Raw genomic sequence first — 57247 nt, 5'->3', positions numbered from 1 at the left:
GCACGATCAGGGGGAAGGCCAGCCCCGAGTCGCCGAAGGCGGCCTTGCCGAGGATGAGCGCGGCGACCAGCGTGACGGCGTACGACTCGAAGAGGTCGGCGGCCATCCCCGCGCAGTCCCCGACGTTGTCGCCCACGTTGTCGGCGATGGTCGCGGCGTTGCGGGGGTCGTCCTCGGGGATGCCCTGTTCCACCTTGCCGACCAGGTCGGCACCTACGTCGGCGGCCTTGGTGAAGATGCCTCCGCCGACCCTCATGAACATCGCGATCAGCGCCGCACCGAGCCCGAAGCCCTCCAGCACCTTGGGCGCGTCGGCGGCGTAGACGAGCACCACGCAGGAGGCGCCGAGGAGACCTAGCCCCACGGTAATCATGCCGACCACGCCGCCCGTACGGAAAGCGATCTTCATTGCTTTGTGCGAAACCGCGGTGAGATCCTTTTCCGGTTCGCCTTCCGCGGGGGTCGCCTCACGCGCGGCGGCCGCCACCCGGACATTGCTCCGTACGGCCAGCCGCATGCCGATGTATCCGGTGGCTGCCGAGAAGATCGCACCCACCAGGAAGAACAGCGAACGGCCCGCACGCTGCGACCAGTTGTCAGCCGGAAGCAGCAGAAGCAGGAAGAAGACCACGACGGCGAATACGCCGACGGTACGCAACTGTCGGGCCAGATAGGCATTCGCGCCCTCCTGGACCGCCGCCGCGATCTCCTTCATGCGCTCGGTGCCCTCGCCCGCCGCCAGCACCTGGCGTACCAGCAGCTGGGCGACGACCAGTGCGGCGACGGCGACGACCGCGATGACGATCACGATGACGCGGTTGTCATCGGTGAGTACCGCGGCCGCGAGAGTGGTGGGTGGGTCGGAAAGTGCGGAAAACTGCGTCAGTTCTGCCAGTGGTGTGGTGCCGAACCCCGCCATACGTCCTCCTTGACGCTCAGCGCTCAAGACGTGGACGGATTGTAGGGAGAGGAACACGATCAAAACAGTGCGCGGTAAATGTAATTGACCTTCATACACCGAACGGCAATTGATCGAGTTCTCCGCCTGGACCGAATGCAGTAATGGGGCAGACGCATTTCCTGGAGATCACTGACCGGGCAGAACCGAAAAAGGCCCTGCTCAGCAGGGCCTCGGAATCCGGATCGGGCGTGGCCGACTACGCCGTCGGGGTGATCGAACGCCCCCGGGACCGCGCCGCCTCAGGAAGGAACGGGCGACCGACGTCTTCAGCCGGATCAGAACACCGTGGCCGGATTCTCGGCCGCCTCCATGTCGGTGGCCGACCGCTGCCGCCGACCAGAAGCACGGCGCCAGGCGTCTTCGGCCGACTCACAACACCGCGGACGGTGTCTGCCGCCGACTCACAACACGGCAGTCGGCGTCTTCGGCCGACTCACAACACCGCGGACGGTGTCTGCCGCCGACTCACAACACGGCAGTCGGCGTCTTCGGCCGACTCACAACACGACGGACGGTGTCTTCGGCCAACTCATGCGGATCACTCCGCCGTCCGCACCGGACCTGACCTCGACGTCGTCGACCAGACCGCTGATGACCGCGAGGCCCATCTCGTCCTCGCCGTCGGCGTCCGGTTCCGGTTCGTCCGGTCCCACGCCGGGCGCGGCGTCGCGGCGTCCGGAAACGCCGCCGGGCACGGACCCGTCGGCACCCGGGCCGGGCACCTCGTCGCCGACCTCGATGGAGAAGGACTTCTCCTCCTCGATCAGGACGACCGTGACAGGCGCCGTGATGCCATGGCTGCGGTGCAGCCCGACCGCGCGGCTGCAGGCCTCGCCCACGGCGAGTCTGACCTCGTCGAGCACGGCCTCATCGACCCCGGCCCGGCGCGCCACGGCAGCCGCCACGAGGCGGGCCGTTCTGACGTGTTCGGGCTGGGCGCTGAAGCGGAGTTCAACGGTGGCCATGCGATCCCCCTCGAACGTACGTATGTGCATCCAGGGGCCGGACGCGCGGCCCGGAACTCCTGAATCTGCCTGCGAAAACCGTCGGCCGATCGGACGATCCGCCGACCGATGACGCCCCGGCCATCCGGCCGACAAACGACGTGCAACCGCCGTCTGGCAACCGCCGCCCGGCAACCGTTCGTCCAGCAACCGTTCGACAACTGTTCGACAACCGCCGAACCGCTGCCCCGAGATCGCACGACGACCGGCCTCCGACCGACAGAGAATGTCAGCCGCAGACCGCCGAACGAGTGACGGAAGCATGCCGAACACCAACCGCCGAAGTCGCCGGCCGCCGATGAACGGCCGCCGTCGCCTCGGCTGTCCTGGTGCGGACCACCGTCGCACCGACCACCGCCGGACCGGCCCCAGGGCCGGCCCGACCGCGGGCGGAACGTCAGTCGGTTGCCGCCACGGCCTCATCGACCGTGGTGTGGATCGGGAACACCTTGGTCAGACCGGTGATCCGGAAAATTTTGAGAATGCGCTCCTGGTTGCACACCAGTCGCAACGAGCCCTCATGGGCCCGAACACGCTTCAAACCGCCCACGAGCACGCCGAGGCCGGTGGAGTCGAGGAAGTCGACACCTTCCATGTCGACAACCAAGTGGTAGCTGCCGTCATTCACCAACTCGACCAACTGCTCGCGCAGCTTGGGCGCGGTATACACATCAATCTCGCCACCGACCTCGACGACCGTACGGTCGCCACCAGGGCCGGACACATTGCGAGTCGACAAGGACAGGTCCACGGATCCTCCAGCACCTTGCTATCGAGCGGTCGCCCCTCGGTCTCCCCGGCGGAGCCAGGGGACGGATCGCCAGCCGCGATGGCATTCAATCACTTACGGGCAGCCATGCACGACGCCTTGGGACCATTGTCCGTCTCGCCAGTGACACACTCGGTGCCGATGGCCAAGAATCACCGCCCCAGTCGACCGCCCGAGAGCGGGGGTTCCCGCCCCTCTCCCGACGTGGTCCTCGACCGGCTCGCCGCAGGGGCGGGCCGGTCCGCGCGCATCACTCATACGGAGCACTTGCCCCCGCGTACGGGAACCCATGCCATCTGGCCCGATCGCATCCGTCCGGAAGTGATCGCCGCCATCCAGAAGGCCGGTATCGATCACCCCTGGACCCATCAGGCCGCCGCGGCTGAGCACGCGCTGGACGGCGAGTCGGTCGTGATCGCCACCGGCACGGCGTCCGGCAAGTCACTGGCCTACCTCGCCCCGGTCCTCAGCGCCCTCCTGGACGGCTCCGAAGCCCCTAACGGCCGTGGGGCGACTGCCCTCTACCTCGCCCCCACCAAGGCCCTGGCCGCCGACCAACGGCGCTCGGTGAAGGAACTCGCGGCCCCGCTGGGCAAGGGGATCCGGCCCGCTGTCTACGACGGCGACACCCCGGTCGAAGAACGCGAATGGGTACGCCAGTACGCCAACTACGTCCTCACCAATCCCGACATGCTGCACCGCGGGATACTCCCGTCCCACCCCCGCTGGTCCTCCTTCCTGCGCGCCCTGCGCTATGTCGTCATCGACGAGTGCCACACCTACCGAGGCGTTTTCGGCTCGCATGTCGCCCAGGTGGTGCGTCGGCTACGCCGCCTGTGCACCCGCTACGGCGCCGATCCGGTCTTCCTCCTCGCCTCCGCAACTTCTGCGGAGCCCTCCGTCGCGGCCGGCCGCCTCACCGGCCTTCCGGTCACGGAGGTCGCCGACGACGCCTCCCCGCGCGGCGAGCTGGTCTTCGCCCTGTGGGAGCCGCCACTGACCGAGCTGTCCGGCGAGAAGGGCGCCCCGGTGCGCCGTACCGCCACGGCCGAGACCGCCGACCTGCTCACCGATCTGACCGTGCAGGGTGTGCGTTCCGTCGCGTTCGTACGCTCACGGCGCGGCGCCGAGCTCATTTCCGTCATCGCCAAGGAACGCCTCGCCGAGATCGACCGCTCCCTGCCCTCCCGGGTCGCCGCCTACCGCGGGGGCTACCTCCCCGAGGAACGCCGCGCCCTGGAACGCGCGCTGCACTCCGGCAGCCTGCTCGGTCTGGCCGCCACGACCGCCCTCGAACTCGGCATCGACGTGTCCGGCCTCGACGCCGTCGTCATCGCGGGATACCCCGGCACCAGGGCTTCGCTGTGGCAACAGGCGGGCCGCGCGGGGCGGGCCGGCCAGGGCGCCCTCGCCATCCTGGTGGCTCGCGACGACCCGCTGGACACCTTCCTCGTCCACCATCCCGAAGCGCTGTTCCAGCAGCCTGTGGAGTCGACCGTCCTCGACCCGGACAACCCTTACGTCCTGGCTCCCCACCTGTGCGCCGCCGCCGCGGAGCTGCCGCTCACCACATCCGACCTGGAACTCTTCGGCCCCGCCGTGGCCGAGCTGCTGCCTCAATTGGAAGCCGCGAAGCTGCTCCGCAAACGGACCTCGGGCTGGCACTGGACCCGGCGGGAGCGGGCCGCCGACCTCACCGACATCCGGGGCGAAGGCGGCCGCCCCGTCCAGATCGTCGAGGAGGGCACCGGCAGGCTGCTGGGCACCGTCGACGAGTCCGCCGCGCACACCGCCGTCCACGAGGGCGCCGTCCACCTCCACCAGGGCCGCACCTATCTGGTCCGGAAGCTGGACCTGGAGGACTCGGTCGCGCTGGTCGAGGAGGCCGGCCCGCCGTACTCGACGACCGCACGCGACACCACGGCCATCACCGTCCTGGAGACCGATACCGAGATCCCCTGGGGGGACGGACGGCTCTGCTACGGCTCCGTCGAGGTGACCAACCAGGTTGTTTCCTTCCTCCGTCGCAAACTGATCACCGGCGAGGTACTCGGCGAGACGAAGCTGGACCTTCCGCCCCGCACCCTGCGCACCCGCGCCGTGTGGTGGACGGTCACCCAGGACCAGCTCGACTCGGCACGGATCAACCCGGAGATCCTGGGCGGCGCGTTGCACGCCGCCGAGCACGCCTCCATCGGGATGCTGCCCCTCTTCGCCACCTGCGACCGCTGGGACATCGGCGGAGTGTCCGTGCCACTGCATCCGGACACTCTGCTGCCGACCGTCTTCGTGTACGACGGCCACCCGGGCGGCGCCGGTTTCGCCGAACGCGCCTTCCACACCGCCCACGACTGGCTGACCGCCACACGCCTTGCGATCGCGTCCTGCGAGTGCGAGGCGGGCTGCCCGTCCTGCATCCAGTCCCCCAAGTGCGGCAACGGCAACGAGCCTCTGCACAAACGAGGCGCCGTCCGCCTGCTCACGGAACTCCTCCGCTCCGCCCCGCCCGGCCCGGACGAGACCGACGGGGCCCACGGGACCCACGGGACCGACGAGACCCACAAGGCCAACAGGGCCGACGAGACGGGCAGGGCCCACGGGACCAGCAGGGCCGACTACGCGGAGGAGGCAGGTCCTGCGGGGCAATCCGGCACTACGGAGCAGTCCGGCCCTACGGAGCAGTCCGGCTCCGAAGTGAAGTCAGAGCCTCTGAAGGAACCCGGTTCCCCGGAGGCCTGAGCGTCCGGGCGGGCGCCGCAGTCGGCGGGCCCGCCCGTGACCTGACCTCGGACGTGTACGGCCCCCCACGGACCCGGGCTGTCACATCGGCGATCTCCCCTTGGACGGTGCACCGCACCACCTCAGCCCCCTGCGCCGCCGCCACCGCCCTGGCCGACCGGCAAGCGGCAGCGGCTCCCTCCAGAGCCCGGTCGGCCGCAGCCAGCGCGGCCAGGTCGGCCGCGCCCCCGGCCCTGTGCCGGACCACGACCACCTGTCCGAGAGCCAGGATCACCGCGAAGACCACGCAGAGCGTCGCCGTGGTCACCGCAGCCCACACGGTCGCCAGCCCTTGATCCCGGCGCTGCCCGGACGCACGCAGCCGCCCCGGCCACCGGACCGGCCACCGGACCGGCCACAGGACCGGCCATCGAGGGCCGGGCCGCGTCATGGCGCGGCCCCCACCGTGTCCTCGGCCGCCGCAGCGGCCTCCGAGCTCAGCGTCATGGCCAGCGGCCCGGGACCGGGCGCCGGAGCTGCCACGCTGACCCGCCACAGCTCCCCGGCCCGCTCCACCTCGACCCGGGCCCGGTCGGGGGCCGCCGAAAGGGCGGCCTCCCTCACCTGCGCCTCCGGTTCGGATCGGGCTGCCGCCCGCGCGCCGGAACGAGCCGCGTCCACACACCGGATCTGGGCCGAGGCGGCCATCAGCGCCCACAACAGGGCCAGCGCGAAAATCACCAGCACCGGGATCGCCATAGCCGCCTCCGCCGTCACCGCCCCGCGGTCACCGCACCGCCCCGCCGGCCCGGCCGCCTCCCGGGCGCGTCGCTCCCACTCGGCTCCTTCTCCGGAGCACTCCGGCACTCCGGCTCCCTGATCAGAATTTCGCATCGAGTGCGTCCTTCAGCAGCGATTGCAACTGCGCCATGACCGGCGGGCTGGTGACCACCTTGTAGAGCACCGCGGCAAACGCACAGGCCGCGATCGTTCCGACCGCGTATTCGGACGTGGTCATTCCGGTATCTGCCCGCGCCTTGCGTGCCGCGGCTCGCATCCAACGCGTGATTTTCCGCATCACTTCAAACCCCCGTTAATTTACGCTTCTGTGATGAATCGTCTTTATTTGCGCTTTCCTGGCCATCAAGGCTGTAGCAGTCCTCCTGCCAGCCCGATCACCACGGGCGCCACGCCCACGGTGAGGAAGGCAGGAAGGAAGCAGAGCCCGACAGGTGCGGTGATCAACACGGCGGCCCGCTGGGCCCGCGCCACCGCCGCGCTCGCGCGCTCGGCTCTCATCGCCTCGGCCAGCCTGGTTACCGCCTCCGCCGCAGGAGCGCCGGTCGACCCGGCCCGATCCAGACAGCGCGCCAGAGCGGCAGCACCCGGTATCTCTCCGAACCTCCCCCAGGCCACCGCGGGATCGCCGCCCAGCCGGATCTCCGCCGCCGTACGCGCCAGTTGCTCACCGACCGGTCCGCCCAGCGACTCACCGACCGCCTCGGCCGCCTCGCGCGGACCGGCCCCTGCAGAGATGCACGCCGCCAGCAGATCGGCCGCCAGTGGAAGCCCGCGCAGGGACTCCGCCGCGCTCGCCGCCTTCTCGGCAGCGGCTCGGGGTGCCTGTCCGAGCCGCGCACGCTGCCACCTCCACATGCCGCAGGCCGCCGCCAGTCCGATCACCCACCCCGCGGGGCCACCCACCAGAAACCAACCCGCCAGAACGGCACTCAGCGCCGCCGACCACTGCTTGGCGCCGGCAACGAAGCCCGGCCACCGCACGAGGCCAGGGCGCATGCCGACCCGCCGACCAACGGACACCGGAGCGACGGAAGCCACCGCGAGGAGTGTCAGACCTCGCCGCCGCACCCGCTGCGCTGTCCGGCGTCGCGCCAGGACCAGAGCCGGCTGGAAGCACACACCCAGCACCAACCCCAACACCCCCATCCTGTGGACAACTTCAGCGGCCAGGGCGCTCATGCGACTTCTCCCTTACGGACGATCCGGGTGGCCCAGACCAGCCCCACCGCTTCCAGCGATGCGCCCATCACCAGACAGACCAGCCCAGCGGGACTGTGCAGCAACACCCCCAGCGGGTCAGCCCCGAGCGCCGCTCCCAGCCCCAGGCCCAGCACCGGCAACAGCGCCAGCACCGTGACCGTCGACCAGGCACCGGCCAGTTGAGCCCGCAGCTCCTCCCGCCGACGCCGCTCGGCTCGTAACGCGCCCTCCAGCCGATCCAGACCGGCCGCGAGACCTGCACCGCCATCTGCTGCCACCCGCCAGCAGGCGGCCACTCCTGCGAGCCCCTCCAGGCCCGGCTCGCACGCCGCCTGCCCCAGCGCCCGTGGAACATCGCCCCCGAACCGCGCCGCAGCCGACACCCCAGGCCCTGCCGCACCCAGCACACCCGTGCCGTGGACCGCGACAAGCAGTGCCTGCCCCGGCTCACGCCCGGCCCTCAGCTCACCCACCACGGCGCCGCACAGGTCCACCACGGCCTCGGCCCGGCGCTCCCATTCCTTGCGCGATTCCCTTCTCCGCAGCCACCGCCGCACCACGGGAACAGCAGCCACTCCCCCGATCACCGGCAGCACGGAGTCGCCAAGGACTGCCAGGACCAGTGCCACCGGCAGACACAGCCACTCCCGCCGCCCCCTCAGATACCGGCAAAGCCGGCTCCAGCCGGTCTCCCACCTCTCCCGAAGGGGCTCCGGCCTCACTCCCTCGCCGAACAGCACCCGCACTCTCCGACGCACTCGACTTCGCTCAGCCGCCCCCAGCCCGGCAGCCGCCCCCGCGCACAGCGCGGCCGCGTGCACCGCTTCCGGAACCCACGACGGCGCGACGCTCACCGCTCACCCCCGATGAGCGCCCGCAGCCGCTCCCAGCCCCGCTCACGCTCGAATCCGGACGCTCCCCAGCGCAGCGCAGGCACGGTCACCACCAGCCCCGCTCCATCGCGTTCCAGCACATGGACCTCGGAGATCCGTCGCTGCCCGGCCCGGTCCCGTACGAGATGGACCACAACCGACAACGCCGCCGCCAGCTGGCTGTGAAGAGCCGTCCGGTCCAGACCCGCGGCGGTCCCAAGCGCCTCCAGCCGGGCCGGAACGTGCTCGGCGGCGTTGGCGTGGACTGTTCCGCAGCCGCCCTCGTGACCCGTGTTCAAGGCCGCCAGCAATTCGGTGACCTCGGCGCCTCGGACCTCTCCGACCACCAGCCTGTCGGGGCGCATGCGAAGGGCCTGCCGCACCAGATCCCGGAGGGTCACCCGCCCGGCACCCTCCTGATTCGCAGGGCGCGATTCGAGGCGCACCACGTGCGGATGGTCCGGCCGGAGCTCGGCCGAATCCTCGGCGAGCACGATCCGCTCCCGCTCCCCCACCACACCGAGCATGCTGGACAGGAGTGTCGTCTTTCCCGCTCCCGTTCCGCCGCTGATGAGGTAGGAGACCCGGGCCTCCACCAATGCCCGCAGGAGCCGGTCGCCGCCCGGCGGCACCGTCCCAGCAGCGACCAACTCCCGCAGCGAGAAGGCCTTCGGCCGGACCACCCGGAGCGACAGGCATGTCGATCCGACCGAGACCGGCGGCAACACGGCATGCATCCGGGTCCCGTCCGGAAGGCGGGCGTCCACCCAGGGCCTGGCATCGTCCAGACGCCGCCCCGCAACGGCCGCCAGCCGCTGCGCCAGCCTGCGGACCGCCGCCGCGTCGGCGAAGGCCACCGAGGTGAGTTCGAGCCCGCGGCCCCGGTCCACCCATACCCGATCGGGCGCGGACACCAGTACATCGGTGACGGCCGGATCGGCGAGCAGCGGCTCCAGCACGCCAGTTCCGATCAGCTCGCCACGCAACTCGTCGGCCGCACCCAGCACTTCGACGTCGCCGAGCAAGCGCCCCTGGGCCCTCAGTGCTGCCGCCACCCCCGCCGGGGTGGGCGCCGCACCGCTCTGCGCCAGTCGCTGCCGCACCGCATCGAGCAACGCCTCGGTCATCACGCACCGCCCCTGGCGGCCGGGCCCCCGGCCGCCTCGCCCGCAAGGGCCCGGTCCCAGAAGGCCGAACAGAACCTGGCCAACGGCCCGCGGGGACTTCCGCCGGGCGGCTCTCCCATGTCCTGCTCGGCCAGCAGCCCTGGCTCCAAGGGGAGTTCACCGGCGAGCGGGAGGCCCATGGCGTGCGCCACCCATTGCTCGTCGAGCCCGGATGCGTACGGTCCGCGCGCCACCACGCGGAGGTCCTCCAACACCATCCCGGCCATCGATGCCACCCGTTTCGCCGCGGCGACGGCCCGCAGCTCTCCGGGCACCACCAAGAGCCCGAGATCCAGCTGCGCCAGAGCTTCGGCCACCGCCTCGTCGATCCGGCGCGGCAGATCGACCACCACCACCCCGCCGAGCCTGCGCGCAGCGCCGAGAACCGCCTGCATGGCCTGAGGCGGGATGACCACCCAGTCGTCACGGCCCCAGCTGAGGACCCGCAGCCCGTGCAGAGCGGGCAGCGACTCCTCCAGCGCTCCGCCTCCGACCCGCCCCTTGGAATGGGCGAAATCAGGCCACCTCATCCCCTCGGCCCGCTCTCCACCGAGCAGCACGTCAATCCCGCCGCCCAACGGATCGCCGTCGATCAGCATGGTCCGCTGTCCGGACCTCGCCGCCGTCACCGCCAGCGCACAGGCCAGGGTGGACGCGCCGGAACCGCCCCGGCCGCCGATCACCCCGACGGTCAGCGCAGGCCTGCCGACCCCCTCGGCAGCGTTGGCGATCTGGCCGACCAGCCAGTTCTCCGAGTCGGGCAGCCGCAGCACATACTCGGCCCCGATCTCCACCGCCCGGCGCCACACGTCGGGGGCATCCTGGTCACGCCCCACGAGCATCACGCCGCGCCTGCGCGCCGCCCCGCGGCACCGCGCCGCCGCGTCGTCCCCCACCAGGACCATGGGCGCCTGCTCCCATCCCCCTCTGCGGTCGGGCAGCGTGTGATGGACCTCGGGCTCCGCTCCGGCGGCTGCGCACAGCCTCAGCAGATCGTCGAGCAGTTCCACATCCTCGGTCACGATCAGCGGTCCGCCCCGCCGCGCCTCGGCAGCCGGCAGACGATCCCGTGCACTGGATTCAGCCACGATCTCCACCCCCTTCTTCACTCACCTTCACCGCGGTTCGCGGCGTTCTCGACGCGTTCCGAGAACGGTGATTCCGGAACCCGTGGACTTCACGGGTGGAATCACGGTGCAGCGCTTCGGGAAATCGTGTGGATCTTGCTCAAGAACTGTGGACAACTCCACCGTTGTGAATAAGTCCGTCGCTCGCACCGGTGACTTCCGAGAGCAGCCCTTCAGTCACGCACCGTAACGGTGCATGCTGGTGTGAGCCCGAGCGCAGATGCAGGCCACCACGGCCGAAAAGGAGGAGAGATGCTTGATTCCGAGCGGCAGAACCGCATCCGGACATGCGACGACCCCCGCCGGGGGGGAGAGCGGGGGTCGTCCCCACGGCCGACTCGGGGGGGGGGAGGAGTCGGACCGGGTTAGCACGGTCGCGAACGATCCGTGACTTCCATGGTGTACCCGAGGGCCTTCTCAGGCAAACCCACGCGCCGGAGTTTACGCCGAATGGTGGGCCCCTATGCTCTGCCTTGTGGAAAACCGCTTCTTGCCGCGCACAGCCGCCTTCTTTGACCTGGACAAGACGGTCATTGCGAAGTCATCGACGCTGACCTTCAGCAAGTCCTTCTACCAAGGCGGACTGATCAACCGCCGCGCCGTACTGCGCACTGCGTACGCGCAGTTCGTGTTCCTTGCCGGGGGCGCAGATCACGACCAGATGGAGCGGATGCGTGAATATCTCTCATCGCTCTGCAAGGGCTGGAACGTGCAGCAGGTGAAGGAAATTGTCGCCGAGACCCTGCACGATCTGATCGACCCGATCATCTACGACGAGGCCGCGACACTCATCGAGGAGCATCACACCGCCGGCCGCGATGTGGTGATCGTGTCGACCTCGGGCGCCGAAGTCGTGGAACCGATCGGTGAGCTGCTGGGCGCCGACCGCGTCGTCGCCACTCGAATGGTCGTCGGCGATGACGGATGCTTCACCGGAGAGGTGGAGTACTACGCGTACGGACCGACGAAGGCCGAGGCCATCAGGGCCCTCGCCGTGTCCGAGGGCTACGACCTCACCCGCTGCTACGCATACAGCGACTCAGCCACCGATGTACCGATGCTCGAATCCGTCGGCCATCCGCACGCGGTCAATCCGGACCGCGCACTGCGACGTGAGGCGACTCTGCGGGAATGGCCGATTCTCGTCTTCGACCGTCCGGTCCGGCTCAAACAACGCCTGCCCGCGCTCTCGATGCCGCCACGGCCGGCACTCATGGCCGCTGCGGCGGTGGGCGCCGCGGCCCTCACAGCCGGACTCGTCTGGTACACCGCCCGCCGTCGCGCCACCACGGCGTCGGCGTGACTCGGCTCTGCGCAAGAAGCCGTCGCATTCGCCGCCCTGCGCAGAGCCACCCCGGCCCGCGTCGGACGCCCACTCACCGGCGCCGAGCACGCCCCGAACGCCCCACATCCCGCCCGTTCCCGTTTGAACCGACTCGTCCGTAATTGAACCTAAAAGTAAAGAAGTCCGGCCAGCACTTCCGCTGACCCGGCCTCTGGAGTACAAAGGACTCAACGGCCCGCGAGACCAAGGACATCCGAGAGGATGACCTGTAACGCAGAGAAGGCCCCACGGACCGCGCATGAATGCCGGGCACCCACGCGACGTCGACCCGTCGATTACGGGCCAGCCGCACCAGGAACGGGCAAAGTACCCGACCTGATGGGCATATATCGAGGACGCTTGGTAACTGGGCGGACATGCCAGCGGCGGTACCGAGGACGGTACCGCCGCAACCCTTTGCCGTCCGACCCCAAGCGACGGACCAATCGGCCAAGCGGCCGAAGCCGACGGGCACCATCAGCAGACCGGCTCGCGGCGAGCCGCCCGCTACGCGGCTCCGCGCTGAAGCGCCTCACACACCGCCGTCGACTCCCTGACGCCCAGCTCCGCCGCCCGCCCGCAGTGCGCGATCCAGGCGGCCACACCCTCCGGCGTCCCCGACAGATATCCGTCGAAGGCTGCCACGTAGGCGGCCCGCCCCTGTTCGGCATGGCCGACCTCGGCCGGGCAGATCGACTTGGGGTCGAGCCCGCTCCCGATCAGCACGATCCGTTCAGCGGTCCGCGCCACCAGGCCGTTGTACGAGCCGAAGGGGCGCAGAGCCAGCAGCTCGCCGTGCACGATGGCAGCCGTCACCAGAGCGGGAGCCGCACTCCCCGAAAGAATGAGCCCACTGAGCCCCTCGAGTCGCCCCGCGACCTCTTCGGCGTCCGGCAGGGGCGCCTCGATCAGCGGCTCGTCCACCGGCTCACCCGCCAGCCGGGGCCGTCCGACCGCATCCTCGGGCGCCGCGCCTCCGGCCGCCACCAGGTGAAGCCGCGCGAGAACTCGCAGGGGCGACTGCCGCCAGATGGAGAGAAGTTGGCCCGCTTCGGCCGTCAACCGCAGTGCGGCTCCGATCACGTGCGCCTCACCGTCACCGCTGAAGTCGGTACGGCGGCGCACTTCCTCAAGATTCCAGTCGGCACCGGAGAGGGCAGCCGACCCGCGGGCGCCCCGCAGGGCCGCCTCGGCGGTCACCTCGTTACTGCGGCGCCGCATGACGCGGTGGCCGTAGACCCGGTCGACGGCCTTGCGTACGGAGTCCACCGCATCGGGCACACCTGGCAGGGCGCCGAGGGCGGCGAGAGGGTCCGAGGAAGTCGTACTCATAAGTAGCGAGGCTACGCGCCCCTTGCACGCCCACCGGTCCGGAGTGGCATTCTTCACGAACTTCGACAGCAGAACGCAATCATGCGACTACCCTAGGTGAACATGAAGATCGCTTTCGTAGGGAAGGGCGGCAGCGGCAAGACCACGCTGTCCTCGCTCTTCATCCGCCACCTTGCCGCCAATGAAGCTCACGTCGTCGCGGTGGACGCCGACATCAACCAGCATCTCGGGGCCGCACTCGGCCTCGACGAGAAGGACGCTGCGGCCCTGCCCGCCATGGGGGCGCAGCTGCCACTGATCAAGGAGTATCTGCGGGGCAGTAACCCCCGCATCGCCTCGGCCGAGACGATGATCAAGACGACGCCGCCGGGAGAGGGCTCTCGACTGCTCCGGGTGTGCGAGGACAACCCCGTCTACGACGCCTGCGCCCGCACGGTCGGGCTCGACGACGGGGACATCCGGCTGATGGTCACGGGGCCTTTCACCGAATCGGACCTGGGGGTGGCCTGCTACCACTCGAAGGTCGGCGCGGTCGAGCTCTGCCTCAACCACCTGGTCGACGGCCCCGAGGAGTACGTCGTCGTCGACATGACCGCCGGTTCGGACTCGTTCGCCTCGGGGATGTTCACCCGTTTCGACATGACGTTCCTCGTCGCCGAGCCCACCCGCAAGGGCGTCTCGGTCTATCGGCAGTACAAGGAGTACGCACAGGACTTCGGCGTTGCGCTGAAGGTTGTCGGCAACAAGGTGCAGGGAGAGGACGACCTCGAGTTCCTGCGCGCCGAGGTCGGCGACGATCTACTGGTCGCCATCGGGCACTCCGACTGGGTGCGAGCCATGGAGAAGGGACGCCCCGCCCGCTTCGAGCTGTTGGAGGCGGACAACCGGATGGCGCTGCAAGCCCTTCAGAACGCCGCCGAGGACTCGTACGGACAGCGGGACCGGGAGCGCTACACCCGACAGATGGTGCACTTCCATCTGAAGAACGCGGAGAGCTGGGGGAACGAGAAGACGGGGGCCGACCTGGCCGCCCAGGTCGACCCCGCCTTCGTACTCGACGAGCGATACGCGCGGGCCGAGGCCGCCCAACCCGCCTGAGCCACCACCAGGGCCTGTCCTGCCCCGATCCGCCGGACGGGGCAGGCCCTGAGCGTCGCCCGCTCCGGAATGAACCGAGAGGACGCCGTCCCGGGCCGGCCCGACAGTCGCCGTCCCGGGCCGGCCCGACGGCCTAGCGCTCGGCCTAGCGGTCGGCGTTGTGCCCTGCGGATCCGGCGGGCGCCTTCGCCTCGGCCTGCCCCTGATGCTGCCCCTCGTCCTCGCCCTTGCCGCGGCTCGCGGCCCCGCCGAGGAATGACGCCCAACTGGTCTTCGGCGCCTTGCCGACCTTCAGCGTGCCGAGCTTCGCGAGCGTGGCCGGGTCCTGTGCGTCCAGCCAGTCCGCAAGCTGCTTGAACGACACACAGCGCACGCCCTCCTTGGTGCATACCGTCTCGATCGTCTCCTCGATGGCGCGCATGTACGTGCCACCGTTCCAGGACTCGAAGTGGTTGCCGATGATCAGAGGGGCCCGGTTCCCGTCGTACGCACGGTCGAAGGCCTGGATGAGGCCGTCCCGCATCTGATTGCCCCAGTATTCGTGCTGGTCGGGATCGCCCTGCGTCGTACCGGACTGGTTGAACATGAAGTTGTAGTCCATCGACAGGGTTTCGAACTCTCGCCCCGGCACCGGGACGAGCTGCATCGAAAGGTCCCAGATGCCGTCCTTCTTCTTCGGCCAGACCTGGTCGTTGACTCCGCTGGAGTCGTAGCGGAAGCCCATCGACCGCGCCGCCGCGACCATGTTCTTCTGCCCCTCCAGGCAGGGCGTCCGGCCTCCGATCAGCTCCTTGTCGTAATCGAAGGGCAGCGACTTCTCGTCCTTGAGGTCCGGATCGTTCGTCTTCCAGCCCTTCACGAAGGACTTGGCCTGGCTGATCTCGCTCTTCCACTCTCCGACGGACCAGGTGCCGACTCCACCGTCCTCGCCGCAGAAATGGCCGTTGAAGTGGGTGCCGATCTCGTTCCCGTCCAGCCAGGCGCCACGGACCTGGGCAAGGGTGTCGCGGATGCCCTCGGTGTCGTTGAAGCCGATGTCGGAACTGCCCGCGTTGTGCTTGGGCGGGTCGTAGAGCTCGCGCTTCGCCTCCGGCAGCAGGTACACGCCACTGAGGAAGTACGTCATGCTCGCGTGGTACTTCTTGCCCACCTCTCGGAAGTGCGAGAAGAGCCGCTGACTGTCCTCCCCCGCGCCGTCCCAGGAGAACACCACGAACTGCGGGGGTTTCTGGCCTGCCGCCAGGCGCTGCGCGGCCGGCTGGCCCGGCTGGGAGCCCGTGAAGGCGGTCGACCCGTCACCGATGAGCCGGACCGCACTCTTGGGGGCCGCTTCGGCAGCCTTCTTCTTCGCTCCCGCGGCGCCGTTCGCGGCGCCGGGGCCGGAGTCACCCGGACCGGAACCCACACCGGCACAGCCGGCCACTCCCGCGACCAGGGCAACGGCCGTGGCGCCCAAGGCAAACCTCTTCGTGGCGGCCATCATCCGCCCACCCTCTTCCTTGCAGAACTTGCGCTGAAGTACCGACGCGGCGCGGCCAAAATGGCACGCATTGCACACAAATTCGGACGACAGGCCGCATGAAAAGCTGCTTATTCACTGGAACGGGTGCTTGAATGGCCCATTTGCCCTTAATCCTGGACACGCATCTTTACTCTCCATTACGATCTGTTTACCGAGAGTTGAGATATCCCGCCGCTGCACGCCGTGACCCACGGCCGCGTCCCCACGTTCCGCGACCGCGCTGCCCCGGAGGAGACGGGAAACATGTCTGCCTGCGTCCCCACTCGTCATGACCACTCATCCCGCAGTTCGCGCCCTCCCCGGTCCTCGGGAGTCAAGCGACCTCACAGCCCGCCACCGCCGCGCCGCGGCGGACGATTCCGCATCGCGGGCGCCGACCTGTCCGCATCGATCACTGTCTTCCTGCTCGCCGTCCCCATGTCGCTCGGCCTGGCCGTCGCCATGGACGCCCCGCTGGAGGCCGGCCTCATCTCCGCCGCAGTCGGCGGCATCGTCGCCGGACTGCTCGGCGGCACCCCTCTACAGGTCTCCGGCCCATCCGCCGGACTGACCGTGGTGACAGCCGAGTTGATCCAGATCTACGGCTGGCGCACCACCTGCGCGATCACCATCGGCGCAGGTCTGCTGCAAATCGTGCTGGGCTCACTCCGGGCCGCGCGCAGCGCGCTGGCCGTCAGTCCCGCCGTCGTCCATGGCACCCTCGCCGGCATCGGAGTGGCGATCGCCCTCGCTCAACTGCACATCGTGCTCGGCGGTTCGCCGCAGAGCTCGGCCGTCTCCAACGCATTGCATCTGCCCGCCCAGTTGGAGCGCGTGGGGCCGGCGGCACCGTTGATCGGCGGGCTCACCGTGGCGATCCTGGTGCTGTGGCCGCGGATCCCTGGACGGGCCGGACGGATCATGCGGCGCGTCCCGGCAGCCCTGGCCGCAGTGGCCATGGCAACCGCGGTGGCCGCTCTCGCGGCGCCTTCCATCGCCAGGGTCGACCTGCCGTCCTGGCGCTCACACGCACTGCCTGAAATGCCCCAGGGGCCCGCGCTCGGCCTGGCCACGGCCGTATTCACGATGATGCTGGTGGCCAGTCTGGAATCCCTGCTCGCCGCCGTCGCGGTGGACAAGCTGACTGCCGACCGGAACCGCGAACGGTCGACCGGTCCCGCCGTCGAGGGTGACAGCGATCAGCCCGGCGGACGCGCCACCGACGCCTCCGAGGCGGGCTCCGCCGCAGCCGCACCCCGGGCCAAACGCTCCGATCTCGACCGGGAGCTCCGCGCACAGGGCATCGCCAACACTGTGTCCGGCCTGCTCGGTGGGCTGGCGGTCTCAGGCGGCGCGGTGCGCAGCTCGGCGAACGTACGGGCCGGAGCGACCGGGCGCGCCTCCACCGTGCTGCACGGCGTATGGGTCCTGCTCGCCACCGGCCTGCTGGTCACCGCGCTGGAGTGGATCCCGCTGGCCGCCCTCGGCGCGCTGGTCATGGTGGTCGGCATCCAGATGGTGAACTTCGCCCACATCCGTAACGTTCACAAGCACCGGGAATTCCTGGTGTACGGCGCGACGATCACCGGTGTGCTGCTCTTCGGCGTGCTCAAAGGTGTGGCGATCGGAATCGCTGTGGCGGTGGCCGTCGCCCTCCACCGACTGACCCGCACCCGGATCACTGTTTCCGACCACGGTGGAAGGCATCTGCTGGTTGTGCGGGGGCAGTTGACGTTCCTTGCCGTACCCCGTCTCAGCAGGGCACTGGGTCAGCTGCCTCAGGACGCCGACGCGGTCGTCGAGTTGGACGGCTTCTTCATGGACCACGCGGCATACGAGCTGATCCATGACTGGAGCAATGCCCATGCCGCCCACGGCGGCCGGGTCACCTTCACCGGCAGGTCCGGAGGCAGAATCGCCGAACCCGCCTCTGCCGCGCATTCCTGCTGCCGCCCCTGGACCCCCTGGCGCAATCACCACTGCCATGACCGGCCGGAGCATGTGCCCGTCACCGGAACGGGAACGAGTGCACACGCGGAAAGCGGCACAGGCACGAGCACGGGACCGGGTACGAGCACGGGGACGGGTGCGGGTACGAGTGCGGCGGCGCCTGTAACTGCTGCTGCGGCCGTGGCCGATGCCACGCCCGTCCACCCCGCTGCCGACGCACCGGAACCGACACCCTCCGTTGCGCCGGCGAAACGGCGCGCACAGGACTCGGACGAGGCGCAGTCCAGTTCCTTCCTCACCCCCGAAGCACCCGAAGCGCCCGGCGCACCCGGCGCACCCGAAGCACTTGGAGCGCCCGGTCACACCGAGGCACATGCGCTGGGACATACGCCGGGCCACGCCCCGGTACGCACGCCGAGTCCGGCACCGGATCGCGCAGGCGATTTCGCGCCCGATCATGCGGCTGCCCGGCCGCGCCCGACCGGCAGCCAACGGCTGGTCAGCGGCCTCAGCTCGTTCCAGCGCAATACTGCTCCGCTGGTCCGTGAGGAGCTGGCGAGACTCGCCCGGGAAGGGCAGCGCCCCTCGCAGCTGTTCATCACCTGCGCGGATTCCCGGCTGGTCACGAGCATGATCACGGCGAGCGGCCCCGGTGACCTGTTCACGGTCCGCAACATCGGCAATCTCGTGCCGCCTCCCGGCTCCGAGGCAGGCGATCACTCGGTCGGCGCGGCCATCGAGTACGCCGTCGATGTGCTGGGGGTCGAGTCCATCACCATTTGCGGGCACTCCGGCTGCGGTGCGATGAACGCGTTGCTGGGCGCCAGGCCGGGCGGCCCGGAGACCTCTCTCTGGCGCTGGCTCCGGCACGGGCTCTCCAGCCTGGAGCGGATGGCCTCACGCGACCGGGCCTGGGCCCGGATCTCCGGCCGGCTGCCTGCCGATGCGGTGGAGCAGCTCTGCCTCACCAACGTCGTCCAGCAGCTCGACCATCTGCGGGCCCATCCGTCGGTGTCACGACGCGTCGCCGACGGCACTCTTCAGCTGCATGGCATGTATTTTCACGTGGCCGAGGCTCAGTCCTATCTGCTGACCGAGGGCGCGGACGCCGACAGCGGGCTCGACGAGGTGTTCGACCCGATCAGCCCTTCCCATCCGTCTGCTCCGGCAGAACCGGTCGATCCATCCCATCCGGCCGAGCTGGCGCGTACCGGCGTCTGAACCACATCTCTCCCGGGCACGTGTGACCTTGTGGCCCCGCTTCCGCACCACCTGCACCACCTGCACCACCTGCACCACCTGCACCACCTGCACCACCTGCACCACCTGCACCACCACACCACCGCACCACCGCACCACCGCATCACCCCGCCGCGGAAGCGGGATCGTGGCTCCATACACGAAGACACAGGTCTAAACCAATTCCCGGCAGACACTTGTCACCCGGCCCCCGGACTGATGAGCTATGCCCCGGGACACAACGGACACCCTGGGACTGGGAGATGTCGTGAGCAACGAAAGCTTGGCCAATCTGCTTCGTGAGGAGCGGCGGTTCGCACCGCCTGCCGATCTGGCCGCGAACGCCAACGTCACAGCGGAGGCGTACGAACAGGCCAAGGCGGACCGGCTGGGCTTCTGGGCCGAGCAGGCCCGCCGCCTGACCTGGGCCACCGAGCCGACCGAGACGCTCGACTGGAGCAATCCGCCCTTCGCGAAGTGGTTCGCGGACGGCGAGCTCAACGTCGCGTACAACTGCGTGGACCGCCACGTCGAGGCGGGCAACGGTGACCGGGTCGCCATCCACTTCGAGGGCGAGCCCGGCGACAGCCGCGCCATCACCTACGCCGAACTGAAGGACGAGGTCTCGCGCGCAGCGAACGCGCTGACCGAGCTCGGTGTCGGCAAGGGCGACCGGGTCGCCGTCTATCTGCCGATGATCCCCGAGGCCGCCGTCGCGATGCTGGCCTGCGCCCGCATCGGCGCCGCGCACTCGGTCGTCTTCGGCGGCTTCTCCGCCGACGCCATCGCCGCCCGCATCCAGGACGCCGACGCGAAGGTCGTCATCACCTCCGACGGCGGCTACCGCCGCGGCAAGCCCTCCGCGCTCAAGCCCGCGGTCGACGACGCCGTCTCCCGTATCGCGAGCGTCGAGCACGTCCTCGTCGTCCGCCGCACCGGGCAGGACACCGCGTGGACCGAGGGGCGCGACGTCTGGTGGCACGAGATCACCGCACGGCAGTCCGCTGAGCACACCCCCGAGGCGTTCGAGGCGGAGCAGCCGCTCTTCATCCTCTACACGTCGGGCACGACCGGGAAGCCCAAGGGCATCCTGCACACCTCCGGCGGCTACCTCACGCAGGCGGCGTACACGCATCACGCGGTCTTCGACCTGAAGCCCGAGACCGACGTCTACTGGTGCACCGCCGACATCGGCTGGGTCACCGGCCACTCCTACATCGTCTACGGGCCGCTGGCCAACGGTGCGACGCAGGTCATGTACGAGGGCACACCCGACACCCCGCACCAGGGGCGCTTCTGGGAGATCGTTCAGAAGTACGGCGTCACGATCCTCTACACCGCGCCGACTGCGATCCGTACGTTCATGAAGTGGGGTGACGACATCCCCGCCAAGTTCGACCTGTCGTCGCTGCGGGTCCTGGGTTCGGTCGGTGAGCCGATCAACCCCGAGGCGTGGATGTGGTACCGCAAGCACATCGGCGCCGACAAGTGCCCGATCGTGGACACCTGGTGGCAGACCGAGACGGGCGCGATGATGATCTCGCCGCTGCCCGGCGTCACGGAGACCAAGCCGGGCAGCGCCCAGCGCGGCCTGCCGGGCATCAGTGCCACCGTCGTCGACGACGAGGCACGCGAGGTACCGGACGGCGGAGGCGGCTACCTCGTCCTCACCGAGCCGTGGCCCTCCATGCTGCGCACCATCTGGCGCGACGACCAGCGTTTCCTCGACACGTACTGGTCGCGCTTCGAAGGCAAGTACTTCGCGGGCGACGGCGCCAAGAAGGACGAGGACGGCGACATCTGGCTGCTGGGCCGCGTCGACGACGTGATGCTCGTGTCCGGGCACAACATCTCGACCACCGAAGTCGAGTCCGCGCTCGTGTCGCACCCGGCAGTCGCCGAGGCAGCCGTGGTCGGCGCCGCGGACGAGACGACCGGTCAGGCCATCGTCGCGTTCGTGATCCTGCGCAGCACCGCCACCGCCTCCGACGACCTCGTCGCCGAACTCCGCAACCACGTCGGCACCACACTCGGCCCCATCGCCAAGCCGAAGCGGATCATGCCGGTCGCCGAGTTGCCCAAGACCCGCTCCGGCAAGATCATGCGCCGCCTCCTCCGCGACGTCGCCGAGAACCGCGCCCTGGGCGACGTCACCACACTCACCGACTCCTCCGTCATGGACCTCATCCAGACCCAGCTGCCCCAGTCCTCCTCCGAGGACTGAGGCTCCGGGACAAGGCCCGGGACCCGAGGGACCCGAGGGACCAAAGCCTCAGGGCCCCGGGAACAGCACACGCACCGAAGGGCATCCGGCAACGCGCCGGATGCCCTTCGGGCATTTAGGGTGACGATCACCGGTCACAGCCCCGCGCACCCCGGGTACAGTGGCAGCTGATCAATAAAACGATAAGAAATCTCCACAGGGTGTGCCGGGAAGTCTGGTCGGCGAGTGCATCAGCCATGCCATCGCTGCCGTACCGACCCGGAGGTCTCCCCCCGTGGCCACGCCCACACCCGCGCCCCCCTCCCCCCGCCGCACCTTCCTGGGACGCCTGTCGCTCCCCGAGCGCAACTACCTCACCGACGCCCTGCGTACGGAGACCGTCGGCGGAGTCATCCTCCTGGTCGCCGCCGTGACCGCCCTCATCTGGGCGAACACCTTCGGATCGAGCTACTTCACCGTCAGCGACTTCCACTTCGGGCCTGAGGCGCTCGGCCTCCATCTGTCCGTGGCGCACTGGGCGGCCGACGGACTGCTCGCGGTCTTCTTCTTCGTCGCGGGAGTGGAGCTCAAGCGCGAACTCGTCGCAGGTGAACTGCGCGACCCGAAGGCGGCCGCGCTCCCCGTCGTCGCCGCACTGTGCGGCATGGCTGTGCCTGCGGTCGTCTACACGCTGGTGAATGTGGTCGGCGACGGTTCCACCGACGGCTGGGCCGTCCCCACGGCCACCGACATCGCCTTCGCGCTCGCCGTCCTCGCCGTCATCGGCACCTCGCTGCCGGCCGCGCTCCGCGCGTTCCTGCTGACGCTCGCCGTCGTCGACGACCTCTTCGCGATCCTCATCATCGCGGTCTTCTTCACCGAGAACATCGACTTCGTCGCACTCATCTGCGCCTTCGCCGGCCTGGTCGTCTTCTACCTGCTGCTGCGGTTCGACGTCCGCGGCTGGTACGTCTACGTACCGCTCGCCCTGGTCATCTGGGGGCTCATGTACAACAGCGGCATCCACGCCACCATCGCCGGTGTCGCCATGGGCCTGATGCTGCGCTGCACCCGCCGCGAGGGCGAGGACCACTCCCCCGGCGAACGCATCGAGCACCTGGTCCGTCCGCTGTCGGCCGGTTTCGCCGTGCCGTTGTTCGCGCTCTTCGCCGCCGGCGTCTCCCTCTCCGGCGGCGCGCTGGCCGGAGTGTTCACCCGGCCCGAAACGCTCGGTGTCGTCCTGGGGCTCGTCGCCGGCAAGACGATCGGCATCTTCGGCGGTACGTGGCTGGCCACCCGGTTCACCAAGGCGGAGCTGAACAAGGACCTGGCCTGGGCCGATGTCTTCGCGGTCGCCTCGCTCGCCGGCATCGGTTTCACCGTCTCGCTGCTGATCGGGGAACTCGCCTTCACCGGCGACGCCGACATGATCAACGAGATCAAGGCGTCGGTTCTCATCGGTTCCCTGATTGCCGCCGTACTCTCCGGTGTACTGCTCAAACTGCGGGTACGCAGATACCGGGCGCTGTTCGACGCCGAGGAACTCGACGAGGACGCGTCCGGGGTTCCGGACGTCTACGAGCAGGACGATCCGGAGTACCACCTGCGGATGGCCGCGCTCTACGAGAAGAAGGCGGCCGAGCACCGCCGCCTTGCCCAACTGGCGGGGGCAGCGAGCAGCAAGCCGGACAGTCCGGCATGATCTGACATCGGATGTGTTGAACAGGAGAGGGAGTCAGGGATGAGCGACCCCGGCAATTACGCGGGCAGCGCCGACCGCAGTCTCGGGCAGCTGGTCGCCTCGGCGACGGCCGAACTGTCGGCGCTGGTGCACGACGAGATTGCCCTGGCCAAGGCCGAGGTGCGACAGGACGTCAAGCGCGGCGTCATCGGCAGCGTGGCGTTCATCGTCACGGGCGTGCTGATTCTGTTCGCGATCCCGGTGCTGAGCTTCGCGGCCGCGTACGGAATCCACAACCTGGGGCTGGGGCTCGCCTGGTCGTTCCTGATCGTGGGTGGTGCGTTCATCCTGCTGGGGATCCTGCTCGCGCTGTTCGGCTACGCCAAGTTCAAGAAGGTCAAGCCGCCGGAGAAGTCCATCGCCTCGGCCAAGCAGACCGCCGCCGTCCTGCAGGGTGTCAAGCCGCACCCGCGGGCGAGCATCGGCGCCGACGCCATCCTGCCGGCGGGCGGCAGCACACTTGCGGACAAGGCCATCGAGAACCGTCCGGTCCAGGACAAGGCGGCAGCTGTGGCACGCTCATCCACATGACGGTCCCCGATTCCAGCGCATTCCGCCCTGTGGGCCCGGAAGACCGGGCAGGCCACGAGAAGCCGGCCGGTCCGGCGGGCCCCGCCCCTGCCCCCGGTGGTCCGGTGGGCCCCGCCCCTGCCCCCGGTGGTCCGGTGGGCCCCGCTGCCGCGGCCGGAGGCCCCGTCCGCATCGACGGCCCCTGGACCCACCGGGACGTCGCGGCCAACGGCGCCCGCTTCCACATCGCCGAAATGGGGGAAGGGCCACTGGTCCTCCTCCTGCACGGCTTTCCGCAGTTCTGGTGGACCTGGCGCCACCAGCTCCCGGCACTCGCCGAGGCGGGCTTCAGGGCCGTGGCGATGGACCTGCGCGGGGTGGGCGGCAGCGACCGGACGCCACGCGGTTACGACCCCGCCAACCTGGCGCTCGACATCACCGGCGTCATCCGCTCGCTCGGCGAGCCCGACGCCGCACTGGTCGGCCACGACATGGGCGGCTACCTGGCCTGGACGGCCGCGGTGATGCGTCCGAAGCTGGTGCGGCGGCTGGTCGTCTCCTCGATGCCGCATCCGCGCCGGTGGCGCTCCTCGATGCTCTCCGACTTCGCCCAGTCGCGCGCGGGCTCGTACATCTGGGGTTTCCAGCGGCCCTGGGTGCCGGAGCGTCAGCTTGTCGCGGACGACGCGGCGTTGGTCGGGCGGCTGATCCATGAGTGGGCGGGGCCGGGGACGGCGGAGTTCCCCGACGACGCGGCGCTGGACGTCTACCGGCATGCCATGTCCATCCCGTCGACGGCGCACTGCTCGATCGAGCCCTACCGCTGGATGGTGCGTTCGCTGGCGCGCCCGGACGGCATCCAGTTCAACCGGCGCATGAAGCGGCCGGTGCGGGTGCCGACCCTGCATCTGCACGGATCACTCGATCCGGCGGTACGCACCCGGAGTTCGGCGGGGTCCGGCGAATACGTCGAGGCGCCGTACCGTTGGCGACTTTTCGACGGTCTGGGGCACTTCCCTCACGAGGAGGATCCGGCCGGGTTCTCGGCCGAACTCATCAGCTGGCTCAAGGATTCCGAGCCCGACCGCTAGCCGACGCGCACACACGTCCGACGAACAGCCACTTGCCTGCCGCATAGGCCAATTGGCTGGCGAATGGGCGGTTACCGACCATGTGTCACGGGCAGACGTCGAGGTATGGGCTGGACGCACGACTTCGGTGACGCAGCACGCAATCGTCGCTCGACCGCCACGGCGGCTCCGGGCACTCATGAGGGGGGCGGCCCCCAGGGCCGGGTGCACGCTATGCATGTTCTGCATGATCCCCGGCTCGGCATTCCGCGCATCCTCCGCCGCCGGGCCCGCTGGGTCTCGGCGCGGCTGCGCCACCCGCGCGGATGACCAACAGTCCCGCCACCTCGCAGGCGGGACCTTCAACCCACGCTCCTAGAGCGCGCACCCCTGACTGTCCACCTGCTGGTTGGCAGTGCGGCCCTGGGTGATGTCCTGGCGGATCTCGTCGGCCGTGAGGGCGTAACCGGTGTCGGGGTCGTCGAGAGATTTGGCGAAGACGACTCCGTACACCTTGCCTTCAGGTGTCAGCAGCGGGCCGCCGGAGTTGCCCTGCCGGACCGTCGTGAAGAGTGAGTAGACATCGCGGCGGACGGTGCCGCGGTGGTAGATGTCGGGCCCGTTCGCGTCGATGCGGGCCCGGACGCGCGCGGAGCGTACGTCGTACGAGCCGTTCTCCGGGAAGCCCGCGACGATCGCGCTGTTCCCGGTCGCGGCGTCGTGGTCGGTGTCGGTGAACTGCAGCGGCTTCGCGTCGAGGTCCGGCACGTCGAGTACGGCGATGTCGCGCCGCCAGTCGTAGAGGACGACCTTCGCGTCGTACAGCCGTCCCTGGCCGCCGATCTGCACGGTCGGCTCGTCGACGCCGCCGACGACGTGCGCATTGGTCATCACCCGGCGGTCGGAGAAGACGAATCCGGTGCCTTCGAGGACCTTGCCGCAGCTCGGGGCCGTACCGACGACCTTGACGATCGACTGCTTGGCACGGGCCGCGACGGGGCTGCCGGCCAGGGCCGGGTCGGGGGCCCTGACCTCGGTGATCGGTTCGTTGGCGAACGGGCTGAAGACCTGTGGGAAGCCGTTCTGCGCGAGAACCGACGAGAAGTCCGTGAACCAGGTGGAGGCCTGGGGCGGCATCACCCGGGAGATGCCGAGCAGGACGGAGGAGTTGCGGACCTCCTTGCCCAGCGTCGGCAGGGACGTACCGGCCAGCGCGGAGCCGATCAGCCAGGCCACCAGCAGCATCGCGACGACGTTGACGAGGGAGCCGCCGGTCGCGTCGAGGGCGCGCGCGGGCGACCAGGTGATGTACCGGCGGAGTTTGTTGCCCAGGTGGGTGGTGAAGGCCTGGCCCACCGAGGCGCACACGATCACGACGACGACCGCGACAATGGCCGCGGTCGACGAGACCTCCGAGCCGTCCGTCACCTGGTCCCACAGGATGGGGAGCAGATAGACGGCGACGAGACCGCCGCCCAGGAACCCGATCACCGACAGAATGCCGACGACGAACCCCTGGCGGTAGCCGATGACCGCGAACCACACGGCGCCGGCCAGCAGCAGGATGTCCAGCACGTTCACCGTCTATTGCCTCGCAGATTCGTCACCGGGCCCGTACGTCTCCCCGTGACCGGGAAGGCCCGGAGCAGCGGAGCACGGAAGTCAGCCTGTCATGCGCGCCAGTCGAGCGGCACCTGCTTGGCCCTGTCCCAGGGGCGCTCCCAGCCCGCGAAGTGCAGAATCCGGTCGATCACTCCTGCCGTGAACCCCCATACGAGTGCGGATTCGACCAGAAATGCCGGGCCCCGGTGGCCGCTGGGGTGGCGCGTGGTCACCCGGTTGGCCGGATCCGTGAGATCCGCCACGGGAACCGTGAAGACCCGGGCGGTCTCGGCGGGATCGACGACCCCGACCGGACTGGGCGAACGCCACCAGCCGAGGACGGGCGTCACCACGAAGCTGCTCACGGGGATGTAGAGCCGGGGCAGCACGCCGAAGAGCTGTACCCCGTGCGGATCGAGTCCGGTCTCCTCCTCGGCCTCGCGCAGCGCGGCCCGCAGCGGTCCGGTCGTCTCCTGGTCGCCGTCGGCGGGGTCCAGGGAGCCGCCGGGGAAGGAGGGCTGGCCCGGGTGGGACCGCAGACTTCCGGCGCGCTCCATCAGGAGCAGCTCCGGCCCGCGTGCGCCCTCGCCGAACAGGACGAGCACGGCGGACTGCCGCCCGGCACCGCTCGCGGGCGGCAGGAAGCGGCTGAGCTGCTGCGGCTCGATGGTCCGCGCCGCTCGGGCGATGGGGTCCAGCCAGTCGGGCAGACCCTCGGTCGTGACGTCGATCGCCGCGTCGCCGCGGGCATCGCCCCGACCGTCGCCCCGGGCATCGTCTGTGGTGGTGCGTGCGGTGTTTCGTGCGGCTTCGCGTGCGTCGTGAGACGTGTCCTGTGCGGCCGCCGCACCGGGCTCGGCCTCCGCTGCGGCGGTAGCCGCGTCCGTGCTGTGTTCATGCGTCTTCATAGGCACCCCTCGTTTCACAACGCCTGTCCTCACGCATTTCGTTCCGGCGCGGCCTGCCGTGTCAGCCGGCGCCCAGGGTGGGGGCGGGCCTGCCCGGGTAGTCCGCCGGCGGGCTCAGCCGCTGCCCCGGCCGGCCCCCCATCTCGTACTTCAGAAGCTTCCGGGCCTTCTCCGGGTCGGTCTCGCCCTCGCCGTACGAGGGACAGAGCGGCGCGACCGGACAGGCGCCGCAGGCGGGCTTGCGGGCGTGACAGATGCGGCGGCCGTGGAAGACGACGCGGTGCGAGAGCATCGTCCACTCGCTCTTGGGAAAGATCTCCGCGATCTCGGCCTCGACCTTCTCCGGATCCTCCTGCTCGGTCCACTTCCAGCGGCGGACCAGTCGGCCGAAGTGCGTGTCGACCGTGATGCCCGGAACGCCGAAGGCGTTGCCGAGGACGACGTTGGCGGTCTTGCGGCCGACCCCGGGCAGTGTCACGAGATCCGCCAGGCGCCCCGGAACCTCGCCGCCGAAGCGGTCCCGGAGGGCGACGGAGAGGCCTATGAGCGACTTGGTCTTGGCCCGGAAGAAGCCGGTCGGCCGAATGATCTCTTCCATTTCCTCCGGGACGGCCATCGCCATGTCCTCCGGAGTCGGGTACTTCGCGAACAGCGCCGGAGTCGTCTGGTTCACCCGCAGGTCCGTCGTCTGCGCGGACAGCACGGTGGCCACCAGCAGCTCGAAGGGCGTCTCGAAATCCAGCTCAGGATGCGCGTACGGATACGTCTCCGCCAGGACGCGGTTGATCTTCCGCGCCCGCCGCACCATCGCCAGGCGCGACTCCGGCTTCTCCGGCTTCTTCGGCTTCGCAGCCGCCTTCACCGCCGGTTCGACCGCGGACTTCCGGACCTTGCTCTCTGCCATGCACGAAGGCTACGCCGACGGGGCGAACCCACGGGGCCGGTTCATGAGCCGGTCACGATGCCGGCCTGCTCCCGTGCGTAGCCGCGGTCCTGAAGTCCTGGCGGCAGGTGTCAGGACGCCGGCCCGTGGTTCCGGCCGGCGTCCTTGAGGACCACAGGGGTCGGCCGACGGAGGAGGGTTCCTCGGCGCCACGGGCGGCGGCGGCCCGACCCGGGGTACGAAGGGTGAGGGCGGAGGGCGCGAGCGCCCAGCAAGGGCGGCCGCGCCGAGGAAGGCCGCGGAGAAGCCGGAGAGAGGGAAGCGGATCGGGCTGCGCCGCGCTTCAGTGCTGGTGGTCGCCGTCGTGCTCCGCGGGCGCCGACGCGGGCGGGGTGGCCGGGGTGGCTGAGGCTGCTGCGCTGGCCGGGCCGTCGGCGGCGGTGACCGTGAAGGCAGCGGTGCGGACCACGCCCCCGTGCCGGAAGTCCAGGAAGAGGCGGTAGCCGCCCCGGCTGGGCGCGGTGGTGGTGAAGGTGATGTCCGGGCCGGGCGCGGTGCCGGCGTCACCCGGCTCACCGTCCGGGTGGCCGTGCAGGTAGGCGAGGTCGCCGGCCCGCAGGGCGACCAGGTGACCGTATGCGCCGAGATAGGGCTGGAGATCGGTGACGGGCCTGCCGTCCTTGGCGACGGCGAGGCTGAGCCGCGTGGAGCGGCCGGGGGTGAGGTCGCCGGTCAGGGTGACGCGGTAGCCGTCGACGGTGACGGTGCGTCCCGTCTCGGCTGGAGGTACGGGACGCAGGTCGCCGGCCGCGTGCAGGTCGGCGCCGAGGGTCAGGCCCTGCGAGGCGCCAGCTGGGGTGAAGTCGGCGAAGACGCGGTACTCGCCTGCGGCGGGCACGGCGGCAGTGGTGCGCCAGGTGCCGTCGGCGGCACGGGTGGGATGCAGGTGCTGGAAGGTGGAGAGGTCGCGCGGGGCGACGATGAGGTGCAACTCCTTGCCGTGCGCGCGCTGGTAGGCAGTGACGGGCCTGCCGTCCGCTCCGAGGATCCGGAAGCGCAGGTCGACGGGGGCGCCGGCGGTGACGTAGGAGTCGCCGAGGCTGAGGGTGTAGCCGCGTTCGGAGATCTGCAGGCCACCGGGCAGGTGGCCGGCGCCGCCCGGCACAACTCCGCCGTCGCCGTCCGGGGAAGCCGGATCCGAAGGTGCGGCGGCTGATGTGTGCCCCGCGTGGGCGGCGGCGGACGGCTTCGGAGACGTGTCGCCGGTGACGTGGCCGATGCCGTACGAGGTGCCGAAGACGGTGGCGAGGCCTGCGGCGAAGGCAGTGATCTTCAGGGCGGTGTTCATGGCGGACTCCTCAGCGGATTCGGGGTGGGGAGAGATGCGGGTTCAGAGGTGCATCAGGCGGGAGAGGGCCCGCGCAGCCCGGTTGTGGCATGGGCCGTCGTCGTCGCGGCAACCGGACATGCGGGGCCTCCTCGTTCCGGTGGGCGGCGCGGCAACACACTCACTACATACCCCCTAGGGGTATACAGTCAACCCAAATCAAGATACTGGGAGGGGGTATACAACTCCGGGTCGTCCGCCAGTCGCGGGCAACCCGTCACATCCTCAGACCCCTGACCCTCAGAGCCTCACACCCCTGTCCCTCAGAGCCTCAGACCCCTGAGCCGCTTCGCTCATGTCGCGGCCGGCCCACCCCGAGCAACCCGCTCCACCCACGAAGAGACCTCCACTCAGCCGCAACCGCCCCGCGCCGCCCGCGCGCACCCCACGCACCCCACGGGGCATTTGCCGCACTTTCCCGCCCCTTGACGACCTGTTCGCCCACAGCGGAATCACGACCCGCCGACACCCCGTCAGCCCCCTTGGCCTGCGCTCCCACCGGCGTTCCGGTCACCCGTCCGGCCCAGCGCCCACCCCCGGCATCCACGCCCCTCGCCGGCGATCCACCCCCAATCGGCCCCCTGCCGTACGCTCCGGCACGCGCGTGCGTCAAACTGGTTTGTGATTGATCGCACTGTTTTACCGTCCGGCATGATGGGGACCACGGTTCCCTGAACAGGCCGACAAGGAGAGAACTCGTGGACGACGTTCTGCGGCGCGCCCCGCTTTTCGCGGCGCTCGATGACGAGCAGGCCGCGGAGCTCCGCGCCTCGATGAGTGAGGTGACCCTCGCGCGCGGCGACGCGCTGTTCCACGAGGGTGACCCGGGTGACCGCCTCTATGTGGTCACCGAGGGCAAGGTGAAGCTCCACCGCACCTCCCCCGACGGGCGCGAGAACATGCTGGCGGTCCTCGGCCCCGGCGAACTGATCGGTGAGCTGTCGCTCTTCGACCCGGGCCCGCGTACCGCCACCGCGACCGCGCTGACCGAGGTCAAGCTCCTCGGCCTCGGCCACGGCGACCTTCAGCCCTGGCTGAACGTACGCCCCGAGGTGGCCACGGCCCTGCTGCGCGCCGTCGCCCGGCGCCTGCGCAAGACCAACGACCAGATGTCCGACCTGGTCTTCTCCGACGTGCCGGGCCGTGTCGCCCGCGCCCTCCTCGACCTGTCGCGCCGCTTCGGCGTCCAGTCGGAGGAAGGCATCCACGTCGTGCACGACCTGACGCAGGAGGAGCTGGCCCAGCTGGTCGGCGCCTCCCGCGAGACGGTCAACAAGGCCCTCGCCGACTTCGCCGGCCGCGGCTGGCTGCGGCTGGAGGCCCGTGCGGTGATCCTGCTGGACGTGGAGCGGCTGGCCAAGCGGTCCCGCTGACCCGTCGTCGTACGTAGCGCCCGAGGGGCCCCGCCGGTGTCGGCGGGGCCCCTCGGGCGTTGCGTACGTATCCGGGGCGGGCCCGTCAGATCAGCCCGTGCTCGGTCAGGTATTCCATCTGCGCCCGCACCGAGAGCTCCGCCGCGGGCCACAGGGACCGGTCCACGTCCGCGTACACATGCGCCACGACCTCCGACGACGTCAGGTAGCCGGCCTCCACGGCCGTCTCCACCTGGGCCAGGCGGTGTGCGCGGTGGGCCAGGTAGAACTCGACCGCGCCCTGCGCGTCGTCCAGCACCGGACCGTGTCCTGGCAGCACCGTGTGCACCCCGTCGTCGACCGCCAGCGAGCGCAGCCGCCGCAGCGAGTCGAGATAGTCCCCCAGCCGGCCGTCCGGGTGCGCCACCAGCGTCGTCCCGCGCCCGAGGATCGTGTCCCCCGTCAGCACCGCGCGGTCGGCGGGCAGATGGAAGGAGAGCGAGTCCGCGGTGTGGCCCGGAGTGGGCACCACGTACATCTCCAGCCCGCCGGTCGTGATCACGTCCCCCGTGCCCAGGCCCTCGTCACCGAGGCGGAGCTCCGGGTCCAGGGCCCGCACCTTCGTACGGGTCAGCTCGGCGAACCTGGCCGCGCCCTCCGCGTGGTCGGGGTGGCCGTGCGTGAGGAGCGTGAGCGCGATCCGGCGGCCCGCCCGCTCGGCCGTGTCGATGACGGCCCGCAGATGGGCGTCGTCCAGGGGGCCCGGGTCGATGACCACCGCGAGGTCCGAGTCCGGCTCGGCGACGATCCAGGTGTTGGTGCCGTCCAGCGTCATCGCCGACGCGTTCGGCGCGAGGACGTTGACCGTACGGACCGTGGCGGGGCCGGACAGCACCCCGCCGCGGGGCTGTCCGGGCAGCGCGGCCGCGTCGCTCATGCCGCCCCACCGCCCGTGCCGCCCGTGCCGCCCGTGCCGCCCGTGCCGCTCGACGGGATGTGTTTGGTGAACTCCTCGTGCCCCGGCCAGCTCAGCACCAGCTCGTCACCCTCCAGACGGGCTTGTGCGAGCACGGGGGCGAGGTCCTGGCCCGATGCCGCCTCCAGCGCCTGCGCGGCGGTGGCGTACGGCCTGAGCGTGCGCAACGTGGAGACCGTCGGCGGCATCATCAGGAGCTCGCCCCGGTCATATCCGTCGGCCGCATCGCCCGGACCGATCCACACCGTGCGGTCGGCCTCCGTCGAGGCGTTGCGGGTGCGCTGGCCGGCCGGGAGCGCGGCGACGAAGAACCACGTGTCGTAGCGGCGTGGTTCGAACTCCGGAGTGATCCAGCGCGCCCACGCGCCGAGCAGGTCCGAGCGCAGCACCAGTCCGCGCCGGTCGAGGAACTCCGCGAACGACAGCTCACGCGCGACCAGTGCCTCGCGGTCGGCCTCCCAGTCCGCACCGGTGGTGTCGGTGACGACCGTGCCGGCGGTCGGTCCTGCGAGCAGGACGCCCGCCTCCTCGTACGTCTCGCGGACCGCCGCGCAGACGATCGCCTGCGCCTCGGCCGGTGCACCGACACCGAGCCGCCGCGCCCAGCTCTCCAGCGCGGGTCCGGCCCAGCCGACGAGCCGGTCGTCGTCGCGCGGGTCGACCCCGCCACCCGGATAGGCGTACGCCCCTCCGGCAAAGGCCATCGAGGTGCGCCGGCGCAGCATGTGGACCGTGGGCCCGCCCCCGGTACCCGCGGCGGCATCCCGGAGCAGCATCACGGTGGCTGCCCGCCTGGGAGTGGCCGCCGTCAGTTCGCCTGCGGCGAGGGCCCGGATCCGGTCGGGCCATTCCGGTGGGTACCACTGACCATTGGACATGGCCGGAGGCTATCCGGAACCGCGCCGATGTTCGAGGGGCACGGTGATCCGTGCATGCCCTGTACACAGATGATCCCGCCCGGTCGTGACGACCGGACGGGATCCTCGCGGAACCGGGACGGAGCCCCGGCAGCGGTACGACTTCGGCTCAGGCTCCGGTCAGCTCGACCTGGACCTCGACCTCGACCGGCGCGTCCAGCGGCAGCACCGCGACACCGACGGCACTGCGGGCGTGCACGCCCTTGTCACCGAGCACCGCGCCGAGCAGTTCGCTCGCGCCGTTGATCACGGCGGGCTGGCCGGTGAAGTCCGTGGCCGAGGCGACGAAGCCGACGACCTTCACGACGCGGGCGATCCGGTCCAGGTCGCCCGCGACCGACTTCACGGCGGCCAGCGCGTTGAGCGCGCAGGTCTTCGCCAGCTCCTTCGCCTCGTCGGGCGTGACCTCCGCGCCGACCTTGCCGGTGACGGCGAGCTTGCCGTCCACCATCGGCAGCTGGCCCGAGGTGTACACGTACACCCCGGACTGCACGGCCGGCTGGTACGCGGCGAGCGGCGGCACGACGTCCGGCAGGGCCAGCCCGAGTTCGGCGAGCTTCGCCTCGACGGCGCCCGCCACTACGACTTCTCCCGCTTCAGGTAGGCCACGAGCTGCTCGGGGTTGTTCGGGCCGGGAACGACCTGGACCAGCTCCCAGCCGTCCTCGCCCCAGGTGTCCAGAATCTGCTTGGTCGCGTGCACGAGAAGGGGCACGGTCGCGTATTCCCACTTGGTCATGGCCCGACTGTAATGCCTGCGCAATCCCCGGGACGCGCAGCCTCGTGCGTAGCCTGCGGCGCGACTGGTTAGGCTCGAATACGTGAGCAGGTTCCAGGTCGTCAGCGGCAAGGGCGGTACCGGTAAGACCACGGTCGCCGCCGCCCTCGCGCTCGCCCTCGCGACCGAGGGCAGGCGCACCCTCCTCGTCGAGGTCGAGGGCAGACAGGGCATCGCCCAGCTCTTCGAGGCGGATTCCCTCCCCTACGAGGAGCGCAAGATCGCCGTCGCGCCGGGCGGCGGCGAGGTGTACGCCCTCGCGATCGATGCCGAGCGCGCCCTCCTCGACTACCTCCAGATGTTCTACAAGCTCGGCAGCGCGGGCCGGGCACTCAAGAAGCTCGGCGCGATCGACTTCGCCACCACCATCGCGCCCGGTGTCCGGGACGTGCTGCTGACGGGCAAGGCGTGCGAGGCGGTGCGCCGCAAGGACAAGCGGAACCGATTCGTCTACGACTACGTGATCATGGACGCCCCGCCGACCGGCCGGATCACCCGCTTCCTCAACGTGAACGACGAGGTGGCGGGGCTGGCCCGGATCGGCCCGATACACAATCAAGCGCAGGCCGTGATGCGGGTGCTGAAGTCCCCGGAGACCGCGGTGCACCTGGTGACCCTGCTGGAGGAGATGCCGGTCCAGGAGACCGCGGACGGCATCGCGGAGCTGCAGGCCGCCGAACTGCCGGTGGGCCGGGTCATCGTGAACATGGTGCGCCCGCACCTGCTGGACGAGGACGCGCTGCGCACCGCTGCGGGCGGCCGGCGCAAGGAGATCGCAAAGACGCTCACCCGGGCGGGAGTGACGGGCTCCGCAGGGCTCGTACGTCCCCTGGTCGCACAGGCGGCCGAGCATGCCCAGCGGGTGGAGCTGGAGCGTGAGCAGCGCGCCGTACTCGCGGAGCTCGGACTGCCGGGGTACGAGCTCCCGCTGATCGGCGAGGGCGTGGACCCGGCCGGGCTGTACGAGCTGGCGATGGAGCTGCGCAAGCAGGGCGCGGGCGAAGGGGCGGCGGAACAAGGGGTGGGTTCATGACAGCGGCCGCGGACACCGGCAGGACCACAGGCGCAGACACCGGAACAGGCGCGGAAACCGACACCGGAGCGGACGCGGGTACGGCCACGGCCCCCGCCCTGGACACCGATGCCCTGCTCGACGACCCGGACATCCGGATCGTCGTGTGCTGCGGCTCGGGCGGCGTCGGCAAGACGACGACCGCGGCGGCCCTCGGCGTACGCGCGGCCGAGCGCGGTCGCAAGGTCGTCGTCCTCACCATCGACCCGGCGCGCAGGCTCGCCCAGTCCATGGGCATCGACTCCCTGGACAACATCCCCCGCCGGGTGAAGGGCGTCGGGACGCAGGGCGCCGGCGAACTGCACGCCATGATGCTCGACATGAAGCGGACCTTCGACGAGATCGTCGAGGCGCACGCGGACGGGGAGCGGGCCCGCGCGATCCTGGAGAACCCCTTCTACCAGTCCCTGTCGGCCGGTTTCGCGGGCACGCAGGAGTACATGGCGATGGAGAAGCTCGGTCAGCTGCGGGCGCGCGACGAGTGGGACCTGATCGTCGTCGACACCCCGCCGTCGCGGTCCGCACTGGATTTCCTGGACGCCCCGAAGCGGCTGGGCTCGTTCCTGGACGGGAAGTTCATCAAGCTGTTGATGGCCCCGGCCAAAATGGGCGGCCGGGCCGGAATGAAGTTCCTCAACGTGGGCATGTCGATGATGACCGGGACCCTGGGCAAGCTGCTCGGCGGCCAGTTCCTGCGTGATGTGCAGACCTTCGTCGCCGCGATGGACACCATGTTCGGCGGGTTCCGCACCCGCGCCGATGCCACGTACAAGCTCCTCCAGGCACCCGGCACGGCGTTTCTCGTCGTCGCGACACCGGAGCGGGACGCGCTCCGCGAAGCGGCGTATTTCGTGGAGCGGCTGGCCGCGGAGGACATGCCGCTGGCCGGTCTGGTGCTCAACCGGGTCCACGGCAGTGACGCCGCCCGGCTCTCCGCCGAGCGCGCGCTGGCCGCCGCAGAAAATCTTGATTCCGACGGCATTGTGGATCAGGGCGCCGGGAAGGCTGGACTTCGTGAGCCCGCCGAATCCCCCGCGGCCGGTTCCGCACAGACCCCGGACCCCGCAGGAGCCGCCACCCCCGAACCGTCCGAGCATGCCTCGGAGCACGAGCCCGCCGGCATCCCGGACGTCGATGCCGACGCCCGTACGGACGCCGTAACCACAGACACCTCACCCGCAGACGCCCCGACCACAGACATCGTGACCGTCGAACAGCTGACGGCAGGTCTGTTGCGCCTCCATGCCGAACGGATGCAGGTGGTCGCGCGCGAAAAGCGCACACGCGACCGCTTCACCGCGCTGCATCCCGAGGTGGCCGTGACCGCGGTGGCCGCGCTGCCCGGAGATGTTCACGACCTCGCGGGGCTGCGAGCCATCGGGGACCGGCTCGCGACCGGTTCCGCCTCGGCCGGAGCTGCGTAGTCACCCCGTCGTCCGTCCTGCCGCCCGGGGCTACCCCACGGCGGCGAACGTCTCGTGCAGTTCGTCGTCCTCCAGCCCGATCGCCACGGGCAGGATGCCCGTGGACCGCTCGTACTCGCTGCGTGCGGTCTCCAGCAGCCGGCGCCAGGACGTGACCGTCGGGCGCCGACGCAGCAATGCGCGGCGCTCCCGCTCGGTCATTCCGCCCCACACGCCGAATTCGACGCGATTGTCCAGCGCATCGGCCAGGCACTCGGTCCGCACCGGACATCCGGTGCACACCGCCTTGGCTCTGTTCTGCGCTGCCCCTTGTACGAACAGTTCATCCGGATCGGTAGTGCGGCAGGCTGCCTGCGCACTCCAGTCGGTTACCCAGCCCATCCCGGCGCCGTCCTCTCCCGAATCGAGGCTCCCCCACGGCGGTAGCGGCATATTCACCGCTGCCAGTTGAGGACGTTACGGAAGGTGGCGACAGCACAACACCCCCTTCGGGCCCAATCTTGAATGGCCCGAACGGACTATGCGTATGCGGCAGATCACCCAGGGGAGTGATGCAAGGACATGCGCGACTATCCCGGCAGAATCGGGACAGATCACCTGAGTCACAACGGACGTTCGATGACACACGAGGCGATTTCGGGAGCGCCTGAACTCGTGGCCGTGCAGTGCAGGGGGGTTGATACGGAACCGGACTGCTGTGACAGTTGAGAGCAGCTTAGGCCAAGGCATATACGTGTGTCCGGCGAATGAGAACGTAGGCTGCCCCCATGCCAAAGAAGCGCTCGGGCGGGGGTCTCACGACGACCCAGCAGGCCGCCAAGTTCCTCGGTGTCGCCGCACTCTCCGGAGTGGTCCTGGCGGGCATCGCGCTGCCGGCCGCCGGAGCACTGGGTCTCGCCGCCAAGGGAACGGTCGACGGGTTCGACGAGATCCCGGCCAATCTGAAGACTCCGCCGCTGAGTCAGCGCACCACGATCCTGGACAACCAGGGCGGCCAGATCGCCACGGTGTACTCGCGGGACCGCACCGTGGTGCCGCTGACGAAGATCTCCCCGTACATGCAGAAGGCGATCATCGCGATCGAGGACGCCCGCTTCTACGAGCACGGCGCGGTCGACCTCAAGGGCATCCTGCGTGCGATGAACCGCAACGTACAGGCGGGCGGGACCGCGCAGGGCGCGTCGACCCTCACCCAGCAGTACGTGAAGAACGTCTTCGTCGAGGAGGCCGGCGACGACCCGACCAAGGTCGCCCAGGCCACGCAGCAGACGCTCGGCCGCAAGGTCCAGGAGCTGAAGTACGCGATCCAGGTCGAGGAAGAACTCGGCAAGAAGAAGATCCTGGAGAACTACCTCAACATCACCTTCTTCGGGCAGCAGGCGTACGGCGTCGAGGCGGCCTCCCAGCGGTACTTCTCCAAGTCGGCGAAGGACCTGAAGCTGGAGGAGGCGGCGATGCTGGCCGGCATCGTGCAGTCGCCCAGCCGCTACGACCCCGTCAACGACACGGAGGAGGCGACCAAGCGTCGCAACACCGTGATCCAGCGGATGGCCGATGTCGGGGACATCGCGCAGGAGGAAGCCGACAAGGCCAAGGCGACCCCGATCAAGCTGAAGGTGAAGCGGCCGAAGAACGGCTGCATCACCGCGGTCAGCGGATCGGGCTTCTTCTGCGACTACGTCCACCAGATCGTCACGAGCGACCCGGCCTTCGGCAAGACCTCGAAGGACCGGGCCAAGCTCTGGGCCACCGGCGGACTGACCATCAAGACGACCCTGGACCCGCGTTCCCAGGCCTCCTCCAACGAAGCGGCGACCTCACGGGTCAACGAGACCGACAAGGTCGCGGCCTCGGTCGTCCAGGTCCAGCCCGGCACCGGTCAGATCCTGGCGATGGCGCAGTCCCGCCCCTACGGGCTGGACGCGTCCAAGCACCAGACCATGATGAACCTCTCCGTCGACCACAAGATGGGCGGCACCAACTTCGGCTTCCAGGTCGGATCGACCTTCAAGCCGATCACGGCGGCTGCCGCGCTGGAGAAGGGGATCAGCCCGGCCCAGAGCTTCACCACGGACCGCCGGATCACCTTGCCCGCCGACGCCTTCCGCACCTGCGAGAACCAGCCCGCGGACACCGTCCCGTGGGAGGTGGAGAACGAGCTCGAGTCGGAGAAGGGCACCTTCGACATGACCGGCGCGCTCGCCAAGTCGGTCAACACCTACTTCGCGAAGCTCGAGGAGCAGGCCGGCCTCTGCGAGACGCTCACGATGGCCAAGAAGGTCGGCTACATCCGCGGCGACAACAAGCCTCTGCGGCAGGCCCCGTCCACCACGCTCGGCGGCCAGGAGTCGACGCCGCTGGCGATGGCCGCGCTGTACGCCACCTTCGCCAACCGCGGCAGTTACTGCACCCCGGTCGCCATCCTGTCGGTGACCAAGCCGGACGGAAAGCAGATCGAGGTACCGAAGACGACGTGCAGCAGCGCCATGAGCGAGCACACGGCCGACACCATCAACCAGATGCTCAAGGGCGTGGTCGAGGACGGCACCGGAAAGGCCGCCGGTCTCAGCGACCGTGACAACGCGGGCAAGACCGGTACGAGCGACGAACGCAAGAACGCCTGGTTCGTCGGCTACACGCCGAACCTGTCCACAGCGGTGTGGGTCGGCAACGACGGCGCCCGGCAGGACCCGATGAGCAACATCACCATCGGCGGCCAGTACTACGAGGACGTCTGCGGTGGCTGTCTGCCCGGCCCGATCTGGCGGACGGCGATGACCGGTTCCCTGAACGCCTCCGAAACCCCGGCCTTCACCGCGGTCGACGTACCGCGGGCGAAGCCCAAGGAGGACAAGGACAAGAACAAGGACAAGAACAAGCCGGGCCAGGGCGACAACAAGCCCGGCGGCGACACGCCGTTCCCCGGCATCAGCATTTCGCCGGACCTGATCGGCGGAAACGACGGCAACGGCCGCGGTCAGAACGACGGCGGGACCAACGGCCCCTGAGCCGCCCGGTCCCTGCGTACGTCAGACATGAAGGTGGGGCGCCCCCCGGTCCGGGGGCGCCCCACCTTCATGTCCGCCTGCTGAACCACGCGGCCTCAGCCCGCGAGCAGCTTCTTCACCGTGGCGGCCACCCGGCCGCCCTCGGCACGGCCCGCGACCTTCGGGTTCACGATCTTCATGACGGTGCCCATGGCACGCGGTCCCTCGGCCCCGGCGGACTTCGCCTCATCGACGGCGGACGCCACGATCGCGGTCAGCTCGTCGTCGCTCAGCTGCTGCGGGAGGTAGGCGTCGAGCAGCTCGCCCTCCCTCTTCTCCCGCTCGGCCTGCTCGGCCCGGCCGCCCTTGGCGAAGGCCTCGGCCGCCTCGCGGCGCTTCTTGGCCTCCTTGGCGATCACCTTCTGCACCTCGTCGTCGGAGAGTTCGCGGGCCGTCTTGCCGCCGACCTCCTCCTTGGTGATCGCGGTGAGAGTCAGCCGGAGCGTCGACGAGGTCAGCTCGTCGCGCGCCTTCATGGCCGTGGTGAGGTCTTCCTTGAGCTTGGACTTGAGCGTGGTCATGGGGTGATTGTGGCAGGTGCGGGGTGCCCGCCGCCCGCCGGTTTTCCTGTGGACACGCACCGTCTGCGACGATGGGCGCATGCGCGCACGCTACGGAGTACCCCTGAAAATCACGGCGGTCACCGCCGCGGCCGGCGCCGCCGGTCTCGCCTACGCAGCCGGATTCGAGGCCCGGTCGTTCCGCCTGCGAAGGATCACCGTCCCGGTACTCCCCCACGGGGCACGCCCGTTGCGCGTCCTTCAGGTCTCCGACGTCCACATGGTCAGCGGCCAGCGCAAGAAGCGCGCCTGGCTGCAGTCCCTGGCCGGGCTGCGCCCGGACTTCGTGGTGAACACCGGCGACAACCTCTCCGACCCGGAGGCCGTACCGGAGCTGCTCGACGCACTCGGTCCGCTGATGGAGTTCCCGGGTGTGTACGTGTTCGGCTCCAACGACTACTACGGCCCCAAGCTCCGCAACCCCGCCCGCTACCTCTTCGAGAAGGCCGCGGGCAAGCACGGGCTCAACGGGAACACCCCCGCCGTCGGCGTCGTCCACAACCCGTGGGAACCGATGCGCGACGCCTTCGACGACGCGGGCTGGCTGAACCTTTCCAACGCTCGCGGCCGCCTCAAGCTCGACGGCCTGGAGCTGGCCTTCACCGGCCTCGACGACCCGCACATCCGGCGTGACCGCTACGCCGAGGTGTCGGGCGGCCCCGAGACGGGCGCCGACCTCTCCATCGGCGTGGTCCACGCCCCCTACCTGCGCTCACTCGACGCCTTCACCGCAGACGGCTACCCGCTGATCCTGGCCGGCCACACCCACGGCGGCCAGCTGTGCATCCCCTTCTACGGCGCCCTGGTCACCAACTGCGACCTGGACACGGACCGCGTGAAGGGCCTCTCCAGCCACACGGCCGAAGGCCACCGCGCCTACCTCCACGTCTCGGCCGGCTGCGGCACCAACCGCTACACCCCGGTCCGCTTCGCCTGCCCCCCGGAGGCGACTCTGCTGACCTTGACGGCGCGAGACGTGTGACAGACGGCGGCCGCCCGATCGGCAAAAAGCGGATTTCGTCTCCGGGCGCCGGTGGGCTAAAGTAATCGATGTCGCCGGGAGACCGGCGGCGATCGGGGTGTAGCGCAGCTTGGCAGCGCGCTTCGTTCGGGACGAAGAGGTCGTGGGTTCAAATCCCGCCACCCCGACAGCCGTAAGACCAGGTCAGGGGCCTGATCCACTTAGTGGGTCGGGCCCCTGACTCGTTCCTGGGGCCATCTTGGGAGCCGTTTGGGAGCCAACCTCGGAATCCGGCTCCCAGAAATCGGCGAGGGCGTTCCGGCAGTCCGGCAAACAGCCGTCGAGAGGCAAACCCGCCCCGTAGGCTCTGGGCACCCGGTGCACCGTCGCTGGGCGTACGAGGGGGCACCGTGGATCATCTCTTCACCGTCGCCGGCCAGACGGCCACGCCGATATCGCGCACTGGGCTAGCCGCGGAAAGTCTTCTTGAGCGGCAGCACCTTCAGGAGTGGGTGATCGCCCATCCGCAGGTGCTCGGGGAGTCGGTGCTCGTGGTCACCGCGGAGTACGACCGGTGGGCCGACACGGACGGAGTGCCGACGCGCGACCGGTTGGACGTTCTAGGGCTGGACGCGACCGGCCGCCTCGTCGTGGTCGAGCTGAAGCGAGGGACGGCCGACCGGGACGTGCACCTCCAGGCGATCACCTACGCCGCTCTGGTGTCCCGGTTCGACCTCGGCACCCTGGCCCAGGCGCACCGCGACTTCCTGTCGCGCAGGGGGCAGGACCTCGACATCGACGCGTGCAAGCAGCGCCTGCTCGACCACGTGGACGGGGAGTGGAGCCCGGAGCTGCTCCAGCGCCCCCGCCAAGTGATCATCGCCGCCGACTTCCCCAAGCAGGTCACCCACTCCGTGGTCTGGCTGTCGGAGATGAGCCTCGACATCGACCTCATCCAGGTGGGCCTGTGGAAGGTGGAGGGCCACCTCGTCGCCGGCTTCACGAAGGTCTATCCGACCCCGGAGGTGGAGGAGTTCACGCTCGCACCGGCTCGGGTCGAAGGCGAGGCGGCGGCCAAGAAGCTGCAGGAACGCTCACGCTCGCGCAACGCCGTCCACGTACTCGTCGGTGCGGGCCTGCTGCCCGACGGCACCAGGCTGCGGCTGACGCCGCGCCACGGTGCACCGGAATCCATCCGCAACGCCATCCTTGCCTGGGTGGAGGAGGACATCAGCCGAGCGACGGCCACCTGGACCAATAACACGTCCAAGCCACTCCGCTGGGACGCCGATGGCGCGTCATACTCTCCGACCGGACTGGCCAACCACATCTTCACGAGCGTGACGGACCGCACCGCCGACGGCATACAGGGGACGACGTGGTGGGACGTCGATACAGACCATGTACCCGCGGACGTCGACCCCGAGGAATGGGCCGCGTTGGCGGGGATCGATCTCACAGGTCTGGCCAGGCAGCTCAACGGGACCCGCAAGGACTGGACGGGGTTGCATATCCTGCTAGGCGCCGTCCCCGCCGGACGGTGGACCACCTACGGAGACGTAGCGGCGGTGATCGGCAGCCATGCCGTCCCGGTCGGCACCCATCTGGCCGCCTGCGGCCAATGCCCCAACCCCTGGCGCGTCCTCAATGCAGCAGGACGCGTCAGCCAAGGCTTCCAGTGGCCCGATCAGACGCGCACGGACACCCCTGCAGACGTCCTGATCGCCGAAGGAGTCCGATTCGACGGGGACTCCGCCGATCCGGAAACGCGCCTGCGTCGGGACGCTCTCCGGCAACTGCTCGACGGCTGAGAAGGTCTCCTCCGGGCTGAAGCACTGTGAGCACCGCACAGTGCCGATCGCGATGACAATCTAGGGCCCGGTCACAGTCTTCGCAGCTCAACGCCTATGCCGGGGGGCTTCAGGCGCATTGGGCACGTGACTGCTCGTGTAAGTGGATCGCGTCCCAGACGGCTGCCTAGATACCGGCTCCGATGATTGCCAGTACCGCTCCGGCCGCAGCGAGCCAAAGGCCCAGCGCCTCCTGGGCCAAGCCATCAGCCATGGCCGTGTCGATGAATTTGCGGAGCTTGTCTGCCTCCTCATTCACGGTCCCGCCCAGGTGGCTGACCTCAGCGCGGCGCTCCCGGCCTTCTGTGGCTACGCTCTCCCTGATGCGGCCCGCCTCCTCCTGAAGCCAGATCACCCGTTCTACGAGGAACTGCTCGCGCTGCGCAGCGGTGGCGTCCGGCGCCGGTGCTGCCACCATGGTCGCATTGAAGGCCGCCCCGGATGCATCCGCCGAGATGACCATCGTGGCGGTTCCTGCGACAGGCGGCAGAGGCTTGAAGATGCGACGCAGGGCACCGAACCACTCCTTCATCTGGCGCCATACCCCGAGTCGTTCCGGCGCATGTTGCACCCTGGTTCTGCGGACGCCGAAGCCCGCGACTGCCAGGCCGACGAGCTGGAGGCACCCGCCGATGACTGTGAGGACAGTGCCAGCGGTCATAGGCAGACGGTAGGGGTAGAGCAGCCGTTCACGCGGCAGACACGGCTCAAGGGCAGCTGGGAAGGCGAACCGGGGCCGCCGCCGGGTGTACAGGGTGCGGCGCGAACGCCGGTTGATACATCAGTGTCAGATCGTGGAGCGTCGCACGCGCGACGCTGCGATACCGCTCTCGACGAGCCGTACGAACGGCTGTTCACTGACGACAGCTGCGAGGGGGCGGCAGCACCCACCGACTTGGTTTCGCCCAGCCGCATCAGGCGTCGGCTCCGCCGAAGCGCGCACGATAGGACTCCAGGTCCTCCTCCGAGATCTTCGCGAAGAGCACCGGCGGCATGGTGAAGGCTGTACCGGCCGGGACAGCGTCCAGGGACTTGGCCTGCTCGGCGGTCACCCAGGTCCCGGTGTCGCTCTCCAGGGCGAAGGCACCGCGCATAGCAGCGGCCGAGGCGGGGATGAACGGCTCGGAGACGATCGCGTAGAGGTGGATCAGGTTCATCGCCGTACGCAGGGTCAGGGCCGCACCCTCCGGGTCGGTCTTGATCTCCAGCCAGGGGGCCTTCTCCTCCAGGTAGGCGTTGCCCGCCGACCACAGGGCCCGCAGCGCCGCCCCGGCCTTGCGGTACTGGAGGGCCTCCATGTGCTCCTCGTATTCGGCCAGCAGCCGCGCGATCTCCTCGCCCAGCCGTGCCTCCGCCTCGCCGGCCGCATTGCCTGCAGGGACGTCGTCCCCGAAGCGCTTGCGGGAGAAGGACAGCACGCGGTTGACGAAGTTGCCGAGCGTGTCGGCGAGGTCCTTGTTGACCGTGGCGGCGAAGTGCTCCCAGGTGAAGGAGGAGTCGTCGGACTCGGGGGCGTTGGCGATCAGGAAGTAGCGCCAGTAGTCCGCCGGCAGTGTCTCCAGCGCGGCGTCGGTGAAGATGCCCCGCTGCTGCGAGGTGGAGAACTTGCCGCCGTAGTACGTCAGCCAGTTGAAGCCCTTGACGACGTCGACCTTTTTCCACGGCTCGCGGACACCGAGCTCCGTGGCCGGGAACATCACCGTGTGGAACGGGACGTTGTCCTTGGCCATGAACTGGGTGTAGCGGACGGAGTCGTCGACCTCGTACCACCACGACTTCCAGTCACGGGTCTCGCCGTCCGGAGCGGCGTCCGACCATTCCTTCGTCGCGCCGATGTACTCGATCGGAGCGTCGAACCAGACGTAGAAGACCTTGCCCTCGGCGGCGAGCCCCGGCCACGTGTCGGCCGGAACCGGGACGCCCCAGTCCAGGTCACGGGTGATGGCCCGGTCGTGGAGGCCCTCGGTCAGCCATTTGCGGGCGATGGAGGAGGACAGCTGCGGCCACCGCTCCTCGTGGAGCGCGACCCACGCCTCGACCTCGTGCTGGAGCTTCGACTGGAGCAGGAACAGGTGCGTGGTCTCGCGGACCTCCAGCTCCGTGGAGCCGCTGATCGCCGAGCGGGGGTTCAGCAGGTCGGTCGGGTCGAGGACGCGGGTGCAGTTCTCGCACTGGTCACCGCGGGCCTTGTCGTAGCCGCAGTGCGGGCAGGTGCCCTCGACGTACCGGTCCGGCAGGAAGCGGCCGTCGACCGGCGAGTACACCTGCCGGATCGCCCGTTCCTCGATGAAGCCGTTCTTGTGCAGCTGGCGCGCGAAGTGCTGCGTGATCTCGACGTTCTGCTGTGAAGAGCTGCGTCCGAAGTGGTCGAAGGCCAGCTGGAAGCCGTCGTACACGGCCTTCTGCGCGTCGTGAGCCTGCGCGCAGAACTCCGCCACCGACAGTCCGGCCGCCTTGGCCGCCAGCTCGGCCGGTGTCCCGTGCTCGTCGGTGGCGCAGATGTACAGGACGTCGTGACCGCGCTGGCGGAGGTACCGGGAGTACACATCCGCCGGAAGCATCGACCCGACCATGTTGCCCAGGTGCTTGATCCCGTTGATGTAGGGAAGCGCGCTGGTTACCAGGTGTCGAGCCATCCTCGGATGCTCCATTTCGTACGGCGCCGGTGACAGTGCCACGGCGGGCCCAGGTCGGGAGGGTGCAGCGGATGCGACCGCTCAGGTCGCCCCGGTCACGCGTAGTGAGGTTGGCGCTGCAAGCCGTCGCAATCTTATGGCACCCGAGCGCTACCCCGGCGAGCCGATTTATCCATCGGACGAGCCTGTGCGAGAACGCGCTCGGCCGTCCGAGACAGGCGCCCAAGCGAGACTCGGACGGCCGAGGCGGTCCTCGTATTAGGGGCCCGTATGTCCGTGGTTGCGCACTCCTTGTCTCACCCGAGGCCGAAGGGTGATTCATACGATCCAAGACCCCTCTCCCAGCAGGGCCACGCACTCCGGACCGGCGTCACCCTGCGAACAGCGAAGTCCAGGTGCCTCTCACCGCCCAGGCTTCGCCTCGGCCTGTGCTACCTCCGTGCACGCAGGAGGGCGTCGAGCACGTGCACGGGCGACGTGGGACACATCGCCAGGCGGGCAGCGAGTGCTGTCTCCCACTGCTCGGTCAGGCCGAGCATGAGGCGCTTGCGCATGCCAGGGGTGACATGGGCATAGCGCGCCGAGACGGAGCCGTCGATGTGTCCCATGCGCTGGTCCATGAGGACCTTCTCGGTGCCGAGGTCCTCCATCACGGTCCTATGGGCGTGGCGCAGTCCGTGAGGCGTGAGGCCCTTGGCGATCGGGAGCCAGCAGGCGTCAGCTCGTTGGCCGGCGCCCCGCCCTCGCGCGGGGACTCCTGGCCACGGCTCGCCGAGTAGCGGCACGGGTCGTGCCTCCTGCGGGGCCTTCTTCGGGTACCAGCCCGATACCGCCGGGGTGAACAGCCACGTCGCGAAACCGTTCCTGCGCCAGTGGGCCGCAGGCTCCACCACCGCGCCGCCTCGTACGAACCCGAGGTCCGTGATGGCCTCCTCCACCCGCATTCGCGTCGCCTCAGCGACGCGATCGGGATGGTTGAGGACGTTGGACACCGTCCCCGTGGAGACTTCGGCACGGCGTGCGACGTCGACGAGTTTCGCACCGTGGTGACCGCCCGTACGAGCCGTGCCCTGCCCGCGGAAGATGTAGGTCCTACCGTGGCAGGGGCAGGGCATCGGCTTCGTGCGGGCGATGTGATTGGCGACCAGGGCGGACAGCCAGTCCATCGAGTCGAGGGTGCGATAGCTGTCGTCCTTGGGCGGGCAGCGCACCATCTCGCCCGAGTCCAGTTCGTACAGCTGCCATTCGACACGGACGGAGCCAGGCCGAGCGAACTCGGTCTCCAGGCCGACTATTTCACCCCAGCGCATGCCGGTATATCCCTTGAGGACGACGGCGACGAACTCGTCATCTCGGCCGGACAGCAGTGCTGCTCGTTCGGCGATCAACAGGATGCCGAGCGGATCGGTGACGACCTTCTCCGGGCCTCGGTCACGGGAGCGGCCCGCGCGCTTGCCCCGCCCACGCCGCCTCGTCGCCGGGTTCGACGTGATCAGTCCTTCGTCGATCGCGTCCTCGTAGATCAGGTGGAACGTCGAGCGCCAGGTCTTGACGCTGGAAGCCGCGTACAGGGCCCTTTCCTTCTTCTCCCACCGGTCGACGTCCGAGCGCAGGATGCCGGCGAGGGCTTGGTCCCCGAAGTCGGGAAGCAGGTGCTCCTCGATGTGGCGCTTGTAGTTCTGCATCGTCGATGCGGCCAGGTCCTGGGCCTCGTACCAGCGGCTCGCGTACTCGCCGAACGTCTCCTGCCCAAGTGCCGGGTCACGCCAGTCGCCGCGCCGGTACTTGTTCTCGGCCTCGCTCGCGGCGCGCTGAGCCTCGCCCTTGGTGGCGAACTTGATCGCCTTGCCCTGCTCGTCGACGACCGTGAGGTGCTTCCCAGGTGCGGTCTTGTACCGGCCACGCCAGTAGTTCGCGCGCTTCTCCGCGAAACCCACGCTCCTCCTCTCCCTTGGTACGCGGTCGTGTCAGACGACGGTGCTGAACTGGCTCTGCCTAGCGCGGGCCGGAGGCCGCGCCCGCAGACGGGTTGTGGGCGCGGCACGCTGGGGCGTGTCCGCCTGCTGGGCGTCGGCCTTGGCGACGGTCCGAGCTGTGACGGGCTGGTGCGCCCGTGCGGGCCGTTCCTCATGGAGGCGGATGATCTCTGCGAGGTGTTCTGCGGTGAAGCGGTACGCGCGGCCGACCCGAGTGAAGGGGATCAGCCGCCGGCGGGCCCTGTCCTTGACCCACCAGGCAGAGCAGCCGAGAACAGCAGCGATGTCCTCGGGACGGTAGAGGCGGGGCGGCGCTACGCCGGTGCCTGACTGCTCAGCCATGCGAGATCGCCTCCTTCGCGGTACGGAGGCGGAACGGCAACGGGGCAGGGGGAATGGCCTCTCGGCGCAAGGAGGTTCCTTCTCTGGCGCGGCCGTGCGGAGACGGGTACGCCGGTCTTGGTGTTTCAGGTACGGGCGAGGTGGTGCGCGTAGCGGCTGCCGGGTGTTGGCCCACCCGGGGAGCGCTGTTGGGGCTCGTTCGGCTAACTCGTCTCGGCGAGCAGGGCGAGCGGGGAGAGGCCGAGAGCGGCTGCGATGGCGACGAGGTCGTCGACATCGCAGCGGCGCTGTCTGCATTCGATGCGGGACAGCATCGTGATGGTCATGGGCCGGCCGAGCGCGGTGACACGTTCGGCCAGCTGGCGCTGGGCGAATCCGCGCGCTGTGCGGGCACGGGTAATGGCGCGGGCGGTCAGCACGCCGGCCGGACCAATTCCCAAAGGGCTCTCAGGCATGGGTCAGTTGTAGCTCTGCATTGCCGGTTTGGGTAACCGGCGATGTGCTGCTATGTTCCGCATCTTTTTTGTCAGATCTGGTCCCCAGACTCCTTGCGAGCGGCGCAACATAGACCGGAATTGGCGGATGACCAAATCACCTGCTGCCCTCATGCTGGTAGCACCTACGTGGCCTCGACGTGGGCATCTTGCATCGCGCGCTCACCAGCGCCGCCCACGGATTCGCTTGCCAACTGCCCGATTTATGCAACTTCTTGGTCAACCGGCGATTCGGGTCTACCGTTTTAAGGAAGCCGCGCACGACACGTTCGCCGAGAGCTGTTTGCTTTCCCGGCGGAATGCTGGACTTGTGCGGGGAAGATGTGGCTGTCTTGGCCATGCGCCCGGAAACCCCTGCGGTTCCGAGCACATGAAAAAGCCCCCGGCGGGCCAACGCCGGGGGCCAAGAAGTCCCTACCGATATCGCCCGTACCTGAACGATCAAGACGGTGGCGGTCATAACGCCACCGGGTGAGGAACTGTGCATGCCCCAACAAGCTACTGCCTTCGTGGCCGTAGTCGCATCCCCGTCGCCGAACTCGCCTGCTCGGCCCACGAAGGCGGGGCGATAGACATGGCGCGGATACGCACCATCAAGCCGGAAGCCTTCATCTCCGAGTCGCTGGCCGCGGTGAGCGTCCATGCCGAGCGGACCTTCTTCGGCCTGCTTACGCAGGCGGACGACCACGGCCGCTTCCGCGACCAGTCCGCTGTCATCGCCGGCGCCCTGTGGTCCCTGCGCCCCGAGCACGGCCCGCTGGAGGTCGAGGACGACCTCACGCAGCTCGACAGTGCGGGTCTGATCTGCCGGTACGAAGGCGACGACGGCAAGCGGTACCTGCACATCGTCACCTGGGCCCGTCACCAGAAGATCAACCGACCCAGCGGCAGCCGCTGCCCGGCCTGCCCGCGCCACCAGGGCAGCCGGTCGGACGAGGCGGCCTCGCCTGTTCACGGAGCCCTCCATGAACAGGCCGTGAGCCCTCACGGTGGACGCCCTGATGCGTCACGCGGATGCAGCGAGCCCTCCGTGAACCGGAAAACCGCAGGTCAGAGCAACTTCAGTGAGCCCTCACCACAACGCTGGGAGACTGCGGTGAGGACTCAGGGTCCGGATCTAGGACCTAGGATCCTGGATCTAGGATCACCTCCGGTGGGGAGCGCAAGCACCCCCACGCCCCCTGCCGTCTCGGGTTCGGTCTCGGCCAAGGACCTGGTCGCCGAGCACGTCGCCGCATGCCAACACCGCCCACCCAGCGACGTCCTCGGCCGCCTCGGCAAGGTGGTCAGCAAACTGCTCGGCGAGGGGTTGTCCCCCGACCACATCAGGGCCGGGATGGACCGCATGCGTACCAAGGGGCTGTCCGCTGGGCTGCTGCCGAGCCTGGTCGACGAGGCGATGAACGCTCCACGGGCAGCTGCCGCCCCGCACCGAGCATGGACCAACCCGGCGCCCGCTGACGTCGAGGCGGCCTACGGGGGTCAGTTGTGACCACAGCAACCACCAGCCGGGAGCCGCAGCGCATGAACACCCTCGCCGCCCGCCTCGGCACGATCCTCGCCGAACGGGGCATCGATCCAACTACGTCACCTTCCGAGGCTCCTTCGGAACGGGTGACCGCCCTGGAACTGGCCGCGGCCCGCATCCCGCCCCGTTACCGCCACGCGCTCGCCGGCCACCAGCAGGTTGCCGCCTGGGTCGATGAGGTGACCCTTGCCGCACGGCCCGGCCCGAGTGGCACCCGGGGTATCGCACTCGGACCGTCCCTGCTGATCGCCGGGCCCACCGGCACCGGCAAGACGCACCAGGCGTACGGCGCGGTGCGCTCGCTGCTGACCGCCGGGGTACGGCTGCGGTGGGAGGCGGCCACCACAGCCGACCTGTACGCCCGCTTGCGCCCACGCCCCGGCCATGACGCCGAGCGCGACCTCGCCACCCTCAGCACCTGCCCACTGCTGATCCTGGACGACCTCGGCGCAGCCAAGCAGTCGGAGTGGACCGAGGAGATCACGTACCGGCTGATCAACCGCCGCTACACCGACCTGCTCCCCACCCTCCTCACGACCAATCTGCCGACCGCCGCGCTCCGCGACGCCGTCGGCGACCGAGTCGCCTCCCGTCTCGCCGAGATGACCACCACCGTCGTCCTCACCGGCGCCGACCGCAGACGCCAGCTCTCCGCCTGACCGCACGGCGCCGCCCCGCACCAGCTCACCTTCACCACACCGCCCGTCCGCGCCCACGCCTGCCCACACGGCGCGGCGGGCCCTTTGGAGACCCCTGCATGACGGAACTTGCCATGCCCGCACTCGGGCACTGGAACGCGATATCTATCGCGCTCGCCGCTCTCCTGGCCACCTGCACAGGGCTGCTGGTCAGCTGGCTGATCCACCGACGCGCTCCCCGAAACCACGCCAAGCGACAGCCCGGAACGCCCGCGATCAGGGTCGCCGCACTGGCCGCGGTCGGATGTACCGCCTACAGCGCCGACACCAGTTGGCGGTTCGCCGCCGACTACCTCGGCATGAGCGGCACCATCGAGCGCGCCGCGATGTTCGCCGCCGCGGAACTCGCCCTCTTCGCCACGGCCCTGCTGGCGCGGCAGAACCTGCACGGCCCCAAGCAAGCACCCGGCCTGCCCGGTGTCCTGACCTGGGTGATCACCGCTGTGCAGGTGATCCCCGCGTACGCCGAGTCAGGTGTGGTCGGCGGCACGGTGCGGGCCTTCGTGGGACCGGTCATGGCCGCACTGCTGTGGCATCAGGCCATGGGCATCGAACTACGCATCCGCACGCCCGAGGCGGCCTCCCACAGCGTCCTCGCCCGGATAGGTCGCGAAGTACGCGAACGCGGCCTATCGCGCCTGGGGGTCGCCCAACACGATCGTGACGCCGCTCAGATCAGCCGCGACCGTGCCACCCGCAGGGCCGTCGCCCTGGCCGCGCACCTTGCGGAGCGAACCCCGAAGCAGCGCGCCGGCTGGCGAGACCGGCGAACCGCGCGACGGCTTTCCCGCGCCGTCGCCCAAGCATCTGTGGGAATCGACCAGCGCCAGCGCGACGTGCTGCTGCACCAGCTTGCCGTCCGCCGTCACGCGACAGCGCTGGCCACGATCGAACTGCCATCGCCTTGGAACGCCTTCACTCCGAACGAAGGCGCCATGCGCCACGTCGAGACGACTCCGCGGCGCAGCCGATCGGGTGCAGGTTTCGACTTGACGAGCGAGGAAGCCGGGGAGCACGCCGACTCCCACCGTCGTCTTGAGTCCCTGCCTCCTCGATCCGTGCAGAACCAACTTCCCCTGCACGATTCGGTCCCCACCCGCGAGACCACCGAGCCGTCCCACGAGGACGACGTCCCTGCGGCGCAACGCTACGGACGTCCTCCCGGCGCCGAGATGGACGAACTCCTCGCGATCGGCCGCGCGGCCATCGCCATGCACGGAACAGCCACCCGCGCCGTGCTACGGAACGCCATCCGCGAGGCCGACCTCCCCATCTCCGAGGACCGGCTCACCGAACTCAAGGCCCTCCTGGCGGCAGAGCAGGGTTGCGAGACCGCCGTCCCCACGGGCTGACCGGATATCCGGTCAGCCCTGAACGCCGAACGGGGGCCGTGGGACCAGCACCCCGTCTGGTCCCACGGCCCCGCCCCATTCGCGCCGCTTGACCAGGCACTTACGGACCTCCCTCGCGACTCACCGCTCGAACCAGCGGGCGTTGGGGACGCTGCCCGTACGTCGATCTGGTCCGCTGCCCTCTCCCCTCAACCAGGAGCTGCTCTCCATGCAGGATTCGTGCACCCACAGCCCCGAGCATCAGAACGCGCCCCAAGCCACGCCAGCCCAAAGCGGAGCAAGTTGGAGGTTCGGACACTCCCCCGCAGGGGGAGCGTCCGAACCCGACCCCGCCCCAGGGGTGGCGGGGCCCGACCAGCGCCAGGGGGCGCCGGACGGGAGGGCTGCGACCGAGAGCGGTTCGCAGCCAAGTACGGCCGGCCACACGCGCCTGACCAAGGGGAAACCCCGCCCGCGCGACAAGAAGCAGCGCCCCGCCCACAGCGTCCGACTCAACGAACGCGAACGCACCCTCATCCAGGCCGGCGCCGATGCCGTCGGCATGAGCATCGCCGGATTCCTCGCCCACTCCGCGCTCGCCGCCGCACGCGACCAGACCCGCACCGCCGCCACCATCGCCGCCGACCACGACGTCCTCACCGAGCTCTTCGCCACCAGCCGCAAGCTCGGCTGGGCCGGCAGCAACCTCAACCAGATGGCCAAGACCCTCAACTCGGGCGGCGACATCGACGGCGCCCGCATCAAGGAAACCCTCACCAACGTCCGCCGCGCGGCCACCGCCACCAAGGCAGCCGTCGAGCGGATCAACAACCAGCAGACAGACGAGACCACTTGATCCCCAGCATCCACAAGCAAGGCAGCAGCACCCGCGGCCTGCTCAACTACCTCTACGGCAAGGGCACCCGCGAAGAGCACGTCGACCCGCACCTTGTCGCCTCCTTCGACTACATGGCGCCTGACCCCGGCCGCGACCCCTCCGCGACGAAGGAAGACCTCCAGCGGCTTCTCGACCAGCCACTGCACCTCCTCGACGAAGACCAGCGACCCGACCAGCACGTGTGGCACTGCTCCGTCCGCGCAGCACGCACCGACCGCATCCTGAGCGACGAGGAGTGGGGCCACATCGCCCGCCGCATCGTGGCAGCCACCGGCATCGACTCCGGCGGCCCAGACGACGCCGGGTGCCGGTGGGCCGCCGTCCGCCACGCCGACGACCACATCCACATCATCGCCACCCTCGTACGCGAGGACGGCCGCCGCCCCAACCACCACCGCTCCGGCCAACGCGCCCAGACCGAAGCCCGTCTCATCGAAGCCGACTACGACCTGCACCGCGTCACCCCCGGCGACGGCACCGCAGCCAAACGCCCCACCAGCGCCGAGCGCCACAAAGCCGAACGCCAAGGGCGAGAGCGCACGGTGCGGGAGGAGCTGCGCGAGACCGTGCGCGGCGCGTCGGCCGGCGCCGCCTCCACAGATGAGTTCTTCGACCGTCTGGCAGCCGACGGCCTTCTGATCCGCAAGCGGATCGCGCCCTCGGGCGACCTGCTCGGCTACAAGGTCGCACTGCCTGGTGACCTCAACAAGGACGACGAGCCGGTCTTCTACGCCGGCTCCACCCTCGCACCCGACCTGTCCTTGCCCCGTATCCGCGAACGCTGGTCCCTCCAAGCAGAGGCGGTCTCCGAGGGTTCCAGCGGCTCCGAGCCGGTGCAGCCCGCCCTGCCGCAGGTGACCCATCCCGCGTTCGCTCGGCGCCGGGCTGCGGCCGCCGGCTGGCAGGCCCTACTGATCATCGACCACGGGGACGACGGCATGGCGGCGGCACAGATCGCCGCAGCGGGTGAGGTCCTGGACGCGCTCGCCAAGACTTCTGCCGCGCACACCCGTGTGGAACTGCGGGAGGCGGCGTTCGTGTTCGAGCGGGCCGGCCGCTCCCATGTCCGCGCTGCACGCGGGCATGACCACGCTCTGCGGCAGGCCGCACACGATCTCGTCCACAGTGGCCCCGCACTCGGCCGCGGCGAAGACGGAGCCACCACGGCGATGGTCATCGACATGGCCATCTTCCTCGCCATCGCTGCGGCGAACTGGCACGCCAAAAGGCACCACAGCCAGCAGGCAGCCGCAGCCCAGCAAGCCGCCGAACACCTACGCACCGCCTACCAGGCTGCTGCGGCCCACCCCATCGCCGCCCTCCGCCAGCGAGGCCAGCGGATGGCACCGCGTATTCGAGAGCGGCAAGCCGATCTCCTGCACCAGGCACTGCCAGAGCTCGCCGAACGGATCCAGGCCGAGCCCGGCTGGCCCGCCCTGGCTGCCACCCTCACCGACGCCCGCCAAGCGGGCCACGCCCCCGGCGCACTGCTCGCCGACGCCGCCCGGCGACGCGAGCTCGGCAGCGCCGACTCCATCAGCGATGTCCTCGTCTGGCGCCTGCGCCGCAGCGCCCACCTGCCCGCAGCGGCACCCGAAAGCCTCCAGACCGCAGGCGCCCGAGACGGCCGGCACATCCCGACACCGGCCTCCGCCACACCGTCCGCGGCTCAGGCGTCGAACCACTCCAGCCGCAGGCACTGACCCGGGGAATCGGGCGCAACATAGCCGACGATCGCCGGTTAGCCCAACCGGCGATTTTCCAGACGCTTGATGCTCCCCATCCACTCCCACAAGGAGCGTCACACCCGTATGACCGCACCCTCATCCCGACCCGACATCATCGCCCTCCTCGCCGACGCGGACTTCAAGTACCGAGCCGACACCAACACGTGGAGCCATCGCGATGGACGGCCGTTCAGCAAGGAGGAACAGGCTCATGTCCTCACAGCGACGCGCAGCGAGTTCCTCGATTTTGACGCGCAGTTCAAGCGCTTCGTGAAGCACCGGCAGGCATGGGCTGACGCCCCGGAAGCACTGCAGCGCCTCCTCGCCCCGTTCATGCAGCAGCTCACCGTGAAGAACCTCGGCAACGCCCACGAGCTCATGAGCGAAGAGGACCGGACGGAGTTCAACCGCCTGCTCGGCCTCGTAGCCACACCCCCGCGCCCCTTCACCGCCAACACCTTCTGACGAAGGGCCGCGTCGTTGTTCGACCAGGGCGAGGAATCGGCCTGGCCGGCGTGTCTGCCAGCCTCAGCGATCGGAGCGACGAGAGATCAGATAGGCACCGTCGCTCAGCGGTGCCAACAAGTGGGGTATAGCCCCCAGTGCTGACACGGTTCCGCCCCAGCAACCACAGGTCCGCTACACACAAAACCTGCTAGAGCACCACAAAGCCGGGCCTCCCAGACGGGAGGCCCGGCTTCGTTACGCGGAGTGGGGCGCTTCTCAGTTGGCGGGAGCACACAGGATCTGGTCCCGCGTACTTTCCGGCAGCACCCGGCGCAGTACCGGTGCCGTGTCGCTGAGCGAGGAGGCGAACGCGGCGACCAGACGGTGCGGCACGCTCGCACTGAATGAGGCGGCCCACAGGTACGGAGCCCCCATTGCAGGCTCAGCCCACGCCTGCCAGCCCATCGCCCCCTGCCCGTCCCCCTCGGCGGTCAGGACGCTGGGGTCGGCATCCTGAATGAGGGGCGGCACCTCGCCGAGGCTGAGGCGGGCGGTGAAGGTGGGGTGCATCGCCGCCGCGTGGGGCTGGTCGGCGTCCCGGAGCCAACCGTTCCCGGCGGCCGCAGCGAGGACCAATTCGGGACCGTCGTACAAGGTGGTGGGCTGGCTGCATTGGTCGAGCGCCAGGAGAAACTCGGTGATGGCCTCTCCCGGTACGCCTGGGGTGAAATAGGCGGACCAGTCCGCGAGCAAACTGGTGGTGTCCGAGCGGGCCGAGACCTGCCACGCGACCGGCAGGCCACCGAGGTGAAACGGCTCGTCCGCCAGCACCCACTGTGCCCACCGAAGAGCGTCGGGACTGATGTGCAGGACGGTGCTGCGCACCACGTGGTGATCTCCCAGCTCATCGAAGTCTCGCCGTCCTCGCACGGCTGTCAGACTCACCCAGCCCAGACCGGCGAGGCTGTCCGCGACAACATCGCAGAGACGACCGTCATCGCCAGCCAGGTGTCGGGGGCTGACCCAATACGCGGGAAGAGCACCAGCCTCAAAAGACGGATCGAACGGGTAGCGCGGATTCAGGAGTGCCTCCAAGAGCCGGGTTCGGGTGTACTGGGCGCCGGCAACGCGGCGCGGCAGCGCCTGGACGGGAGCCTGCCGGTTCATGGCGACGGCTACCTCGGGCGGCAGGCGACCGACCCCGCTGTCGGCGTCGCGCCTCCAGCAGATAGACGAGTGGAGAAGCTGCGGCCAGGGAAGCCACAGGCGCGCCGACCAGCGCTCTGACCTGGGTTTCTGGCAGGTCGTCTACGTTGACATCCCTCTGCACTCCCTGGCCAGTCTTTCGTGACTCATTCCTGTCTGCCCCCGGCGAACTAGGCCACGGGCGGCGCTCGTACGTCCGCCGGAGGCGCCGCGTAGGGGCCGTCAACCCCGTCCCGCGTCAATGTCAGCGCAGACGGAGGCCAAGGCCACGACCCTGAGACCATTCGCCGACTTCTCGCCCGCAGACACGGGCCCACTGGCCTCGAGCCATGCCAGAAGGAGCAGCAGTCGGTCCCTGGGGACAGCCCTGCCGTGCCCCATAGAAACCCGGTGCGCACGACAGACAGAGTGCTGAATAGTTGCTGCATGGATGCGATCGACGCCGCACGTGCCGTTATCAAGGAGCACCACCCTGACGCCCGGGCCGCCTTCCTCGGAGGCAGCGTCGTAACGGACCGCCGCACGGCGATGTCGGACCTCGACATCGTGGTGCTCCTCCACGGATCCCCAGCCCCGTACCGGGCAAGCGTCCAGCACGATGAGTGGCCCGTGGAGATGTTCGTGCACACCGAGGCAACGTGGCACGCATTCGTCGAACGGGAAGTACGAAAGCGCAGATCACCGCTGCTCTGGATGTGTGCCGACGGGATCCTGCTCTTCGACCACGACGGAGTCGGCGCGTACGTCGCCGATGAGGCCCGGAAGCTGACCGCGGCGGGACCGCCCACGGTGTCGGCAGAAGAGATCGATGACTGCCGCTACGCGATCACCGACCTCCTCGACGACCTCGCGGGGAGCACCGACCAGAGCGAACGGCTGTTCATAGCCACCGAACTGGTGAGACGAACCGGCGAGTTGGCACTGGCTTTCGGCGGATCCTGGAACGGAGGCGGGAAGTGGCTGGCACGCCGTCTTGAGACCACAGCGCCGGGGCTCAGCATGCGGCTGCACGATGGCCTGCGTGAAGTATTGGAGGGGCAGATTGAGTCCCTCGTGGCAGCCGTGGACGAGGTGCTGGAGCAGGCCGGTGGCCGGTTGTGGGTCGGGTACAAACGCGGTGGAACGCCATGAACGAGGTCGTCGTTGGATGGTAGGCCCGCTTTGGAGGGGTCGCGCATCGTGCACGTACAACTCGGCTGCACCGCGTCGCACAGAGACCAAACAGAACGGCGCCGACCCACGATGTGGGCCGGCGCCTGGATTGAATCTCAGGCTTCGATGCGAGCCACCTTGCGACCCACCTTGAGGTACAGCGCGGCGCCGTCGAGTGCCCCAACCTCGCTCACCACTGCGCCGAGCGCCTGCTGGACGGACCCCTCCGTGAGCTGAGTGGTCTGCTGCTCTCCGTCTGCCTCACGGATAAGACGCAGGCCCTTCTGCTGAGCCACACGGCGCACGGCGGAGATGCTGGGGGCGAAGTCCAGCGTGCGGCTGATCAGGGCCCCGAGGGTGTCCTCGGAGTGCTCCTTCAGGGATACGACGGGGAGGTTCTGGGTGTCCCCGAAGGACCGCTTGGAGAAGCGAGCTGTGAACTCCGCGCGGGCGGCGGCTGCGACGTGCGGGCCGTGCAGGGCGGCTACCACCTCGCCGGCGAGGATCCGC

Annotated in this window: 51 protein-coding genes and 1 tRNA gene (2 of these 52 only partly in view); 23 read left to right on the top strand and 29 right to left on the bottom strand. The window is 69.5% G+C overall.

Features of this window, described 5'->3' with window-relative positions; translation table 11 throughout:
• The 3 genes from ACIOEW_RS16685 to ACIOEW_RS16675 form a co-directional block, all read right to left on the bottom strand.
• On the bottom strand, window positions 1-919 hold the 5' portion of the coding sequence (locus ACIOEW_RS16685; protein ID WP_401964400.1) for a sodium-translocating pyrophosphatase. The gene continues 1523 nt to the left of window position 1, outside the view; the window shows 919 of its 2442 coding nt (coding positions 1-919); its start codon is at window positions 917-919; its stop codon lies off the left edge, out of view.
• 539 nt (window positions 920-1458) lie between these two features.
• Complete coding sequence (locus tag ACIOEW_RS16680; protein ID WP_362554167.1) at window positions 1459-1926, bottom strand: ATP-binding protein; 468 nt, start codon at window positions 1924-1926, stop codon at window positions 1459-1461.
• A 436-nt stretch (window positions 1927-2362) separates the two neighbouring features.
• Window positions 2363-2716 (bottom strand): STAS domain-containing protein, encoded by a 354-nt coding sequence (locus ACIOEW_RS16675; RefSeq protein WP_003967428.1) that lies wholly within the window; start codon window positions 2714-2716, stop codon window positions 2363-2365.
• A gap of 105 nt (window positions 2717-2821) precedes the next feature.
• Here ACIOEW_RS16675 and ACIOEW_RS16670 point away from each other — a divergent pair, with 105 nt between their 5' ends.
• Window positions 2822-5473 (top strand): DEAD/DEAH box helicase, encoded by a 2652-nt coding sequence (locus ACIOEW_RS16670; protein ID WP_401964468.1) that lies wholly within the window; start codon window positions 2822-2824, stop codon window positions 5471-5473.
• Here the strand turns inward: ACIOEW_RS16670 and ACIOEW_RS16665 are convergent.
• From ACIOEW_RS16665 to ssd, 7 genes are all read right to left on the bottom strand, one after another.
• Window positions 5406-5903 carry an Rv3654c family TadE-like protein gene (locus ACIOEW_RS16665; protein ID WP_401964399.1) on the bottom strand — a complete coding sequence of 166 codons (498 nt, stop codon included), beginning with the start codon at window positions 5901-5903 and terminating at the stop codon, window positions 5406-5408. The two genes, ACIOEW_RS16670 and ACIOEW_RS16665, sit on opposite strands and share 68 nt — an antisense overlap.
• Complete coding sequence (locus ACIOEW_RS16660; RefSeq protein WP_401964398.1) at window positions 5900-6346, bottom strand: TadE family type IV pilus minor pilin; 447 nt, start codon at window positions 6344-6346, stop codon at window positions 5900-5902. The genes ACIOEW_RS16665 and ACIOEW_RS16660 overlap by 4 nt, the downstream gene beginning before the upstream one ends.
• Window positions 6333-6530: a DUF4244 domain-containing protein gene (locus ACIOEW_RS16655; protein WP_401964397.1), complete on the bottom strand. Its 198-nt coding sequence runs from the start codon at window positions 6528-6530 to the stop codon at window positions 6333-6335. Before ACIOEW_RS16655 ends, ACIOEW_RS16660 begins: the two co-directional genes overlap by 14 nt.
• Window positions 6531-6595: 65 nt before the next feature.
• The gene (locus ACIOEW_RS16650; RefSeq protein ID WP_401964396.1) at window positions 6596-7432 is read right to left on the bottom strand and encodes a type II secretion system F family protein; all 837 of its coding nucleotides are present in this window, start codon (window positions 7430-7432) and stop codon (window positions 6596-6598) included.
• Window positions 7429-8274: a type II secretion system F family protein gene (locus tag ACIOEW_RS16645; RefSeq protein WP_362554276.1), complete on the bottom strand. Its 846-nt coding sequence runs from the start codon at window positions 8272-8274 to the stop codon at window positions 7429-7431. Before ACIOEW_RS16645 ends, ACIOEW_RS16650 begins: the two co-directional genes overlap by 4 nt.
• Before the next feature lie 29 nt (window positions 8275-8303).
• A complete protein-coding gene (locus tag ACIOEW_RS16640; RefSeq protein ID WP_362554149.1) occupies window positions 8304-9452 on the bottom strand; it encodes a TadA family conjugal transfer-associated ATPase in 1149 nt (382 codons plus the stop codon).
• Window positions 9452-10513 carry a septum site-determining protein Ssd gene (gene ssd / locus ACIOEW_RS16635; protein ID WP_401964467.1) on the bottom strand — a complete coding sequence of 354 codons (1062 nt, stop codon included), beginning with the start codon at window positions 10511-10513 and terminating at the stop codon, window positions 9452-9454. Before ssd ends, ACIOEW_RS16640 begins: the two co-directional genes overlap by 1 nt.
• A gap of 568 nt (window positions 10514-11081) precedes the next feature.
• Here ssd and ACIOEW_RS16630 point away from each other — a divergent pair.
• Window positions 11082-11921 carry an HAD-IB family hydrolase gene (locus ACIOEW_RS16630; protein WP_362554146.1) on the top strand — a complete coding sequence of 280 codons (840 nt, stop codon included), beginning with the start codon at window positions 11082-11084 and terminating at the stop codon, window positions 11919-11921.
• Between the two features lie 528 nt (window positions 11922-12449).
• Here the strand turns inward: ACIOEW_RS16630 and ACIOEW_RS16625 are convergent.
• Window positions 12450-13274 carry an oxidoreductase gene (locus ACIOEW_RS16625; protein ID WP_401964395.1) on the bottom strand — a complete coding sequence of 275 codons (825 nt, stop codon included), beginning with the start codon at window positions 13272-13274 and terminating at the stop codon, window positions 12450-12452.
• A 102-nt stretch (window positions 13275-13376) separates the two neighbouring features.
• Here ACIOEW_RS16625 and ACIOEW_RS16620 point away from each other — a divergent pair, with 102 nt between their 5' ends.
• Entirely contained in the window at window positions 13377-14372 is a 996-nt protein-coding gene (locus tag ACIOEW_RS16620) for an ATP-binding protein (RefSeq protein ID WP_401964394.1), read from the top strand.
• 145 nt (window positions 14373-14517) lie between these two features.
• Here ACIOEW_RS16620 and ACIOEW_RS16615 read toward each other — a convergent pair whose 3' ends face one another.
• Window positions 14518-15855 carry a hypothetical protein gene (locus ACIOEW_RS16615; RefSeq protein ID WP_401964393.1) on the bottom strand — a complete coding sequence of 446 codons (1338 nt, stop codon included), beginning with the start codon at window positions 15853-15855 and terminating at the stop codon, window positions 14518-14520.
• A gap of 282 nt (window positions 15856-16137) precedes the next feature.
• Here ACIOEW_RS16615 and ACIOEW_RS16610 point away from each other — a divergent pair, with 282 nt between their 5' ends.
• The 6 genes from ACIOEW_RS16610 to ACIOEW_RS16585 all read left to right on the top strand — a co-directional run bounded on the left by ACIOEW_RS16610 (window position 16138) and on the right by ACIOEW_RS16585 (window position 24916).
• Window positions 16138-19044, top strand: coding sequence for a SulP family inorganic anion transporter (locus ACIOEW_RS16610; protein ID WP_401964392.1), 2907 nt, complete (start codon window positions 16138-16140; stop codon window positions 19042-19044).
• Window positions 19045-19288: 244 nt separating this feature from the next.
• Window positions 19289-21286, top strand: a complete 1998-nt coding sequence (gene acs, locus ACIOEW_RS16605) for an acetate--CoA ligase (protein ID WP_401964391.1) — start codon at window positions 19289-19291, stop codon at window positions 21284-21286.
• 274 nt (window positions 21287-21560) lie between these two features.
• On the top strand, window positions 21561-22967 hold the full coding sequence (gene nhaA, locus ACIOEW_RS16600) for a Na+/H+ antiporter NhaA (protein WP_362554129.1): 1407 nt from the start codon (window positions 21561-21563) through the stop codon (window positions 22965-22967).
• Between the two features lie 39 nt (window positions 22968-23006).
• Window positions 23007-23537 (top strand): phage holin family protein, encoded by a 531-nt coding sequence (locus tag ACIOEW_RS16595; protein ID WP_362554126.1) that lies wholly within the window; start codon window positions 23007-23009, stop codon window positions 23535-23537.
• Window positions 23534-24607: an alpha/beta fold hydrolase gene (locus tag ACIOEW_RS16590; protein ID WP_401964390.1), complete on the top strand. Its 1074-nt coding sequence runs from the start codon at window positions 23534-23536 to the stop codon at window positions 24605-24607. Before ACIOEW_RS16595 ends, ACIOEW_RS16590 begins: the two co-directional genes overlap by 4 nt.
• A gap of 105 nt (window positions 24608-24712) precedes the next feature.
• The gene (locus ACIOEW_RS16585; protein WP_328894842.1) at window positions 24713-24916 is read left to right on the top strand and encodes a hypothetical protein; all 204 of its coding nucleotides are present in this window, start codon (window positions 24713-24715) and stop codon (window positions 24914-24916) included.
• A gap of 45 nt (window positions 24917-24961) precedes the next feature.
• On the opposite strand, the gene ACIOEW_RS16580 is transcribed toward ACIOEW_RS16585, so the two are convergent.
• The 4 genes from ACIOEW_RS16580 to ACIOEW_RS16565 all read right to left on the bottom strand — a co-directional run bounded on the left by ACIOEW_RS16580 (window position 24962) and on the right by ACIOEW_RS16565 (window position 29327).
• Window positions 24962-26167: a MarP family serine protease gene (locus ACIOEW_RS16580; RefSeq protein WP_362554120.1), complete on the bottom strand. Its 1206-nt coding sequence runs from the start codon at window positions 26165-26167 to the stop codon at window positions 24962-24964.
• Window positions 26168-26256: 89 nt separating this feature from the next.
• Entirely contained in the window at window positions 26257-27096 is an 840-nt protein-coding gene (locus ACIOEW_RS16575) for an NUDIX hydrolase (protein WP_401964389.1), read from the bottom strand.
• 61 nt (window positions 27097-27157) lie between these two features.
• Window positions 27158-28000 carry an endonuclease III gene (gene nth / locus ACIOEW_RS16570; RefSeq protein ID WP_401964388.1) on the bottom strand — a complete coding sequence of 281 codons (843 nt, stop codon included), beginning with the start codon at window positions 27998-28000 and terminating at the stop codon, window positions 27158-27160.
• Window positions 28001-28322: 322 nt separating this feature from the next.
• Window positions 28323-29327, bottom strand: coding sequence for a hypothetical protein (locus tag ACIOEW_RS16565; protein WP_401964387.1), 1005 nt, complete (start codon window positions 29325-29327; stop codon window positions 28323-28325).
• A gap of 737 nt (window positions 29328-30064) precedes the next feature.
• Here ACIOEW_RS16565 and ACIOEW_RS16560 point away from each other — a divergent pair.
• Window positions 30065-30739, top strand: a complete 675-nt coding sequence (locus ACIOEW_RS16560; RefSeq protein ID WP_123460131.1) for a Crp/Fnr family transcriptional regulator — start codon at window positions 30065-30067, stop codon at window positions 30737-30739.
• 85 nt (window positions 30740-30824) lie between these two features.
• Here ACIOEW_RS16560 and ACIOEW_RS16555 read toward each other — a convergent pair whose 3' ends face one another.
• The 4 genes from ACIOEW_RS16555 to ACIOEW_RS16540 form a co-directional block, all read right to left on the bottom strand.
• Entirely contained in the window at window positions 30825-31655 is an 831-nt protein-coding gene (locus ACIOEW_RS16555) for an MBL fold metallo-hydrolase (RefSeq protein WP_362554109.1), read from the bottom strand.
• On the bottom strand, window positions 31652-32572 hold the full coding sequence (locus tag ACIOEW_RS16550) for an NUDIX hydrolase (RefSeq protein WP_401964386.1): 921 nt from the start codon (window positions 32570-32572) through the stop codon (window positions 31652-31654). Before ACIOEW_RS16550 ends, ACIOEW_RS16555 begins: the two co-directional genes overlap by 4 nt.
• A gap of 148 nt (window positions 32573-32720) precedes the next feature.
• The gene (locus ACIOEW_RS16545) at window positions 32721-33191 is read right to left on the bottom strand and encodes a RidA family protein (protein WP_351000100.1); all 471 of its coding nucleotides are present in this window, start codon (window positions 33189-33191) and stop codon (window positions 32721-32723) included.
• Entirely contained in the window at window positions 33191-33349 is a 159-nt protein-coding gene (locus ACIOEW_RS16540; RefSeq protein WP_017947820.1) for a DUF4177 domain-containing protein, read from the bottom strand. Before ACIOEW_RS16540 ends, ACIOEW_RS16545 begins: the two co-directional genes overlap by 1 nt.
• An 82-nt stretch (window positions 33350-33431) precedes the next feature.
• Between ACIOEW_RS16540 and ACIOEW_RS16535 the strand changes: the two genes are divergently transcribed.
• Both ACIOEW_RS16535 and ACIOEW_RS16530 read left to right on the top strand, forming a co-directional pair.
• Entirely contained in the window at window positions 33432-34421 is a 990-nt protein-coding gene (locus tag ACIOEW_RS16535; RefSeq protein WP_362554101.1) for an ArsA-related P-loop ATPase, read from the top strand.
• Complete coding sequence (locus tag ACIOEW_RS16530) at window positions 34418-35884, top strand: ArsA family ATPase (protein ID WP_401964385.1); 1467 nt, start codon at window positions 34418-34420, stop codon at window positions 35882-35884. The genes ACIOEW_RS16535 and ACIOEW_RS16530 overlap by 4 nt, the downstream gene beginning before the upstream one ends.
• Window positions 35885-35914: 30 nt before the next feature.
• Here the strand turns inward: ACIOEW_RS16530 and ACIOEW_RS16525 are convergent, their stop codons facing one another.
• Window positions 35915-36265, bottom strand: a complete 351-nt coding sequence (locus ACIOEW_RS16525; protein WP_018551136.1) for a WhiB family transcriptional regulator — start codon at window positions 36263-36265, stop codon at window positions 35915-35917.
• A gap of 386 nt (window positions 36266-36651) precedes the next feature.
• Between ACIOEW_RS16525 and ACIOEW_RS16520 the strand changes: the two genes are divergently transcribed.
• A complete protein-coding gene (locus tag ACIOEW_RS16520) occupies window positions 36652-38892 on the top strand; it encodes a transglycosylase domain-containing protein (RefSeq protein WP_362554095.1) in 2241 nt (746 codons plus the stop codon).
• Window positions 38893-38987: 95 nt separating this feature from the next.
• On the opposite strand, the gene ACIOEW_RS16515 is transcribed toward ACIOEW_RS16520, so the two are convergent.
• Window positions 38988-39452, bottom strand: coding sequence for a GatB/YqeY domain-containing protein (locus ACIOEW_RS16515; RefSeq protein WP_401964384.1), 465 nt, complete (start codon window positions 39450-39452; stop codon window positions 38988-38990).
• A gap of 79 nt (window positions 39453-39531) precedes the next feature.
• Between ACIOEW_RS16515 and ACIOEW_RS16510 the strand changes: the two genes are divergently transcribed.
• From ACIOEW_RS16510 to ACIOEW_RS16500, 3 genes are all read left to right on the top strand, one after another.
• Window positions 39532-40473: a metallophosphoesterase gene (locus ACIOEW_RS16510; protein WP_362539174.1), complete on the top strand. Its 942-nt coding sequence runs from the start codon at window positions 39532-39534 to the stop codon at window positions 40471-40473.
• Between the two features lie 93 nt (window positions 40474-40566).
• Window positions 40567-40640, top strand: a tRNA-Pro gene (locus ACIOEW_RS16505).
• A 222-nt stretch (window positions 40641-40862) separates the two neighbouring features.
• A complete protein-coding gene (locus tag ACIOEW_RS16500; RefSeq protein ID WP_401964383.1) occupies window positions 40863-42263 on the top strand; it encodes a DNA-binding protein in 1401 nt (466 codons plus the stop codon).
• Window positions 42264-42429: 166 nt separating this feature from the next.
• Here the strand turns inward: ACIOEW_RS16500 and ACIOEW_RS16495 are convergent, their stop codons facing one another.
• The 5 genes from ACIOEW_RS16495 to ACIOEW_RS16475 all read right to left on the bottom strand — a co-directional run bounded on the left by ACIOEW_RS16495 (window position 42430) and on the right by ACIOEW_RS16475 (window position 47711).
• Window positions 42430-42963 (bottom strand): hypothetical protein, encoded by a 534-nt coding sequence (locus ACIOEW_RS16495; RefSeq protein WP_401964382.1) that lies wholly within the window; start codon window positions 42961-42963, stop codon window positions 42430-42432.
• A 253-nt stretch (window positions 42964-43216) separates the two neighbouring features.
• Window positions 43217-44938 (bottom strand): methionine--tRNA ligase, encoded by a 1722-nt coding sequence (gene metG, locus ACIOEW_RS16490; protein ID WP_401964381.1) that lies wholly within the window; start codon window positions 44936-44938, stop codon window positions 43217-43219.
• Between the two features lie 431 nt (window positions 44939-45369).
• A complete protein-coding gene (locus tag ACIOEW_RS16485; RefSeq protein WP_401964380.1) occupies window positions 45370-46875 on the bottom strand; it encodes a LacI family DNA-binding transcriptional regulator in 1506 nt (501 codons plus the stop codon).
• Between the two features lie 30 nt (window positions 46876-46905).
• Entirely contained in the window at window positions 46906-47256 is a 351-nt protein-coding gene (locus ACIOEW_RS16480) for a helix-turn-helix domain-containing protein (RefSeq protein WP_401964379.1), read from the bottom strand.
• 203 nt (window positions 47257-47459) lie between these two features.
• Window positions 47460-47711, bottom strand: a complete 252-nt coding sequence (locus tag ACIOEW_RS16475; protein WP_073733580.1) for a helix-turn-helix domain-containing protein — start codon at window positions 47709-47711, stop codon at window positions 47460-47462.
• Between the two features lie 613 nt (window positions 47712-48324).
• Between ACIOEW_RS16475 and ACIOEW_RS16470 the strand changes: the two genes are divergently transcribed.
• From ACIOEW_RS16470 to ACIOEW_RS16445, 6 genes are all read left to right on the top strand, one after another.
• Window positions 48325-49242, top strand: coding sequence for a hypothetical protein (locus tag ACIOEW_RS16470; RefSeq protein ID WP_401964378.1), 918 nt, complete (start codon window positions 48325-48327; stop codon window positions 49240-49242).
• Entirely contained in the window at window positions 49239-49937 is a 699-nt protein-coding gene (locus ACIOEW_RS16465; protein WP_401964377.1) for an ATP-binding protein, read from the top strand. The genes ACIOEW_RS16470 and ACIOEW_RS16465 overlap by 4 nt, the downstream gene beginning before the upstream one ends.
• 98 nt (window positions 49938-50035) lie before the next feature.
• Window positions 50036-51328: a hypothetical protein gene (locus ACIOEW_RS16460; RefSeq protein ID WP_401964376.1), complete on the top strand. Its 1293-nt coding sequence runs from the start codon at window positions 50036-50038 to the stop codon at window positions 51326-51328.
• A gap of 541 nt (window positions 51329-51869) precedes the next feature.
• Window positions 51870-52163 (top strand): mobilization protein, encoded by a 294-nt coding sequence (locus ACIOEW_RS16455; RefSeq protein ID WP_401964375.1) that lies wholly within the window; start codon window positions 51870-51872, stop codon window positions 52161-52163.
• Window positions 52160-53908, top strand: a complete 1749-nt coding sequence (locus ACIOEW_RS16450) for a mobilization protein (protein ID WP_401964374.1) — start codon at window positions 52160-52162, stop codon at window positions 53906-53908. The genes ACIOEW_RS16455 and ACIOEW_RS16450 overlap by 4 nt, the downstream gene beginning before the upstream one ends.
• A 108-nt stretch (window positions 53909-54016) precedes the next feature.
• Window positions 54017-54397, top strand: a complete 381-nt coding sequence (locus ACIOEW_RS16445) for a hypothetical protein (protein WP_401964373.1) — start codon at window positions 54017-54019, stop codon at window positions 54395-54397.
• Window positions 54398-54655: 258 nt separating this feature from the next.
• Here the strand turns inward: ACIOEW_RS16445 and ACIOEW_RS16440 are convergent, their stop codons facing one another.
• A complete protein-coding gene (locus ACIOEW_RS16440) occupies window positions 54656-55474 on the bottom strand; it encodes a DUF317 domain-containing protein (protein ID WP_401964466.1) in 819 nt (272 codons plus the stop codon).
• 537 nt (window positions 55475-56011) lie between these two features.
• Here ACIOEW_RS16440 and ACIOEW_RS16435 point away from each other — a divergent pair.
• Window positions 56012-56716: a nucleotidyltransferase domain-containing protein gene (locus ACIOEW_RS16435; protein ID WP_401964465.1), complete on the top strand. Its 705-nt coding sequence runs from the start codon at window positions 56012-56014 to the stop codon at window positions 56714-56716.
• Between the two features lie 137 nt (window positions 56717-56853).
• Here the strand turns inward: ACIOEW_RS16435 and tyrS are convergent, their stop codons facing one another.
• Window positions 56854-57247, bottom strand: partial view of a tyrosine--tRNA ligase gene (gene tyrS, locus ACIOEW_RS16430; RefSeq protein ID WP_401964372.1) — the end only. Its footprint extends 1010 nt past the window's final position; 394 of the gene's 1404 nt are visible here — the last part of the coding sequence; the start codon falls outside the window, past its right edge; the stop codon is at window positions 56854-56856.

Origin of the sequence: Streptomyces sp. NPDC087901, from assembly GCF_044742205.1 — a bacterium.
In the GTDB taxonomy this organism is placed as follows: domain Bacteria; phylum Actinomycetota; class Actinomycetes; order Streptomycetales; family Streptomycetaceae; genus Streptomyces.
This window is presented reverse-complemented; position numbering and strand designations above follow the sequence as displayed.

Excerpts from the sequence above, each read along its gene's own strand:
- ACIOEW_RS16565 (WP_401964387.1), bottom strand. The coding sequence starts at position 29,327 with ATGAACACCGCCCTGAAGATCACTGCCTTCGCCGCAGGCCTCGCCACC.
- ACIOEW_RS16525 (WP_018551136.1), bottom strand. The coding sequence starts at position 36,265 with ATGGGCTGGGTAACCGACTGGAGTGCGCAGGCAGCCTGCCGCACTACC.
- ACIOEW_RS16520 (WP_362554095.1), top strand. The coding sequence starts at position 36,652 with ATGCCAAAGAAGCGCTCGGGCGGGGGTCTCACGACGACCCAGCAGGCC.
- ACIOEW_RS16650 (WP_401964396.1), bottom strand. The coding sequence starts at position 7,432 with ATGAGCGCCCTGGCCGCTGAAGTTGTCCACAGGATGGGGGTGTTGGGG.
- ACIOEW_RS16475 (WP_073733580.1), bottom strand. The coding sequence starts at position 47,711 with ATGCCTGAGAGCCCTTTGGGAATTGGTCCGGCCGGCGTGCTGACCGCC.
- ACIOEW_RS16610 (WP_401964392.1), top strand. The coding sequence starts at position 16,138 with ATGTCTGCCTGCGTCCCCACTCGTCATGACCACTCATCCCGCAGTTCG.
- ACIOEW_RS16660 (WP_401964398.1), bottom strand. The coding sequence starts at position 6,346 with ATGCGAAATTCTGATCAGGGAGCCGGAGTGCCGGAGTGCTCCGGAGAA.
- ACIOEW_RS16495 (WP_401964382.1), bottom strand. The coding sequence starts at position 42,963 with ATGACCGCTGGCACTGTCCTCACAGTCATCGGCGGGTGCCTCCAGCTC.
- ACIOEW_RS16435 (WP_401964465.1), top strand. The coding sequence starts at position 56,012 with ATGGATGCGATCGACGCCGCACGTGCCGTTATCAAGGAGCACCACCCT.
- ACIOEW_RS16630 (WP_362554146.1), top strand. The coding sequence starts at position 11,082 with ATGCTCTGCCTTGTGGAAAACCGCTTCTTGCCGCGCACAGCCGCCTTC.
- ACIOEW_RS16595 (WP_362554126.1), top strand. The coding sequence starts at position 23,007 with ATGAGCGACCCCGGCAATTACGCGGGCAGCGCCGACCGCAGTCTCGGG.
- ACIOEW_RS16680 (WP_362554167.1), bottom strand. The coding sequence starts at position 1,926 with ATGGCCACCGTTGAACTCCGCTTCAGCGCCCAGCCCGAACACGTCAGA.
- ACIOEW_RS16575 (WP_401964389.1), bottom strand. The coding sequence starts at position 27,096 with ATGAAGACGCATGAACACAGCACGGACGCGGCTACCGCCGCAGCGGAG.
- ACIOEW_RS16530 (WP_401964385.1), top strand. The coding sequence starts at position 34,418 with ATGACAGCGGCCGCGGACACCGGCAGGACCACAGGCGCAGACACCGGA.
- ACIOEW_RS16590 (WP_401964390.1), top strand. The coding sequence starts at position 23,534 with ATGACGGTCCCCGATTCCAGCGCATTCCGCCCTGTGGGCCCGGAAGAC.
- ACIOEW_RS16620 (WP_401964394.1), top strand. The coding sequence starts at position 13,377 with ATGAAGATCGCTTTCGTAGGGAAGGGCGGCAGCGGCAAGACCACGCTG.
- ACIOEW_RS16480 (WP_401964379.1), bottom strand. The coding sequence starts at position 47,256 with ATGGCTGAGCAGTCAGGCACCGGCGTAGCGCCGCCCCGCCTCTACCGT.
- ACIOEW_RS16555 (WP_362554109.1), bottom strand. The coding sequence starts at position 31,655 with ATGAGCGACGCGGCCGCGCTGCCCGGACAGCCCCGCGGCGGGGTGCTG.
- ACIOEW_RS16655 (WP_401964397.1), bottom strand. The coding sequence starts at position 6,530 with ATGCGGAAAATCACGCGTTGGATGCGAGCCGCGGCACGCAAGGCGCGG.
- ACIOEW_RS16540 (WP_017947820.1), bottom strand. The coding sequence starts at position 33,349 with ATGACCAAGTGGGAATACGCGACCGTGCCCCTTCTCGTGCACGCGACC.
- acs (WP_401964391.1), top strand. The coding sequence starts at position 19,289 with ATGCCCCGGGACACAACGGACACCCTGGGACTGGGAGATGTCGTGAGC.
- ACIOEW_RS16470 (WP_401964378.1), top strand. The coding sequence starts at position 48,325 with ATGGCGCGGATACGCACCATCAAGCCGGAAGCCTTCATCTCCGAGTCG.
- ACIOEW_RS16665 (WP_401964399.1), bottom strand. The coding sequence starts at position 5,903 with ATGACGCGGCCCGGCCCTCGATGGCCGGTCCTGTGGCCGGTCCGGTGG.
- ACIOEW_RS16640 (WP_362554149.1), bottom strand. The coding sequence starts at position 9,452 with ATGACCGAGGCGTTGCTCGATGCGGTGCGGCAGCGACTGGCGCAGAGC.
- ACIOEW_RS16625 (WP_401964395.1), bottom strand. The coding sequence starts at position 13,274 with ATGAGTACGACTTCCTCGGACCCTCTCGCCGCCCTCGGCGCCCTGCCA.
- nth (WP_401964388.1), bottom strand. The coding sequence starts at position 28,000 with ATGGCAGAGAGCAAGGTCCGGAAGTCCGCGGTCGAACCGGCGGTGAAG.
- ACIOEW_RS16615 (WP_401964393.1), bottom strand. The coding sequence starts at position 15,855 with ATGATGGCCGCCACGAAGAGGTTTGCCTTGGGCGCCACGGCCGTTGCC.
- ACIOEW_RS16460 (WP_401964376.1), top strand. The coding sequence starts at position 50,036 with ATGACGGAACTTGCCATGCCCGCACTCGGGCACTGGAACGCGATATCT.
- metG (WP_401964381.1), bottom strand. The coding sequence starts at position 44,938 with ATGGCTCGACACCTGGTAACCAGCGCGCTTCCCTACATCAACGGGATC.
- ACIOEW_RS16445 (WP_401964373.1), top strand. The coding sequence starts at position 54,017 with ATGACCGCACCCTCATCCCGACCCGACATCATCGCCCTCCTCGCCGAC.
- ACIOEW_RS16510 (WP_362539174.1), top strand. The coding sequence starts at position 39,532 with ATGCGCGCACGCTACGGAGTACCCCTGAAAATCACGGCGGTCACCGCC.
- ACIOEW_RS16585 (WP_328894842.1), top strand. The coding sequence starts at position 24,713 with ATGGGCTGGACGCACGACTTCGGTGACGCAGCACGCAATCGTCGCTCG.
- ACIOEW_RS16670 (WP_401964468.1), top strand. The coding sequence starts at position 2,822 with ATGCACGACGCCTTGGGACCATTGTCCGTCTCGCCAGTGACACACTCG.
- ACIOEW_RS16550 (WP_401964386.1), bottom strand. The coding sequence starts at position 32,572 with ATGTCCAATGGTCAGTGGTACCCACCGGAATGGCCCGACCGGATCCGG.
- ACIOEW_RS16455 (WP_401964375.1), top strand. The coding sequence starts at position 51,870 with ATGAGCATCGCCGGATTCCTCGCCCACTCCGCGCTCGCCGCCGCACGC.
- ACIOEW_RS16515 (WP_401964384.1), bottom strand. The coding sequence starts at position 39,452 with ATGACCACGCTCAAGTCCAAGCTCAAGGAAGACCTCACCACGGCCATG.